58 protein-coding genes (2 of these 58 cut by a window edge) are annotated in these 55,953 nt (G+C 62.6%); 26 read left to right on the top strand and 32 right to left on the bottom strand.

Going from position 1 to position 55,953, the window contains the following annotated elements:
• The 3 genes from DN611_RS10960 to DN611_RS10950 all read right to left on the bottom strand — a co-directional run.
• Nucleotides 1-245, bottom strand: partial view of an aldo/keto reductase gene (locus tag DN611_RS10960; RefSeq protein ID WP_119311347.1) — the 5' portion only. The gene continues 883 nt to the left of window position 1, outside the view; the window shows 245 of its 1,128 coding nt (coding positions 1-245); it begins with the start codon at nt 243-245; the stop codon falls past the left edge of the window.
• Between the two features lie 226 nt (nt 246-471).
• Nucleotides 472-1,032: a chromate transporter gene (locus DN611_RS10955; protein WP_119311346.1), complete on the bottom strand. Its 561-nt coding sequence runs from the start codon at nt 1,030-1,032 to the stop codon at nt 472-474.
• A complete protein-coding gene (locus DN611_RS10950; protein WP_051319926.1) occupies nt 1,032-1,589 on the bottom strand; it encodes a chromate transporter in 558 nt (185 codons plus the stop codon). The genes DN611_RS10955 and DN611_RS10950 overlap by 1 nt, the downstream gene beginning before the upstream one ends.
• A gap of 121 nt (nt 1,590-1,710) precedes the next feature.
• Here DN611_RS10950 and DN611_RS10945 point away from each other — a divergent pair, with 121 nt between their 5' ends.
• Together DN611_RS10945 and DN611_RS10940 are read left to right on the top strand one after the other, a co-directional pair.
• Entirely contained in the window at nt 1,711-2,598 is an 888-nt protein-coding gene (locus DN611_RS10945; protein ID WP_119311345.1) for a LysR family transcriptional regulator, read from the top strand.
• A gap of 113 nt (nt 2,599-2,711) precedes the next feature.
• Nucleotides 2,712-3,491, top strand: a complete 780-nt coding sequence (locus DN611_RS10940; protein ID WP_119311344.1) for a helix-turn-helix domain-containing protein — start codon at nt 2,712-2,714, stop codon at nt 3,489-3,491.
• A gap of 84 nt (nt 3,492-3,575) precedes the next feature.
• Here DN611_RS10940 and DN611_RS10935 read toward each other — a convergent pair whose 3' ends face one another.
• Nucleotides 3,576-4,793: an NADP-dependent isocitrate dehydrogenase gene (locus DN611_RS10935; RefSeq protein WP_119311929.1), complete on the bottom strand. Its 1,218-nt coding sequence runs from the start codon at nt 4,791-4,793 to the stop codon at nt 3,576-3,578.
• 333 nt (nt 4,794-5,126) lie between these two features.
• Nucleotides 5,127-7,364 (bottom strand): hydratase, encoded by a 2,238-nt coding sequence (locus DN611_RS10930; protein WP_119311343.1) that lies wholly within the window; start codon nt 7,362-7,364, stop codon nt 5,127-5,129.
• 245 nt (nt 7,365-7,609) lie between these two features.
• Here DN611_RS10930 and DN611_RS10925 point away from each other — a divergent pair, with 245 nt between their 5' ends.
• A complete protein-coding gene (locus DN611_RS10925; RefSeq protein ID WP_119311342.1) occupies nt 7,610-8,200 on the top strand; it encodes a helix-turn-helix domain-containing protein in 591 nt (196 codons plus the stop codon).
• 55 nt (nt 8,201-8,255) lie between these two features.
• On the opposite strand, the gene DN611_RS10920 is transcribed toward DN611_RS10925, so the two are convergent.
• Complete coding sequence (locus DN611_RS10920) at nt 8,256-9,704, bottom strand: sodium-dependent transporter (protein WP_021751566.1); 1,449 nt, start codon at nt 9,702-9,704, stop codon at nt 8,256-8,258.
• A gap of 163 nt (nt 9,705-9,867) precedes the next feature.
• Here DN611_RS10920 and DN611_RS10915 point away from each other — a divergent pair, with 163 nt between their 5' ends.
• Nucleotides 9,868-10,413, top strand: coding sequence for a cysteine hydrolase family protein (locus tag DN611_RS10915; protein ID WP_174233000.1), 546 nt, complete (start codon nt 9,868-9,870; stop codon nt 10,411-10,413).
• Nucleotides 10,414-10,496: 83 nt separating this feature from the next.
• Nucleotides 10,497-11,201: a hypothetical protein gene (locus DN611_RS10905; RefSeq protein ID WP_158629684.1), complete on the top strand. Its 705-nt coding sequence runs from the start codon at nt 10,497-10,499 to the stop codon at nt 11,199-11,201.
• Nucleotides 11,202-11,260: 59 nt separating this feature from the next.
• On the opposite strand, the gene DN611_RS10900 is transcribed toward DN611_RS10905, so the two are convergent.
• The 3 genes from DN611_RS10900 to ade all read right to left on the bottom strand — a co-directional run bounded on the left by DN611_RS10900 (nt 11,261) and on the right by ade (nt 13,849).
• Nucleotides 11,261-11,707 carry an Hsp20/alpha crystallin family protein gene (locus DN611_RS10900; RefSeq protein WP_051319925.1) on the bottom strand — a complete coding sequence of 149 codons (447 nt, stop codon included), beginning with the start codon at nt 11,705-11,707 and terminating at the stop codon, nt 11,261-11,263.
• A 220-nt stretch (nt 11,708-11,927) separates the two neighbouring features.
• Nucleotides 11,928-12,113, bottom strand: a complete 186-nt coding sequence (locus DN611_RS10895; protein ID WP_119311339.1) for a hypothetical protein — start codon at nt 12,111-12,113, stop codon at nt 11,928-11,930.
• Nucleotides 12,114-12,124: 11 nt separating this feature from the next.
• Complete coding sequence (ade, locus tag DN611_RS10890) at nt 12,125-13,849, bottom strand: adenine deaminase (RefSeq protein ID WP_119311338.1); 1,725 nt, start codon at nt 13,847-13,849, stop codon at nt 12,125-12,127.
• Between the two features lie 250 nt (nt 13,850-14,099).
• Here ade and DN611_RS10885 point away from each other — a divergent pair, with 250 nt between their 5' ends.
• On the top strand, nt 14,100-14,726 hold the full coding sequence (locus DN611_RS10885; RefSeq protein WP_025544273.1) for a flavin reductase: 627 nt from the start codon (nt 14,100-14,102) through the stop codon (nt 14,724-14,726).
• A gap of 83 nt (nt 14,727-14,809) precedes the next feature.
• The gene (locus DN611_RS10880) at nt 14,810-16,120 is read left to right on the top strand and encodes an RCC1 domain-containing protein (protein ID WP_119311337.1); all 1,311 of its coding nucleotides are present in this window, start codon (nt 14,810-14,812) and stop codon (nt 16,118-16,120) included.
• Nucleotides 16,121-16,169: 49 nt separating this feature from the next.
• Here DN611_RS10880 and DN611_RS10875 read toward each other — a convergent pair whose 3' ends face one another.
• From DN611_RS10875 to serC, 9 genes are all read right to left on the bottom strand, one after another.
• Nucleotides 16,170-17,741 (bottom strand): hypothetical protein, encoded by a 1,572-nt coding sequence (locus DN611_RS10875; protein ID WP_025544275.1) that lies wholly within the window; start codon nt 17,739-17,741, stop codon nt 16,170-16,172.
• Nucleotides 17,738-18,298 (bottom strand): RNA polymerase sigma factor, encoded by a 561-nt coding sequence (locus DN611_RS10870; protein ID WP_119311336.1) that lies wholly within the window; start codon nt 18,296-18,298, stop codon nt 17,738-17,740. Before DN611_RS10870 ends, DN611_RS10875 begins: the two co-directional genes overlap by 4 nt.
• 1 nt (nt 18,299) lies before the next feature.
• Nucleotides 18,300-18,722: a hypothetical protein gene (locus DN611_RS10865; RefSeq protein ID WP_249390782.1), complete on the bottom strand. Its 423-nt coding sequence runs from the start codon at nt 18,720-18,722 to the stop codon at nt 18,300-18,302.
• 153 nt (nt 18,723-18,875) lie between these two features.
• Entirely contained in the window at nt 18,876-20,375 is a 1,500-nt protein-coding gene (locus DN611_RS10860) for a glycine betaine ABC transporter substrate-binding protein (protein WP_021748232.1), read from the bottom strand.
• Nucleotides 20,372-21,016: an ABC transporter permease gene (locus DN611_RS10855; RefSeq protein ID WP_021748231.1), complete on the bottom strand. Its 645-nt coding sequence runs from the start codon at nt 21,014-21,016 to the stop codon at nt 20,372-20,374. Before DN611_RS10855 ends, DN611_RS10860 begins: the two co-directional genes overlap by 4 nt.
• A complete protein-coding gene (locus DN611_RS10850) occupies nt 21,013-22,122 on the bottom strand; it encodes a betaine/proline/choline family ABC transporter ATP-binding protein (RefSeq protein ID WP_021748230.1) in 1,110 nt (369 codons plus the stop codon). Before DN611_RS10850 ends, DN611_RS10855 begins: the two co-directional genes overlap by 4 nt.
• Before the next feature lie 10 nt (nt 22,123-22,132).
• Nucleotides 22,133-22,762 carry a TrkA C-terminal domain-containing protein gene (locus DN611_RS10845; protein ID WP_021748229.1) on the bottom strand — a complete coding sequence of 210 codons (630 nt, stop codon included), beginning with the start codon at nt 22,760-22,762 and terminating at the stop codon, nt 22,133-22,135.
• Between the two features lie 191 nt (nt 22,763-22,953).
• Nucleotides 22,954-23,865: an NAD(P)-dependent oxidoreductase gene (locus DN611_RS10840; protein WP_021748228.1), complete on the bottom strand. Its 912-nt coding sequence runs from the start codon at nt 23,863-23,865 to the stop codon at nt 22,954-22,956.
• A 560-nt stretch (nt 23,866-24,425) separates the two neighbouring features.
• A complete protein-coding gene (gene serC / locus DN611_RS10835; RefSeq protein WP_036629710.1) occupies nt 24,426-25,514 on the bottom strand; it encodes a 3-phosphoserine/phosphohydroxythreonine transaminase in 1,089 nt (362 codons plus the stop codon).
• 303 nt (nt 25,515-25,817) lie between these two features.
• On the opposite strand from serC, the gene vanT reads away from it, so the two are divergent.
• The 5 genes from vanT (at nt 25,818) to DN611_RS10810 (ending at nt 31,104) form a co-directional block, all read left to right on the top strand.
• Complete coding sequence (gene vanT / locus DN611_RS10830) at nt 25,818-26,954, top strand: serine racemase VanT catalytic subunit (RefSeq protein WP_119311335.1); 1,137 nt, start codon at nt 25,818-25,820, stop codon at nt 26,952-26,954.
• Between the two features lie 95 nt (nt 26,955-27,049).
• A complete protein-coding gene (locus DN611_RS10825) occupies nt 27,050-27,826 on the top strand; it encodes an alpha/beta hydrolase (RefSeq protein ID WP_021748224.1) in 777 nt (258 codons plus the stop codon).
• Between the two features lie 69 nt (nt 27,827-27,895).
• The gene (gene nhaC, locus DN611_RS10820; protein ID WP_021748223.1) at nt 27,896-29,329 is read left to right on the top strand and encodes a Na+/H+ antiporter NhaC; all 1,434 of its coding nucleotides are present in this window, start codon (nt 27,896-27,898) and stop codon (nt 29,327-29,329) included.
• Nucleotides 29,330-29,532: 203 nt separating this feature from the next.
• Nucleotides 29,533-30,801 (top strand): chloride channel protein, encoded by a 1,269-nt coding sequence (locus DN611_RS10815; protein WP_051319955.1) that lies wholly within the window; start codon nt 29,533-29,535, stop codon nt 30,799-30,801.
• A 123-nt stretch (nt 30,802-30,924) separates the two neighbouring features.
• Nucleotides 30,925-31,104 (top strand): DUF6774 domain-containing protein, encoded by a 180-nt coding sequence (locus DN611_RS10810; RefSeq protein WP_021748221.1) that lies wholly within the window; start codon nt 30,925-30,927, stop codon nt 31,102-31,104.
• A gap of 4 nt (nt 31,105-31,108) precedes the next feature.
• Here DN611_RS10810 and DN611_RS10805 read toward each other — a convergent pair whose 3' ends face one another.
• Together DN611_RS10805 and csaB are read right to left on the bottom strand one after the other, a co-directional pair.
• Entirely contained in the window at nt 31,109-32,104 is a 996-nt protein-coding gene (locus tag DN611_RS10805) for a D-isomer specific 2-hydroxyacid dehydrogenase family protein (protein ID WP_021748220.1), read from the bottom strand.
• 24 nt (nt 32,105-32,128) lie between these two features.
• Nucleotides 32,129-34,354, bottom strand: a complete 2,226-nt coding sequence (csaB, locus tag DN611_RS10800) for a polysaccharide pyruvyl transferase CsaB (RefSeq protein WP_119311334.1) — start codon at nt 34,352-34,354, stop codon at nt 32,129-32,131.
• Between the two features lie 133 nt (nt 34,355-34,487).
• Between csaB and DN611_RS10795 the strand changes: the two genes are divergently transcribed.
• A complete protein-coding gene (locus DN611_RS10795) occupies nt 34,488-34,991 on the top strand; it encodes a DUF4330 domain-containing protein (protein WP_036629708.1) in 504 nt (167 codons plus the stop codon).
• A gap of 147 nt (nt 34,992-35,138) precedes the next feature.
• Here DN611_RS10795 and DN611_RS17325 read toward each other — a convergent pair whose 3' ends face one another.
• The 3 genes from DN611_RS17325 to hydA are packed head-to-tail and all read right to left on the bottom strand — an operon-like array spanning nt 35,139 to nt 37,025.
• Entirely contained in the window at nt 35,139-35,336 is a 198-nt protein-coding gene (locus DN611_RS17325; protein ID WP_353955521.1) for a hypothetical protein, read from the bottom strand.
• Nucleotides 35,337-35,359: 23 nt separating this feature from the next.
• Nucleotides 35,360-35,641, bottom strand: a complete 282-nt coding sequence (locus DN611_RS10785; protein WP_119311333.1) for a hypothetical protein — start codon at nt 35,639-35,641, stop codon at nt 35,360-35,362.
• A 10-nt stretch (nt 35,642-35,651) separates the two neighbouring features.
• Nucleotides 35,652-37,025 carry a dihydropyrimidinase gene (gene hydA / locus DN611_RS10780; RefSeq protein ID WP_021748215.1) on the bottom strand — a complete coding sequence of 458 codons (1,374 nt, stop codon included), beginning with the start codon at nt 37,023-37,025 and terminating at the stop codon, nt 35,652-35,654.
• 281 nt (nt 37,026-37,306) lie between these two features.
• On the opposite strand from hydA, the gene DN611_RS10775 reads away from it, so the two are divergent.
• Nucleotides 37,307-39,445 carry a 5'-nucleotidase C-terminal domain-containing protein gene (locus DN611_RS10775; protein ID WP_256264223.1) on the top strand — a complete coding sequence of 713 codons (2,139 nt, stop codon included), beginning with the start codon at nt 37,307-37,309 and terminating at the stop codon, nt 39,443-39,445.
• 77 nt (nt 39,446-39,522) lie between these two features.
• Here the strand turns inward: DN611_RS10775 and DN611_RS10770 are convergent, their stop codons facing one another.
• The 6 genes from DN611_RS10770 to DN611_RS10745 all read right to left on the bottom strand — a co-directional run bounded on the left by DN611_RS10770 (nt 39,523) and on the right by DN611_RS10745 (nt 44,060).
• Nucleotides 39,523-40,059: a dihydrofolate reductase family protein gene (locus DN611_RS10770; protein ID WP_021748212.1), complete on the bottom strand. Its 537-nt coding sequence runs from the start codon at nt 40,057-40,059 to the stop codon at nt 39,523-39,525.
• A gap of 122 nt (nt 40,060-40,181) precedes the next feature.
• Nucleotides 40,182-40,979: a pyrroline-5-carboxylate reductase gene (gene proC / locus DN611_RS10765; protein WP_119311331.1), complete on the bottom strand. Its 798-nt coding sequence runs from the start codon at nt 40,977-40,979 to the stop codon at nt 40,182-40,184.
• Nucleotides 40,980-41,017: 38 nt separating this feature from the next.
• Nucleotides 41,018-41,296, bottom strand: a complete 279-nt coding sequence (locus tag DN611_RS10760; RefSeq protein ID WP_025545159.1) for a hypothetical protein — start codon at nt 41,294-41,296, stop codon at nt 41,018-41,020.
• A gap of 41 nt (nt 41,297-41,337) precedes the next feature.
• Nucleotides 41,338-42,585, bottom strand: coding sequence for a glutamate-5-semialdehyde dehydrogenase (locus DN611_RS10755; RefSeq protein ID WP_021748208.1), 1,248 nt, complete (start codon nt 42,583-42,585; stop codon nt 41,338-41,340).
• A 99-nt stretch (nt 42,586-42,684) separates the two neighbouring features.
• On the bottom strand, nt 42,685-43,500 hold the full coding sequence (gene proB / locus DN611_RS10750) for a glutamate 5-kinase (protein WP_119311330.1): 816 nt from the start codon (nt 43,498-43,500) through the stop codon (nt 42,685-42,687).
• The gene (locus tag DN611_RS10745) at nt 43,497-44,060 is read right to left on the bottom strand and encodes a hypothetical protein (RefSeq protein ID WP_119311329.1); all 564 of its coding nucleotides are present in this window, start codon (nt 44,058-44,060) and stop codon (nt 43,497-43,499) included. The genes proB and DN611_RS10745 overlap by 4 nt, the downstream gene beginning before the upstream one ends.
• A gap of 143 nt (nt 44,061-44,203) precedes the next feature.
• Between DN611_RS10745 and DN611_RS10740 the strand changes: the two genes are divergently transcribed.
• The gene (locus tag DN611_RS10740) at nt 44,204-44,926 is read left to right on the top strand and encodes a ClpP family protease (RefSeq protein ID WP_036628435.1); all 723 of its coding nucleotides are present in this window, start codon (nt 44,204-44,206) and stop codon (nt 44,924-44,926) included.
• A gap of 61 nt (nt 44,927-44,987) precedes the next feature.
• On the opposite strand, the gene DN611_RS10735 is transcribed toward DN611_RS10740, so the two are convergent.
• From DN611_RS10735 to DN611_RS10725, 3 genes are all read right to left on the bottom strand, one after another.
• Nucleotides 44,988-45,188, bottom strand: coding sequence for a sulfurtransferase TusA family protein (locus tag DN611_RS10735; protein ID WP_025545157.1), 201 nt, complete (start codon nt 45,186-45,188; stop codon nt 44,988-44,990).
• 131 nt (nt 45,189-45,319) lie between these two features.
• Nucleotides 45,320-46,435 (bottom strand): YedE family putative selenium transporter, encoded by a 1,116-nt coding sequence (yedE, locus tag DN611_RS10730; protein ID WP_119311328.1) that lies wholly within the window; start codon nt 46,433-46,435, stop codon nt 45,320-45,322.
• Between the two features lie 41 nt (nt 46,436-46,476).
• Entirely contained in the window at nt 46,477-46,713 is a 237-nt protein-coding gene (locus tag DN611_RS10725) for a DUF3343 domain-containing protein (protein ID WP_021748201.1), read from the bottom strand.
• A 201-nt stretch (nt 46,714-46,914) separates the two neighbouring features.
• On the opposite strand from DN611_RS10725, the gene smc reads away from it, so the two are divergent.
• The 11 genes from smc to yqeK all read left to right on the top strand — a co-directional run.
• A complete protein-coding gene (smc, locus tag DN611_RS10720) occupies nt 46,915-50,481 on the top strand; it encodes a chromosome segregation protein SMC (protein WP_119311327.1) in 3,567 nt (1,188 codons plus the stop codon).
• Nucleotides 50,482-50,493: 12 nt separating this feature from the next.
• Entirely contained in the window at nt 50,494-50,712 is a 219-nt protein-coding gene (locus DN611_RS10715) for a hypothetical protein (RefSeq protein WP_025545177.1), read from the top strand.
• 48 nt (nt 50,713-50,760) lie between these two features.
• Entirely contained in the window at nt 50,761-51,012 is a 252-nt protein-coding gene (locus tag DN611_RS10710) for a hypothetical protein (RefSeq protein ID WP_021750964.1), read from the top strand.
• A 21-nt stretch (nt 51,013-51,033) separates the two neighbouring features.
• Complete coding sequence (gene ftsY, locus DN611_RS10705; RefSeq protein WP_021750963.1) at nt 51,034-51,906, top strand: signal recognition particle-docking protein FtsY; 873 nt, start codon at nt 51,034-51,036, stop codon at nt 51,904-51,906.
• Nucleotides 51,907-52,198: 292 nt separating this feature from the next.
• The gene (gene rph, locus DN611_RS10695; RefSeq protein ID WP_021750961.1) at nt 52,199-52,915 is read left to right on the top strand and encodes a ribonuclease PH; all 717 of its coding nucleotides are present in this window, start codon (nt 52,199-52,201) and stop codon (nt 52,913-52,915) included.
• A gap of 103 nt (nt 52,916-53,018) precedes the next feature.
• Nucleotides 53,019-53,234, top strand: a complete 216-nt coding sequence (locus tag DN611_RS10690) for a hypothetical protein (RefSeq protein ID WP_249390780.1) — start codon at nt 53,019-53,021, stop codon at nt 53,232-53,234.
• Nucleotides 53,231-53,821 (top strand): XTP/dITP diphosphatase, encoded by a 591-nt coding sequence (locus DN611_RS10685; RefSeq protein WP_021750959.1) that lies wholly within the window; start codon nt 53,231-53,233, stop codon nt 53,819-53,821. The genes DN611_RS10690 and DN611_RS10685 overlap by 4 nt, the downstream gene beginning before the upstream one ends.
• A gap of 30 nt (nt 53,822-53,851) precedes the next feature.
• The gene (locus DN611_RS16710; protein WP_160117429.1) at nt 53,852-54,010 is read left to right on the top strand and encodes a hypothetical protein; all 159 of its coding nucleotides are present in this window, start codon (nt 53,852-53,854) and stop codon (nt 54,008-54,010) included.
• A gap of 86 nt (nt 54,011-54,096) precedes the next feature.
• Entirely contained in the window at nt 54,097-54,426 is a 330-nt protein-coding gene (gene yhbY, locus DN611_RS10680; protein ID WP_021750956.1) for a ribosome assembly RNA-binding protein YhbY, read from the top strand.
• A 16-nt stretch (nt 54,427-54,442) separates the two neighbouring features.
• Nucleotides 54,443-54,931 (top strand): GNAT family N-acetyltransferase, encoded by a 489-nt coding sequence (locus DN611_RS10675; protein WP_119311325.1) that lies wholly within the window; start codon nt 54,443-54,445, stop codon nt 54,929-54,931.
• Nucleotides 54,932-54,944: 13 nt separating this feature from the next.
• A protein-coding gene (gene yqeK / locus DN611_RS10670; RefSeq protein ID WP_119311324.1) for a bis(5'-nucleosyl)-tetraphosphatase (symmetrical) YqeK crosses the window boundary here: on the top strand, nt 54,945-55,953 show its 5' portion. Its footprint extends 182 nt past the window's final position; the window shows 1,009 of its 1,191 coding nt (coding positions 1-1,009); its start codon is at nt 54,945-54,947; its stop codon lies off the right edge, out of view.

Raw genomic sequence — 55,953 nt, 5'->3', positions numbered from 1 at the left:
TCGGCAATGTAAAATTTTTCCCGGGGATGTTTGGCCAGGGCCTTACCCAGGGCAATCTCTGAGTTGCCGTTGTGATACCCCCAGGCGGTGTCGTAGTAGTTGACGCCGTTGGCCATGGCGCAATCCACCATCTCCTCCGCGGCGGCCTCGTCCACCACGGCGTCGTTGCCGCCCACCACAGGCAGGCGCATACAGCCCATGCCCAGAGCGGACAGCTTCAGGTCCTGAAAGTCCTTGTAAATCATCACGATTTCTCCTTTTCAGATTTAGGAAGGGGATACTGCCTTCTCCGGGAGACGAGGTGCCTCCACAGTGGGAAGTCCCCGGCCCGCCCTTGGGCGGAATCCCTCTATGAAAAGGATAGCACTTGGAGCGCACTCCAAGTCAAGAGGGGAAATCCTGCTTTTAGAAAGTCTTTTGTCCGGCTAAAGAAAAAAGCCCGCCGCCCCGTTCCGGGGCGACGGACCGGAGTCACGCCGGCTGCAGGTAGCCGGTGACGATGCCTAGCAGGGCGGACAGCAGGATGATGACGATGGGATGGAGCTTCTTGTGGGTCAGGACCGCCATCAGGGCGAAGATGGCCAGAGAGCAGACCAGGGGATACGCCGTCACCGCCGCCAATCCCTCCGGCAGGAACACCGTCTGCCCCACCGAGACCACCGCGGCGCCGATCATGCCGATCACAGCCGGACGCAGTCCGCCCATGGCGCCGCTGACGATGGCGCTGGAGCGGAAGGCGGCGTAGAACCGGGCCACCAGCAGGATTATGAGGAAGGAGGGCAGCACCACCCCCAGCGTGGCGCAGAAGGCGCCGGGCAGGCCCGCCAGCTCCGCCCCCACATAGGTGGAGACGTTCACCGCAAAGGGGCCCGGCGTACTCTCGCTGACGGCGATGAAGTTCACCAATTCTTCCGCCGTCATCCAGCCCTTGGCCTGGACATCCGCCTGGATGAGCGGCAGCATGGCATAACCGCCGCCGATGGTGAACAGGCCGATCTTGAAGAAGGTCAAAAACAGCTCCAGATACAGCATCACACAGCCCTCCTTTTCGCCATGCGGGCGGAGAGCAGCCCCACCGTCGCGCTGGCCAGGATCACCAGCACCGCATCCACGCCGCAGAAGGCCGTCAGCACAAAGGCACCCGCCATGACGGCATAGGAAACAGCGCCCTTGGGGCTCTGCCGGTACATGGACAGCAGTGCCTTCAAAAGCAGGGCCAATACGCCGGCCCGGATGCCGTTGAAGGCGTATTGGACCACCGCCAGGTCCGAGAACTGCCGCAGCACAAAGGAGACGGCGTAGATCACCAGGAAGGAGGGCAGCACCACGCCCAGCGTGGCGCAGAAGGCGCCGAGGGTGCCGCATACCTGATATCCTACGAAGGTGGCGGTGTTGATGGCAATGGGGCCCGGTGTGGACTCGGCAATGGCGACAATGTCCAGAATGTCCCGGTCCTCCAGCCAGCGGCGGCGTTCCGTCACCTCACGCTGGATCAGGGGGATCATGGCGTAGCCTCCGCCAAAGGTGAAGGCGCCGATTTTGGAAAAAGTCCCGAACAGCTGACGGGCTTTGGTCAGATCTGTGGGCATGGAAACCGCTCCTTTCGCGCTCTTGGATTTCTCCCCCAGCGTACGCTTTTTCGTGACATTCATCAATCTATATGATAGGATAAAAAACATAATGAAATAATTATGAATAGGGGGGAGTGCCGTGACGCTGCGGCATCTCGAGATCTTTTCCGCCGTCTGCGCCCAGGAGAGCTTCACCCGGGCGGCGGAGCAGCTGAATATGGCACAGCCGGCGGTGAGCCTGGCCATCCGGGAGCTGGAGGTGTTTTACAACGTGCGGCTGTTCGAGCGGATGAACCGCCGGGTCTATCTGACAGAGGCAGGGCGTACGCTGCGGCAGTATGCGGACACCGTGCTGTCCCAGTTTCAGGAATCGGTGGAGGTCCTGCGGGAGAGCGGCGCCCAGGGGGCCTGCCGCTTCGGCGTCCACGTGACGCTGGGCGAGACCCGCCTTGCGGGTATCCTGGCGCATCTGGCAGAGGCGCTGCCTGAGATCACGGTCCGGGCCAGTATTCACAACTCCAGGGAGACAGAGCGGATGATCCTGCAGAACGAACTGGATTTTGCCGTAGTGGACAATGTCACCGTCTCGCCCCACTACCTGGTGGAGCCCCTGTGCGGTGAGGAGCTGGCGGCAGTGTGCGCCCCCGGCTATCTGGAGGGAAAGAACTCCCTGACTCTGGCGGAGCTGGCGGAAGAGCGGCTGCTGTTGCGGGAGCGGGGCAGCGGCACCCGGAACAGTGTGGATGCCGGCCTGCAGGGAGCAGGCGCCACGGCGCAGCCGGTAGTGGAGAGCGTCAGCACCGCTGCCCTGCTGGCCTGCGCCCGGGCGGGGCTTGGGATCACGCTGCTGCCCCGGTCTCTGGTGGTGGCGGACCTGGAGCGGGGGGACCTTCGGGAGCTGGCTGTGGAGGACGGCGGGTTTCACAGGAGCTATTTCCTGGTGCGCCACCGCAGCAAGTATCTGACGGACGGCATGAAGCGGGTGATCCGAGTGCTGCGGGAACACCTGGGCGGAGAGCAGCCGTGAGGTGGAAAGACCCTGCCGAAAGACACGGCGCCTCGGCGGAATCTGGGCGGTTCCACGCAGCGTTTGTTGTGGGAGCAGGCCGGATTTGATATACTGGCCCCAGGTGATGAAGTATGGATCGGACAAAGACCGGGGCGCTGATCGCAGCAGCCCGGAAAGAACAGAATATGACCCAGAAGGAGCTGGCCGCGGCCTTGCATGTGTCGGACCGGGCGGTCTCCAAATGGGAGCGGGGCGCCGGGTTCCCGGACATCTCCCTGCTGGAGCCTCTGGCGGATACTTTGGGGCTGGGCGTGCTGGATCTGCTGCGGGGGGAGCGGGGGACAGTGCCGGAGCCGGAGCCGACGATCCGGCAGGCCCTGGCCTTTCTGGCCCGGCAGGCAAAGGAGCGGACCCGGAGAAAGTGGAGTCAGGTGCTGGGCGGCACCTGTGCTTTGCTGATGGCGGGCTTTGTCCTCTTTGCAATTCTGGACCGGGCCGGGGTGTTCCTTCAGGAGATCTCTTTGGAAGTGCCGGCCACCGTATATAGTGCGGAAGGGGTGTCGGCCGGGGAGACGACAGTTGCCATAGATGGTTCGGTGAAAATTCTGGGAGACCGCTCTTTTGAGGGGCAGTTTGCTATCCACGAAGTGGAAACTACCTGCCGGGAGGGTGTCCATGCGAACATCCGGTGGGATGCCATGTGGACAGACGCCCAGGACATCCTGTTCTACCGGCCGGGGGATAACCTTTCTCTCGGTGTCGAGCGGATGCTGTATATCACGGAAAGCATGGAATCTTTTGGCCTTCGGCTGGAGGATGGGACCATCATTGCCACGGATGAGGCCTATGTGCCGCTGTTGATGTCCGGCTACTACTATTCCATCCGCCCGATTTTCTCCAATCAATTCTGAAACGGCCGCACAACCAATGATTTTGCAAAAGAGCAAAAAGAGCCCGGACGCTGAACAGACGTCCGGGCTTTTAGCAGTCCCCTTTTATCCCAATTTATCGGCCAACCGCTTGGCGATCTCGTCCAAAAATTCCTCACTGTCCACACCGCGGGCCTGGAAGCCGGGCTCTACCAGCCCCAGCAGATCTTTTGTCATCACGCCGTCTTTCAGCGTCTCCAGGGAGGCATCCTCCAGCGCTTGGCCGAACTGCACCAGCTCCGGCAGACCGTCCAACTCGCCCCGCCGCTTCAAACCGCCGGACCAGGCGAAGATGGTGGCGATGGGGTTGGTGGAGGTCTTCTCCCCCTTCAGGTACTTGTAGTAGTGCCGGGTGACGGTGCCGTGGGACGCCTCGAACTCCATGGTGCCGTCCGGAGATACCAGCACGGAGGTCATCATGGCAAGACTGCCGAAGGCGGTGGCCACCATGTCGCTCATCACGTCGCCGTCGTAGTTTTTCAGCGCCCAGATGAAGCCGCCCCTAGAGCGGATCACCCGCGCCACCGCGTCATCGATGAGCGTGTAGAAGTAGGTGAGGCCCAGCCTTTCAAACTCCACCTTGTAGGTGGTCTCATACTCCTCCTCGAAGATCCGTTTGAACTCTCCGTCGTAGACCTTGGAGATGGTGTCCTTGGTGGAGAACCACAAGTCCTGCCGCTGATTGATGGCGTACTGGAAGCAGCTGCGGGCAAAGGCACGGATGCTCTTCTCCGTGTTGTGCTGGCCCTGCCACACGGCGGGACCGCTGACCGTCTGAACGGTGAGGGTCTTCTCCGCGCCGCTCTCGCCCTTGAAGGTGAGGGTGGCGGTGCCCGGCTCCTCGGTCACCATGTCCACAGCCTTGTACATATCGCCGTAGGCGTGGCGGGCGATGGTGATGGGCGCCTCCCAGTTCTTCACAACCGGGTGGATCATGGGCAGGACAATGGGCGCCCGGAAGGCGGTGCCGTCCAAAATCGCCCGGATGGTGCCGTTGGGGCTCTTCCACATCTCCGTCAGCTGGGGGTACTCCTCCATCCGCTGGCGGTTGGGGGTGATGGTGGCGCACTTCACCGCCACGCCCAGGCGCTTGGTGGCGTTGGCGGCGTCGATGGTCACCTGGTCCCGCGTCTCGTTCCGATGGAGCAGGCCCAGGTCATAGTACTCCGTTTTCAGGTCCACGAAGGGCAGGATCAGCTTTTCCTTGATCCAGGCCCACAGAACCCGGGTCATCTCATCGCCGTCCATCTCCACCAGGGGGGTGGTCATCTTGATTTTATCCATGGTCTCAACCTCGCCAATCATTAGAAATTTCGGAGCCCGGCGCAGCCGGACCACTTTGAATCATTTTCGCCAGGGCACCCTCCAGAGGGGCCTCTCTCGCCCCTCCGGGGCAATTCCCCTTCTGTGCCTGCCGAAAATGCTTTGACCTAGCCGCCCTGGGCGGTGCCTCCAGTGACCGATGTCACTGGGAAACAGCCAAAACGCCGCCCGTGGCGGAAAAGTGAGGCTGTTTCGAGACAGCGGCACGATTGACGGCCCAGACAGGGCCGGGAATCATAATGCTGCAACGGCAGAGGCAAATGGGGGATCTGAAGAGGGGAGGAAGTCCCCTCTTTAATTACGCTTGGCGTAATAGTTCATCAGGCATCCGTCGAGAATGATTTCCTTCTCATCGTCCGTCAGGCCTTTCACATGGAGCATCAGGCCCTCTACGGCGCCGTCCGTCCTGATGACCCTAGCCGGGATATCCTCAATGCCGTTCTCAATGGCCTGGCGGATGCCGGGGACGAACACACAGTCGCCGGGGGCGTAGTCAAAGGACGTGCCCGCGTCCAGTGTGAAGGGCAGGATTCCCCAGTTGATGCAGTTGGAGCGATACCGCTTGGTGGCGAACTCATAGCAGATGTTGGCAAAGCCCCCCAGCACCTTCTGGCAAGAGGCCGCCTGTTCCCGGGCGGAGCCGTCGCCGGGCTTGTTGGCAAAGACACAGGAGCCGAACTGAGTGGTTTTCACCAGCGCGGAGCCGTCGCCCACCTTGTCCAGAATGGCGGTGAGCTTCTCCGGGGCGTCCCCCCCCAGCCGTTCCGCCTCAATCTCCGCCACGGCCTTGGCCCGGCCCACGTAGGCAGGCTCCCGGCGGGACAGGGTGAACTCCGCCAGCCGCAGGGGGTTGGACCGGTAGGAGGAGGTCTCGCCGGAGGGGATCAGCTCGTCGGTGGTAGTGACGGGATCGTGGAGCACCGCCGCCAGCTCCACCAGCAGATTTTCCGCCAGGGGCTGCATCTTCGGCCAGTCCGTGATGTTGGGGCCCATCACCAGCTCCACGCTGGGATCCGCCTTGCCGAAGCCGTAGTACAGCCGCCGGTCATAGACGCCCTTGTCGAAGTGGTAGTCGTGGTGGACGGAGGTGTAATCGATGTCTGTGGCGGCGGTGATCCGGCCGCCGTTGGCCGCCGTGGCGGCAATGGAGCGGGCGTCCATCAGGCACACGCCGGCGAACTGGCCCTCCGCGGGCTTGGATCCCTCCCGGTTGGGGAAGTTCCGGGTGGTGTGCCGCAGGCTCAAGCCGTTGTTGGCAGGCACGTCTCCCGCGCCGAAGCAGGGGCCGCAGAAACTGGGCTTGATGACGGCGCCGGTCTCCAGCAGGTCCGCCGTGGCACCGATCTTCGTCAGCTCCAGACTGACGGGGACACTGGTGGGGTATATGTCCAGAGTGAAGGCACCGTTGCCGGTGGAGCCGCCCCGGAGGATGTCCGCCGCCTCGGTAATGTTGTCGAAGAGGCCGCCGGCGCATCCGGCGATGACACCCTGATCCGCCCAGACGCCGCCGTCACGGATTTTGTCCGTGAGCTTCACATGGGCCTTAGGATACCGCTTCTGGGCGTCCGCCTCCACAGCCGCCAGGATGTCGGCGGCATTCTCCAGAAACTCATGGATGGTCCAGGCATTGGATGGGTGGAAGGGCAGGGCGATCATGGGCTCGACCTTGGAGAGGTCGATCTCGATGTACTTGTCGTAGTAGGCTCCGTCCGCCGGGTGCAGCTCCCGGTAATCCTCCGGCCGCTGGTGGGCGCGGTAGAAGCCCTCCGTCACGCCGTCCGTCTCCCAAATGGAGGAGAGGCAGGTGGTCTCGGTGGTCATCACGTCGATGCCATTGCGGTAGTCGATGGGGAGAGCTGCAATACCGGGGCCGCAGAACTCCAAAACGCAGTTATTGACGAAGCCGCTTGCAAAGGTGGCCTTCACCAGGGCAATGGCCACGTCGTGGGGCCCCACGCCCCGGCGGGGCGCGCCGGTGAGGTACACCAGCACCACCTTGGGATAGTTGATGTCCCAGGTGTTCTTCAGCAGTTGCTTGGCCAGCTCCGGGCCGCCCTCACCCACGGCCATGGTGCCGAGAGCCCCGTACCGGGTATGGGAATCGGAGCCCAGGATCATGGTGCCGCCCTTCGCCATCTGCTCTCTTGCATAGGAGTGGATGACGGACTGGTTGGCAGGCACGTAGATACCGCCGTACTTTTTCGCGGCAGAGAGGCCGAAGACATGGTCATCCTCATTGATAGTGCCGCCCACGGCACACAGGCTGTTGTGGCAGTTGGTAAGCGCATAGGGGATGGGAAACTCCTTCATGCCGGAGGCCCGGGCCTGCTGGATAATGCCCACATAGGTGATGTCGTGGGACACCATGGCGTCAAAGCGGATCTGCAGGTGCTCCGGATCGCCGGAGATGTTGTGGGCCTGGAGAATGGACCAGGCCATGGTCCGTTTCCGCCCCTCCTCCGGAGAGACCGGGCCGGCAGCAGCGGGGACGCCGCCCGCCAGGAACACGCCGTTGTTATGAAGTGTTATCATATCAAGAGACCTCCTGTGTGTCACGGGGGAGCCGTGTTTCTCCCACCCAATATACCATATCGCCGTCCGGATGAAAAGTCATTTTGCAGGAAAAAGCCCCGCTTCCTGCAAATTCGGAGGAGTCGCCAAGAAAACAGCCCTAGGAGAAGCGAAGCGGCGACATTTTGCAGAGCCATACGAACTCAACGGAGCGTTGCTTGCGTTCCAGCGGAATTTCGGGTATCCTGTGGGAGAGGTGAGAAGAGATGCATGACCAAGACACCGGGACGCTGCTCCGGCGCCTGCGCCTGGAGCGGGGGTGGACCCAGCGGCAGGCGGCGGAACTGCTGGGCGTCAGCGCTCAGGCCGTCAGCAAGTGGGAGCGGGGCCAGGGCTGCCCGGACGTGGGGATGCTGCCGCGCCTTGCGAAGATTTTTGGCGTCAGCGTGGAGGGAATTCTGGACGGAGACCTGCTTCCGGCGGCGCCGGATGGAGGAAATATGAAAAAAATACAGTTTTACGTGTGCCCGGACTGCGGCAACATTCTGACAGCTGTGGCGGGAGGGCAGCTTGCCTGCTGCGGCCGGCGGCTGGAGCCCCTGGAGGTCCGGTCCGCAGATCCGGATCACGCCGTAACGGTCCAGGAGGTGGAGGAGGACTGGTATGTCACCTTCCGCCACCCCATGGACAAGGGGCACTATATCCGCTTTACCGCTTGTGTGACACCGGACCGGCTGCTGCTGGCGCGGCTGTATCCGGAACAGGGCAGCGAGTTCCGCATCCCCCAGCTGCGGGGCGGGGCGAAGCTGTACCTTTGCTGCTCCTGCCACGGGCTGTTCCAGGCGAAGCTGCCGTGAGATGCAAAAGAGAGGACCGTCTTTGACGGTCCTCTCTTTTGACAGGTCACTTCGCTCAAATGGTGGATTTGGAGGAGCTGCGGCGGGCCATGAACCACACGAACACGGCCACAGCGGCGCAGATAAGGGCACGCCAGCCCCAGCTGCCCAGCCCCACCAGCAGGATCACCAGAATCAGCATGGGCAGGATGAACTGGAAGTAGATCTTGAACCTGGGGGACATCCCCAGGCCGGTGCCCTTGTTGGCTTCCGCCAGATACTTGTCAAAGCCCCAGCCCCACTTGCTGACGCAGAACAGCAGATAGATCAGGGAGCCGATGGGCAGCAGCAGATTGCTCACCAGGAAGTCCTCGATATCCAGGATCTGGCCGGTGGCGCCGCTGGGCAGGGACGCCTCGAAATACCAGAGATTGTAACCCAGCACACAGGGCATGCTGGCCAAGAGGATGAAGATTCCGCAGACGATGGTGGCTTTTTTCCGGGACCAGCCGAAGTTGTCCATGCAGCTGGCCATAATGTTCTCGAACACCGCCAGCACCGTGGTGAAGCTGGCGAAGGTCAGGAACAGGAAGAACAGGGCGCCCCACAGCCGGCCGCCGGTCATGCTGACGAACACCCGTGGCAGGGTCATAAAAATCAGGGATGGTCCCTGGCCGGGTTCCAGACCAAAGCTGAAGCAGGCGGGGAAGATGATCATGCCGGACATCAAGGCCACAAAGGTGTCCAGGCAGCAGATCCGCACGGCCTCGCCGGGCAGGCGGTTGGCGTCGGACATATAGCTGCCGAAGATTTCCATGGCGGCGATGCCCAGGCTCAGGGTAAAGAAGGACTGGTTCATGGCGGCCACGATCACATTGCCGATGCCGACCTCCGCGGCCCGCTCAAAGTCCGGCACCAGATAGAATTTCACGCCCTCCATAGCGCCGTCCAGGGTCAGGCTGTTGATGGCCAGAATGACGATCAGTGCCAGCAGGCAGATCATCATCCACTTGCTGATCCGCTCCAGCCCCTTCTGCAGACCGAAGCTGCACACGATGAAGCCCGCCAGCACGATGATTACCATATAGAGCGTCATCTCGCCGGGATTGGCCAGCATATCGGTCCAGACTGTGTCTACATCAGAGGGCTGCATGCCGCTGAAGGTGCCGGAGGCGAACTTGAAGCAGTAACCCAGCATCCAGCCGGAGACCGTGGTGTAGTACATCATCAGCAGGCAGCACCCGATTACGCACAGCCAGCCGTGGATGTGCCAGCGGCTGCCCTTGGGCTCCAGGGCCTTGTAGCCCAGCACGGCGCTCTTGCGGCTGGCACGGCCCACCGCCAGCTCCATGGTCAGAATGGGAACCCCCATGATGACCAGGGAGATGATGTAGAACAACACGAATACGCCGCCGCCGTTGACACCGGTGACGTAGGGGAATTTCCACACATTGCCGATGCCGATGGCGCAGCCGGCGCTTACCAGAATGAATCCCAGCCGGGATCGGAAATTTTCGCGACTCAAACTTCTCTCTCCTTCTCTTTTTCACATTCGCCGAAAAATTCGGCGGACAGACATTCCATATCTTAAACCGGATGAAAAGAGAAGTCAACATTCTTTTCCCCCGGGGGAAGGTCTTGCGGCCCGGCGCGGCGTCTGCTATGATGATAAAAAGGAGGAGATCATAATGAACATCCTGATCGTTGTGGATATGCAGAACGACTTTGTGTCCGGCGCTCTGGGGACACCGGAGGCGCGGCGGATCGTGCCTGCTGCGGCGGAGCGGGTGGCCGCAGGCATCCGCCGGGGGGAGCGGATTTTCTTCACCCGGGACACCCATGGGGCGGACTATCTCCATACCCGGGAGGGGCGGAACCTGCCTGTACCCCACTGCATCCGGGGGACCGAGGGCTGGGAGATCGTCGAGCAGCTCCGGCCTGCCAGCGCAGGACAGGCCATTCTGGACAAGCCCTCCTTCGGCAGCGCGGAGCTGGGGCGTCTGCTGGCGGAGGAGAATGAAAAGGAACTCATTGAAAAGGTGACGCTGATCGGCCTCTGCACCGACATCTGCGTGATTTCCAACGCCTTGCTGGTGAAGGCGTTCCTGCCGGAGGCAGAGGTAGCGGTGGATGCCGCCTGCTGCGCAGGTGTCACCCCGGAGAGCCATCGGACCGCGCTTGCGGCCATGAAGAGCTGCCAGATCACCGTGGAACATGAGGCGTTGCCCTTGTAATGATTTCAACGGAATTTGTGGCTGTTTTGCGATGATTTCCCGGATTTTTTGCGGTTTGCTGAGAAAAAGGGGGGGGGGATCGTATGCGTAGATGCCGATTCGCCTGCGTCGGGGCGCTGCTACTGGCCCTGCTGCTAACCGGCTGCGGCAAGGCGGGAACGGCACCGGAGGACGGCGGGGCCGATTTTTCGGAGACGGAACAGGTGGAGACACCGGAGGCCGCCGACGCCCTGACGGTGAAGGAGATCGCCCAGGTGAACGAGGCCTTCGCGCCTTTTAAGGAGCGGGAGAACGTCTCATACGTCAATTCCGTCTGCAGCTTCTTCACCTCTTACTATGAGCGGCCGGAGGACCTGGACCTGGTGGAGTTTCTGCGCTACATGGGGATCGGGGGCACGGTGGAGGACGAGGCTGAGTTCCAGGCCCTGAAGGGGGCCGGGGGCTGGCCCTTCCAGGGGGTGGACTCCCTGGACCGGATGCCGGTGCCCATCCACCGGTACCGGCGGACGGAGCTGGACGCGTACCTGGAGGAGCACGCCGACATCACCACGGCAGACCTGACGAATGTGCCGGAGAGCTCCGGGGAGCTGGTGTACTTGCCGGAGACCGACGCCTTCTACAACTTCACCAGCGACGCCGGCCCCGGCATGTTCATCTGCGAGGCCGGCCGGTGGGAGGGGAAGCTGCTAGTCCTCACTGGAGGAGGCAAAGAGCTGACACTGGAGGCGGCGGAGGACGGCCGGTATCTCTTCCGGTCCTTCCTGCCCTTGGAAGAGGCGGAGATATGACGGAAAAGGGACAGCAAAGGACCCGCGGCGTACACCGCGGGTCTTTTCCTGCTTTGATTTTAGTCAATGCTGATCTGCCGGCTGGAGGAAACCTCCACTGTCTTCTTGGGCAGCTTCAGTGTCAGCACACCGCTGTCGTAGGAGGCGGTAATACCCTCCGCCCGGATGCCGGAGACGTCGAAGCTCCGGCTGTACGCGCCGTAGGAACGCTCACAGCACACGTACTTCCCCTTTTTCTCCTGCTCTTCATGTTCGGAGTGACGTTGGGCCTGGATGGTGAGGGTGTCGCCGTCCAGCTGCAGCTGGATGTCCTCCTTCTTGAAGCCGGGCAGGTCGGCCTTCAGCTCGTAGTAGTCGCCTTCATCGGTGATGTCGGTTTTGAACTCCGCCAGACCGCGGCCGGAGAAGAAGTCGTTGTTGAAAAGGCGACGCTCCATCTCCTCCATCTCGGAGAAGGGATTCCAGGTGCTCATAGAATTTCTGCGGTAAGGTCTCATTTCAAACATAATCAATTCCTCCTATCAAATCCTGATGATCCGTAGTTGGGACCGACGGCAGATGGATCATGGAGGGTGATGCCGCCGGGCGGAACAGGTGCCTTTCAAAGACCTTCTGTTCTTCTTTTCAAGTATTATGATAGGATGGAAAATCGGATATTGTGTGTCATTTGTTTGAACGATCTGTGAATTTTAGCACTCTGGTATCGAGAGTGCTAATTTTGCGCATTCATAAAAGCACATAGAAGATCCCGCCCAGCATGATAAACAGGCTTAGCCCGGCGCCCAGACCGGGGAAATACTCGTTTCCATCGCCGGAGACGACTTTCTTGATGGCGTCGATCAGAAAGATCACAAAGGTGAAGGGGGCAAAAATGCACAGGAAAAAGCATGCCCCCAGAAGAAATTCCAGCATATTCGCTCTCCTCACACGTAGCTCTGCGTGGTGACATCGAACACGCCGCGGGTGGTGATCCGCAGGGAGGGGATTACCGGCAGGGCCATGAAGCTCAGGGTCATGAAGGGGTCAATGCCCGGATTGACGCCCAGCTCGTGGGCCTTTGCCTTGGCGAATTCCAGCTTTTCGTTGACAGATGTCAGGGACTCATCGCTCATGATGCCTGCGATGGCCAGAGGGACTTCTGCCACCGGCTTGCCCTGGTCCCAGACTACGATGCCGCCGTTCAGCTCCACCACCCGGTTGGCTGCGGCGGCGCAGTCGTCCTCGCTGGTGCCCACCACGATAATGTTGTGGGAGTCGTGGGAGACGGATGTGGCCACAGCGCCGGATTTCAGACCGTAGCCCTGGAGAAAGCCGATGCCGATATGATGGGTGTTCTTGTGGCGCTCCACCACGGCAATCTTCAGCACGTCATACTCCACGTCGATCCGGTCGGAGTAGCCGGCGTCCACCGTGGTGATCTCCCCGTTCACCATGCCGATGATGCCCCGGGGCCGGGCATCCGTAAAGTCCTCCGCCGTCAGGTGCTCCACATGGAAGGTGCTGTGGGCCCGTTCGGTGAGATAGGGGTCGATGGCCGGGGCGGGGAAGTCCTTCACCACGCCGTGGTCCACCATCAGCTCGCCCTTCTTGAAGACTCTCTCGATGTTGAAGTCCTGGAAGTTGTCGATGATGACGAAGTCCCCCAGGTAGCCCGGGGCGATGGCGCCCCGGTTGTTCAGCAGGAAGTACCGGGCGGCGTTGTGGCAGGCCACCTTCACGGCGGTGATAGGATCCACCCCCAGGCCGATGGCCCGCTTGACGATGTAGTCGATATGGCCCTTCTCCAGCAGGTCGTTGGGGTGCTTGTCGTCGGTGCAGAACATGCATCGCTCGGAGTATTTGTCGCACAGCAGGGGGGCAAGGGCGTCCAGGTTCCGGGCGGCAGTGCCCTCCCGGATCATGATAAACTGCCCCCGCTCCAGCTTGGCGATGGCGTCGTTCAGGTCGTGGCACTCGTGGTCGGAATAGACGCCGGCGGCGATGTAGGCGTTCAGGTCGTTGCCCACCAGATCCGGCGCGTGGCCGTCGATCTTCTTGTGGTGGGCCTGGGCGGCCACGATCTTCTCCACCGGCTGGTCGTCCCCGGCGATGATGCCTACGAAATTCATCATCTCCGCCAGTCCCTGGACCCGGGGGTGGTCATAGAAGGAGTCGATGGCCCGGTAGTCCAGGGACGCGCCGGACTCGTCCAGGGGCGTGGCCGGCACACAGGAGGGCAGCATAAACCGCACGTCCACCGGCAGGCCCTCCGTGGCCTGGAGCATGTACTCGATGCCGTCGGTACCCATGACGTTTGCGATCTCATGGGGGTCGGTGATGACGGTGGTGGTGCCGTGGGGCAGCACGGCCTTCACGAACTCCTTGGGAGAGACCAGGGAGCTCTCCAGATGGATGTGGGCATCCAGAAAGCCGGGCAGGACGATTTTACCCGTGCAGTCCTCCTCTACCGTGCCGGAGTATTGGCCCATGCCCACGATCAGCCCCTCTGCCACGGCGATGTCCGCATGACAGAGCTCGTTGGAGAAGACGTTGACATAGGTGGCGTTCTTCAGCACCAGGTCCGACGGCTCCCGCCCGGCGGCGGCGTTGATGATGCGGCGCTTTTTCAGCAGCTTCCGGTTGATCTTGCCAGCGTAGCTCTCAGACATAGAATCACTCCTTTTATTTAGATTTTGAGCCATTATCCGGACTTATAGAAAATATAAATCAGGATAATGGCATCTGGTTAAGGAGAGTATACGCCCAAATCCGGTATTTGTCCACAGAAAATGGAAGAAAATTTTTGCGCGGCAGCAGTCGCGGATGCAACTGCATAAAATGGCGGCTTCTGGTAAACTTATTCCATCAAGAGAAACATGCGGGATGTCCGGCGGCGGATCCGCCAGAAAGGAAATCAATATGGACAACAAGGCATATCAGAAGATGGACTACGCCCTTTGTCTGCTCTCTGCGGCAGCGGACGGCAAGCGCCACGGCTGCATCGTCAACTCCTTCCACCAGGTGACCTCTTCCTTCCCGCCCAAGTTCACCGTGGCGGTGAACAAGGACCACGAGACCTGCAAGGCCATTCAGGCGGCGGGGAGCTTCTCCGTTACCCTGTTGGGTGCGGACGCGCCGGGGGAGATCATCGACCTGTTCGGCTACAAGTCCGGCCGGGTGACGGACAAGTTCGCCGGCCGGGCGGCGGAGACCGACAGCAACGGCAATCCATACCTGAAGGAGCACATGGTCTCCCGCATCGCATGCAAGGTGGTGGACCAGATGGAGATCGGCAGCTTCCTCCTTTTCGTGGGCCAGGCCACAGAGGCGGAGGTGTTGGGAGACGGGAGGGTGCTGACCCTCCAGGCCTATACGGACCGGGGCAAGGCCACGCCGCCCACTGCCACCGTGTACCGCACGGTAGAGATCAACGGCTACCGCTGCACTGTCTGCGGTTATGTCTATGAGGGAGAATCCCTGCCGCCGGATTTCCGCTGCCCCTTGTGTCACGCCCCGGCGGAGAAATTTGTGAAGATCGAGAAATAAAGGACAAGCCCCGCGCCGGGACGGTGCGGGGCTTGCTTTTTGGATAGGCTGTATGGTACAGTGGGAAAAAGGAGGCGGCGGATATGAAAATACTTGCCTGCGGGCTTCTTTCGGCCATGCTGCTGGCCGGTACAGCGGCGGCGCTGGAGTCAATCAGCCAGCCCATTGCCACCAGCGGATACACTTACTATGCTATCCGAGCGGACGGCGCCCTGCTGGCCTGGGGAGACAGCTTCCACGGCGCGGTGGGCCCCACGGACCAGGACCCGCTGCCCTGGGAGGAGGCCAATGTCCTGCTGGAGAATGCCCGGTATGTGGACGCGGGGTTTATCACGGCCGCCGCCATTGACGAGGATGGGACCCTCTGGGGCTGGGGCGGCCACGCGGGCCGGACCTTCGGCGAGGAGGAGCCGTACCGGCTGCTGGAGGACGTGGTGTCCGTATCAGTCGGGGAGACGGAATGTTCTGCCCTGTGCGCTGACGGGACGGTGTGGACCTGGGGCGCCCGGTCCGGAGTGTCCCTGGAGGAACATCAGGATGATCCCTACTATCCGCCCACCCAGGTACTGGACCAGGTGGTTCAGCTGTTTGGGGATTTGGCGGTGAAGGAGGATGGGACGCTGGTGCGGGTCTGGTTTGACGGGGATACCTGTACCGCGGCACCTTTGATGGAACATGTGGCCGCTGTGGGCAGTCTGTACTGCGGAATTCAGGACCCTGCCATGCTGGTCCAGGGGCAGGATGGTAGTCTCTGGCGTGTGCCCTGGGAGAATAATCTGTCGGATACAGTCCAGTGGCAGTCCCTGGGCCAGCCGGAAAAACTGCTGGAGGATGTGGTGCAGTTCACCAGATGTACCGCTGTGACGGCGGACGGAACTCTCTGGGCCTGGGGCAGCGACCGTCCGGCCATGCTGCGGGACGGTCTGGTGGACCCGGAGGACCCCTATAACACGGAGGCCTGTGACGGCATTGTGCGGATCACGAACGGTGTGGTTTGTGCCGTCCCCTGCAGCGACCGGACCCTGGCGGTGTTGGCGGACGGCTCCCTGTGGCAGTTCCCCAGCGCCGGGTTTCTCCCGGAGTGGGAGACGTCACCGGACCGGAGCCCCGCTGCGCCGGAAAAGCTGCTGGACCAGGTCCGGATGCCCTCCCCGTCCCCGGCCTGGGCAGCGGATGCCCCGCCGCCTGCTGTGTTGAAATCGGCCTCCCTTGAAGCTTGGGAGGCACGGCAGGCCGATGCGGCTGATGCGGAGATGGGACCAGATTCGCTGCCCGTTCAGGAAGAGTCCCCTGCTGAACGCACAGGGGGTCAGGAGATCCTGGAGCTGGGAGTCCTCGCGGCCTCCCTCCCGGGGCTGCTTCTGGCGGCCTGGATACGGGGCCGGAAGAAGTGAACGATGCCAAAGACGCGCCTGTGGAACTTCCATAGGCGCGTCTTTGTGATTATCCCTCCAGAGGACGGATTTCCAGATAGTAGTGAGGCTCCGCCAGATCCAGCGATACCTGGGTAACACCGTTTTCCAGATCAAAGCCCAGGTTCTGCCGGACGATCTCAATGGTGTCCGTGTTCACCAGGGCGGCGGTCTGGCCGGTGAACTCCAGCGTGGATCCCAGGGCCGTCACCAGATCATAGCCCTGGAGGCCCACGTTCTCCGAACCAGAGCAGCCGTAGTCATAGCTGGGTGCCTTCCAAAAAGAAGCCGCCACAGTAACACTGCCGCCTGCCGGGACGGTGACGGGGAAGGACAGGTACAGCACCCGCTCCTGGGACAGGGCTTCCATCAGGATCTCATCCAGTCGGCCGTCGCTGTACCGGTCCTTGGGGGTGCCGGAGAAGAGGCCGTACTGCTCCAGCAGCTGCCACACCAATCCCTGGTACTGCGCCTGAGAGAGATACCGGAAGGGGCTTTCCTGCCCGCGGCCCAGGCTGAACTGCTCAAATTCCGCCTGATAAGCCCGGCACAGCAGGTCCAGCACATCGGCCAAGGTGGTCTCCCGGCGGGTGACGGTGCAGGACACCCCATCGATCTCCTGGTCACAGCCGCCGTCGGCATACCCCTGGAGGACATAATCGCCGATGTCATCACCCAGGACGATCAGAATTTTTGTTTCCGTCTCTCTCCGGACACCGTCGGGAACGAAATAGCTGTACTGGCACCAGCCCCGGTCCGCATCCCGACTCATGCCGTTGAAGCCGTAGGAGAGGACTGTGGTGGCCTCTGGGTCGGTAGTGAAGGTCACCGCCTGGGTAGCGGCGTTGTATTCCTCATGGGGCGCGGCGAAATCCGTGAACTGATATACAGTCACCGGGACCTCCGGGGCAGCAGTTTCCTCCATCGCCCGGGACAGGTATTCTCCGTCTGCCAGAAGTGCCTGATAATCGGCCCATTCGTCCGGCGGGGCCAGGTTCCAGGTGGAGCCGTCCGGCTCCCCGGCGTCCTGAAAGCCTCCGGCGTAGCCGCCGGAGAGCACAGAGAAACCGGTCCCCCCGCTATCCACGGTGACAGCAGCGTTCAGCTCGGGAAAGTCCAGCCAGCTGGTGGAGACGGGGTAGAGGGCGTTGACCGTCACACTGCCGTCAGCAGGATTGGTCAGCGTGTAGCTGTCTGTCACCTGGGCCCCCCACTGTCGGGGGGATCCATCCTCATAGGAGCCGGGGGCAAAATCCCAGGTGACGGTCCGCCCTGCGGTCAGGCGGGTGTTCGTTTCCGCCGTGGTCAGCGGAAAGACCGGCCCGGCGTAGGACAGGAAGGTAGTGCCCGGGCTGTGGCCGTCACCGCCGGATTCTCCACCGGCCAGCGCGGCATCTCCGGGGCTGCCGGTGCCCGCTCCCAGATTCGATTGCCACAGTCCCCACGCCCCGGCGCAGATCACCGCGAGACATGCGGCCGCGGCCAAAAGCCGAACCCATGAGGGCCGCCGCTGTACAGCGGCGGGGGAGGAGGCGGTGTCCGCCTCCTCTATGAGGCTTTCGTCCACCAGACCCAGGATTTGAAACAACCGCTCCGCTTTCACAAAAACACCTCCTCCTGTTCCAGATAGGTCCGCAGGGCCTTCCGGGTGCGGAAGAGAGAGGACTTGACCTTCCCCTCTCCGCAGTTCATTCCGGCGGCAATATCCGCCACGCTCTGCCCGTACCAGTACCGCCGCAGGAAGATGATGCGGCTCTCCGGACTCTGCCGCCGCAGAAACGCGCTGATGAGCGACGCGATTTCCTGGTCCTCCATCGTCTTCTCGGTTCCGTGGGGCTCCGGCACACAGTCATCCAGCTCCCCCAACAGCACCTCCATGCCGTCCCCGCCCCGTTTGGCGGTGCGGCTCTGCTTCCAGCGGTCCAGAGAGAGGTTGCGGACGATGCGCCCCAGCCAGGCCCGGAAGGCGGAGGGGCGGGCCGGAGGAATGGCGTTCCAGGTGCGCAGATACGTGTCGTTGACGCACTCCTCCGCGTCGCTGTGACTGCGGAGGATGTTCCAGGCAATCCCCGCCAGGAAGCCGCCGTATTTGCCGTGGGTCTCGTCAATAGCCCGCTGATCCCGCTGCCAGTACAGGTCGATGATCTCCGTGTCCTCCATGTTATCCTCCTCTCTCCCGCAGCAGCTCGTTGGCAAAGCGGTTCAGCGCCTCGCAGGGCGCATAGGCGGTGCGCCAGCCGGTGCCGTCGATAATCAGAAACGGGTTGTAGGCCGTGACGTTCGCAGCTGTGCCGTCAGCCATGGTCACCGTGAACAGGACGGTCTGTCCGGCATACTCCGAATAGGACTGGTCCGGCCGCGTGATGCGGACATCTGCCAGCAGATCCGCCAGGGTCTCGATCTCCCCGGCATCCAGCTCCAGTGTCACATCCGGGGGGGCCACCAGGACGGTGGCTGCGGCGATGTCCGCCGCCTCCAGACCCCGGAAGGGCCTCCGGCCCCAGAACAGCAGTCCTGCCGCCAGCGTCAGCAGGATGGCCAGCACGGCTCCGCCCATCAATAAGTACCGCTTTTGCAGATTCATGGGATCCTCCTCCTGTCTCCAGCCCACGGCTGGAGGTTCTCTCACCAACATAGACGAGAAAACGTGATGCCGGTTGCAAAGAAGTGGAAATTTTCCAAAGGAAACCGCTCTGGAGCGCGGACGCTCCAGAGCGGTTTTGAAAGAGAGCGGGGATCAGGCCTCCAGCAGCCCCAGGCTCACCAGGAACTCCCGGGCCACCTCATCCACAGTGCGGCCCTCCACGTCCACCTGGTAGGTCAGCTCCGCCATCTGCTCGGTGGGGATCTTGCCCGCCAGTTGGTTCAGAATGTCCGCCACCTCCGGGTACTTCTCCAGCAGATCGTCCCGCACCAGAAAGACGCCGTTGTAGTCGGGGAAGAAGCTCTGGTCGTCCTCCAGGACCTTCAGCCCGACCTTTTTGTTCAGGCCGTCGGTGGAGTAGACCACCGCCACATCGAAGCTGCCGTTTTCAATGGCGGAGTACTTCAGGCCCATATCCACAGAGACCGCGTCCTGGAAATTCAGACCGTAGAACTTCACAAAGGGGTCATACTTCATGCTGCCCTCCAGGGTGAAGAACTCCTGCTCCGCGCCGAAGGTCAGCTGGTCCGCAATGGGGATGAGGTCGCTGATGGTCTCCAGGCCGTACTCGTCCGCCAGGGCCTGGGGCACGCCGATGGCGTAGGTGTTTTCAAAGCCCAGCTGCTCCAGCTGGGTGAGGCCGTAGCTGTCCAGCTCGCCCTGGACGTAGTCGTAGATCGTCATGCCCTCCGGAACGTCCACCGTGTCCTGGCCCAGAAAGGTGGTGAGGATCGTGCCGTCGTAGGAGATCATCAGGTCGCAGGTGTGGCTGTCATCCTTCAGGGAGTTCCAGTTGTTCACCTGGGACATCTGATCCTGAATGGTGACGGTCAGGTCCGTCTGGTCCTCCACCAGCATCTTTACCATGTGGTGCATCAGCTGGGTTTCGGAGTAGTCGCCGTCATAGAGAAGAATGTCGCCGGTGCCGCCGCGGCCATAGGGCAGCAGCAGGATGAACGCCAGTACGATGGCCGCCACCGGGATCCACATTTTCTTGGAGCCGCCCCGGCTCTTGCGCATCTGCCCCTCGAACCAGCTCATGATGAGGTCCAGCACCACGGCGATGACCATAAGGACGCCGGTGGCCGCCAGAATCAGGGACATATCGGAGATCCGGATGGCCTGGGTGATGACGCCGCCCAGACCGCCGCCGCCCACGAAAGCTGCGAATACCGCAGTGCCGATGGCGTTTACCACCGCGATGCGGATGCCGGTGAACACCGTGGGGAAGGCCAGGGGGAACTCCACCATCAGCACCCGGTAGGGCTTGCTCATGCCCATGCCCCGGGCGGCTTCCTTCACACCCGGGTCCACCTCCTGGAGTCCCAAGCAGGTGTTCCGCACGATGGGCAGCAGGGAGTACAGCGTGATGCCGGTGATGACCGTCAGCTTGCCGGGGTCCAGCACCACCATGATGATGCCCAGAAGGGCCAGGGAGGGAATGGTCTGCAGCAGGTCCACAATCCGCAGGATGACGGGCCGGGCGGTCTTGGAGACGTATGCCCAGATGCCCAAGGGCAGTCCCACGGCGATGGACAGCAGGCTGGCCGCCAGAACGATGAAGAGATGTTGAAAAATCAGGTCCCAGCTCATTTGCCCGCCTCCTTTCGCAGGCCGCGGGGCGTGACCCTTTTCTGCAGCAGGTCAATGACCAGTCCGAAGAGAACGGCCAGTATGGCCGCCGGGATGGCCCCCAGGAGAATCAGCGTGTTGTTGTTGGAGCTGGTGCCCCGGTACACAAAGTCGCCCAGGCCGCCCAGGCCGATCATGGAGGCCAGCACCGCCCAGGAGACGGTGTAGATGGCGGCCATCCGCAGCCCCGAGATGATGACCGGCATGGCCAGGGGCAGCTCCACCCGCACCAGCGTCTGGAAGGAGGACATGCCACAGCCCTTGGCGGCCTCGATGTATTTCGGCTCTACCTCCAGAATGCCGGTGTAGGTGTTTTTCAGCACTGGGAACATGGCGTACACACTGAGGGCCACGATCACCGTGGGATAGATATTCCCCCACCAGATGAACAGCACGCCGATGAACACCAGGCCGGGAATGGTCTGGAAGATGGAGAGAATGGGGATGATGATGCCCGACAGCCACCGCGGGATTCGGGAGAGGAGGATGCCGAACACCAGTCCCGCCGCAAAGCCGATGACCACCGAGATCAGCACATATATCGTGTGCAGTCCGATGGCCCGCAGCAGGTCGGCGCCGTAGTCCTGGATCAGCGTCATCATTTGGAATCACCCCACAGATTCTCCGCCACGCTGCGGGCCACGCTGGTCTTGGTGACGATACCGGCGATGGTGTCGTCCGCATTCAGCACCACCACGTAGTTGGCACCGGAGTCCAGCAGGTAGTCGAAGCTCTCCTTGGCCTCGTCCCCCACCCGGACGGTCCGGGCAGTCTGGCGGATCAGAGGCTCGATGCTGGTGAGTTCCCGGCCCCAGTGGCGGATGTCGCCGATGGAGATGGTGCCTAAGTACCGGTTCTGCTCGTCTGTGACCAGCAGGGTGTCCACGCTGCCTCGGGCCATGCGCTCGGCGCACTCCAACACGCCGCGATCCTTCCGGACGCTGAACACATTGGTGCGCATGAAGCTCTCTACTTTGGAGGGGGCGGTGTCCGGCGTGTGCTTGCCCATAAAGGTGCGGACCAGATCGTTGGCGGGGTGCTCCAGCATCTCCTCGGGGGAGGCCATCTGGACGATTTCTCCGGCGGCCATGAAGATGATGATGTCCGCCAGCTTCAGCGCCTCGCTCATGTCGTGGCTGACGAAGACGATGGTCTTGTTCAGCTTCTGCTGCAGGTTCTTCACCTCATCCTGCAGGGACTCGCGAGTCAAGGGATCGAGAGCGGAGAAGGGCTCATCCATCAGCACGATGGGGGGAGAAGCCGCCAGGGCCCGCAGCACGCCGATGCGCTGCTGCTGGCCGCCGGAGAGCTCGGAAGGATACTTGTTGGCAGACTGCTCCATGTGGACCAGCTGCAGCATCTCCTGGACGATCTCATCGCACCGGGCCTTGTCGTACTTCAGCAGCTTGGGGACCACGCAGATGTTCTGGGCCACGGTCATGTTGGGGAACAGGCCGATCTGCTGGATCACATAGCCGATATGCCGCCGCAGCTCCACCTTGTCCTGGGAGTGGATATCCTGCCCGTCGATGCGGATGGTGCCGGAATCGGGCTCCAGCAGGCGGTTGATCATCTTCATGGTGGTGGTCTTGCCGCAGCCGGAAGGGCCGATCAGGACCACGAACTGTCCGTCGGGAATGGTGAAATTCAGGTCCTTGAGGACCGGGGTCTTGCCATAGCTCTTGGAGACGTGTTCAAACTGGATCATATCGCTGCCTTCACTCCTTTGTCGTTACTAGCCGGTGGGCGGCCTCTGCGGCGCTGGGGCTTCCCACCAGGATGATGACGTCGCCGCTGTACAGTTCGGCATAGGGACCGGGGGAGAGGATCACCGTCTGGCCCCGCCGGATGGCCACGATGGTGCCGCCGGTGGACTGCCAGAATTTCAGCTCCCCGATGCTCTTGCCGATGAGAGGGGAGTCCTTGGGGACAGGGACCTCATAGTTGGGGAGGGGCTGACCGGCCGCAGCAAATGTGTCCTGCCCTTTTACCAGGGCCGACACGGTGTCCGCCATGCGCCGGTTCACCTCGGCGGACTCCGCCAGCAGCGCCTTCAGCTGGAGGCGCAGGGAATGGATGTCCGCATCCTCGGAGAAGTTTTCGATGTACCGGCGGGCGCTGTCGGCGGAGAGGACTACGGCCCCGCTCTGGGGCTTCACATCCACCACCTTCATGTCCGCCAGCAGCCGCAGGGCCTTGCGGATCGTCTCCGGGGATACCCCGTACTCCGACGCCAGCACCGACCGACCGTAAATCCGGCTGCCCTCCGTCAACTCACCCTGGGCGATGCGGGTAGCCAGATCCAAAGCGATCTGCAGATACTGGGACGGGACAACTGCCTGCCTCAAGCCATCACCTTCTGTTCTGCGATTGTATGGCCCCTATTATACACTGCCAACTTTGAAAAGTAAATAGGGATGGCAGTTAAAAAATTATAAAAATATAGGAACAATTTACGGAAAAAGAAAAAATCGGAAAGACGGCACAGAAAAACGCCCCTCCCGTGAAAACGGGAGGGGCGTTTGACCGGGAATACTGATCAGCCGAAGTTCTCTACAATGTCCACCAATTCCGCGCCGATGCGTTTCTGGGCTTCCTTGGTGCCTGCGCCGATGTGGGGCGTGCAGGAGACAGCCGGGTGGGAGGCCAGGGCCCAGTTGGGATCCTTCTCGCTCAGCCACACGTCCAGACCGGCGGCCTTGACCTTGCCGGAGTTCAGAGCGTCCAGCAGGGCGGCCTCGTTCACGTTGGCACCCCGGGAGACGTTGATGATCACCACGCCATCCTTCATCTTCGCAAGGGACTCCGCATCCACCAGGGGCTTGTCGCCACTGGGGGCACAGAGGACGACGATGTCGGACTGGGAGAGCAGCTCGTCCATAGTGACAAAGTGCATGGTCTCGCACTCGCAGCCCTCCGGCTTGTTGCGGTGGACCACGGACAGCACATTCATGCCCAGGGCTTGACCCTTGGCGCCCACCAGCTGGCCGATCCGGCCATAGCCGATGACGCCCATAGTCTTGCCGGAGAGCTCAAAGCCCTTGGAGTAGGCTTTCTTCTCCCACTTGTTCTCCCGCATGGTGTGGCCCGCGATGGAGATGTTCCGGGCACAGGAGAACAGCAGGGCCAGAGCCAGCTCCGCCACCGCGTTGGAGGAGGCGCGGGGCGTGTTCTTCACCTGGATGCCGTGTTCCTCTGCGTATTTGACTGCGATGTTGTCTACACCGACGCCGGCCCGGATGATGAGCTTCAGGCGGCTGCCTGCGGCGGCGTCGATCTGCGGCTCCTTGATCTTGGTGGCGCTGCGGATGATAACCACGTCGAAGTCCCGCAGGGCTGCGCCCAGCTGATCGGGCTCATAGAACTGCTCGATGACTTCATATCCATCCTTGCGCAGCTGTTCCATTGCGCCAGCATCCATCCCATCGGTAACCAAAACTCTTAATGCCATATATAATACCCCTTTTCATACATTTCCGGCACACCCCAGGGGTGCCAATGTCGGAAACCCCAAACGCCCATTGGGGGACAGGCGCCTCCGTGAGAGTGGAGTTCAGAGATAGGAGCTGCGCGTACGGCAGTCTGCCTGACGCTCCGGACTCCATCGCAAGAAGGGGGAAGGCGAAGCCTCTCTGGCTTCACCGGAGTGAAGATGTGGAGCGTGAAGAGTGGAGATACGCCTGGCGTGTTCCACTCGCTCTCCCACCCGCACAAAAGGAAGGGGGCTGGTAGAAATCGTGGGGGCTACACCGTTACGGCATTGCGATTCCCGGCCCTTTTGGGCCGCCAATCGCGCCGCGGTCTCGAAATCGGCTCGCTTTCGAGACCGCTGGCGGCGCTTCGCCGGTTTCCCCAGTTCTTTTGCCGGAGGCAAAAGAAGAATTTTTAATCCTTTTCCGCAGGGCGTGTACCTGCCCAAAATTCCCCGACTCAGCCGCCTTGGGCGGCGTTCACCAGTCTGCAGACTGACGGGGGGCCTCCATGGGGGAGCAGGTCCTCCATGGAAAGCCGTTACGCGTGCTCTGCCTCGTACTTCTTCAGGAACTCCACCAGGGCCTCCACGCCCTCCTTGGGCATGGCATTATAGATGGACGCCCGCAGGCCGCCCACGCTCTTGTGGCCCTTCAGGTTGTCGAAGCCGGCGGCCTTGGAGGCGGCCACCACATCGGCATCCTGCTCCTTGCTGGGGGTGACGAAGGGCACGTTCATCAGGGAACGGTCCTCCTTGCGGACAGCACCGGTGAAGAACTTGCTCTGGTCCAGGAAATCGTACAGCACCGCGGCCTTTTCCTCGTTGCGCTTGTTCATGGCCTCCAGTCCGCCGTTTGCCAGCAGGTACTTGAAGACCTTGCCGCAGCAGTAGATGGCCCAGCAGTTGGGAGTGTTGTACAGGGAGTCATTGTCCGCATGGGTCTTGTAACTCATGTAAGTGGGCACGAACTGGGGCAGGTCCTCCCGCAACAGGTCCTCCCGGATGATGACCACCGCCATGCCGGCGGGACCCACATTCTTCTGTACGCCCGCCCAGATCAGGCCGTACTTGGTGACATCGCAGGGACGGGAGAGGAACATGGAGGACTGATCCGACACCAGGATCTTGCCCTTGGTGTTGGGCAGATGGAAATAGGTGGTGCCGTTGATGGTCTCGTTCTCGCAGATATAGACGTAATCTGCGTTGTCGGGGATGTCCAGATCGGAGCAGTCAGGGATGTAGGAGAAGTTCTTGTCCGCGGAGGAGGCGACGATCTTCACCTCACCGTACTTCTGGGCCTCCTTGATGGCCTTCTTTGACCAGTTGCCGGTCTCCACATAGCAGGCCACGCCGTTCTTCATCAGATTCATGGGCACCATGGCGAACTGCACGGTGCCGCCGCCCTGAACGAACAGAACCTTGTAGTTGTCGGGAATGCCCATCAGCTGACGCAGGTCCGCCTCGGCCTCGTCCCGGATCTGCTGAAAGACCTTGGAGCGGTGGCTCATCTCCATGACGCACATGCCGCTGCCCCGGTAATTCATCATCTCGGCGGCGATCTCCTCCAAGACCTCCTCCGGCATCATGGCGGGTCCGGCGGAGAAATTATAGGTACGTCCGTATTTCATACTCATTTCCTCCAAACTTTTTGTTCTGGGGTTTCGCATCGGCGCGCAGACATCTGTCTGTTTCCTCTTCCAGTATAGCACAGAATTGGAAAGAATCAACCGGAAAAGCGGGATGAGTCCGCCTGTGAGAGAGGACGGCGGACAGCCCGTAAAAAGTTTTAGGGGCACAAAAAAACTTGCAGAAAACTTGCTTTTTTGGCAGACTTCGGGTATTCTGAAAAAAATTGCCATTGGTATGACCTCTTGACGGGATCAAGAATTTTGGGAAGGGAGCGCCGCCGCACTGCGGCGGCAGGGAGATAGATGAATCGGACTTGGATTGAATTGGACAGGGAGGCCCTGGCCCACAACATCCGGCGCTACCAGAGCCTTCTGCCAGCGGGCTGCCGGATCATGGGCGTGGTGAAGGCGGACGCTTACGGACACGGGGCGCGGGCGGTGGCCGCCCAGCTGTGGGAGCTGGGCATCCGCCACTTTGCCACTGCCACGCTGGACGAGGCGGTCCAGCTGCGGGAGGCCGGCATCCAGGGGGAGATCCTGATCCTGGGATACAGCGCCCCTGCGTATTTCCACCTGCTGGCAGAGCACGGGCTGACCCAGACCGCCACCTGCCCGGACCACGCCGCCCAGCTGGAGACCTACTGCCGGGAGAACGGCGTGCGCCTCAAGGTACATATCGCAGTGGACACGGGTATGCACCGCATCGGATTCCTGCCGGAGGACCTGGACGCCATCCGGCGGGTGTATGAGAACGGCATCCTGCAGGTCACCGGCATCTACTCCCACCTCTGCGTGGCGGACACGGACGAGGAGGAACATGTGGACTTTTCCCGCTGGCAGGCGGAGACCTTCAAAAGCGTGGTGGAGTCCCTCCAGGCCCGGGGCGTGGAGCTGGGGACGGTTCACCTTCTGAGCAGCTATGCGGCGGTGAACTACCCGGAGTACGCCTATGACTACGCCCGCCTGGGCATTTTGATGTTTGGCGTCAAGAGCAGCGCGGCGGACTACCTGCGGGAGGACCTGCAGCCCATGCCGGTCATGACCCTGAAGGCCCGGATCACCTCTGTGCGGGAGATCGGACCCGGGGAGACGGTGAGCTACGGCCGGATCTTCCGGGCGGAGCGGCCCACCAAGGTGGCCTCCGTCTCCATCGGCTACGCCGACGGCATCCCCCGCTGCCTCAGCGGCGGAAAGCTGCGGGCCATCGTCCGGGGACAGTACGCCCAGGGCATCGGCCGGATCTGTATGGACCAGCTGATGCTGGACGTCACCGGCATTGAAGATGTCCGGGTGGGGGACGAGGCGGTGTTCATCGGCCGCCAGGGGGACTGTGTCATCTACGCAGAGGAGCTGGCGGAGAACGCCGGCACCATTACCAACGAGCTGTTCAGCCGCCTGGGCGCCCGGGTGGAGGGGCGCTGCTTCCGGCAGGAGGCCTGAGTGAGATGTGAGGCCGCGGAGCGGCTTTGCATAGATCAGAAACCAAGCGGGGGCCGGCCAGCGGAACGGTGCCTGCGGAGAAAGGAGGAAGAGAGATGGAACGGTATGTGGAGTGCGAGAGCCGCGGCCTGACCCTACGGGGGATGCTGCATGTGCCAGACCAGCGGCCGGGGAAAGTACCCTTTGTGATCCTGTTCCACGGCTTCTGCGACGACCGGAACGAGATCAACTTCGTCCACACGGAGCTCTCCCGCAGGCTGTGTGAGCGGGGGATCGCCAGTGTCCGGTTCGACTTTGCCGGCAGCGGCGACAGCGACGGGCGGTTCGAGGACATGACTGTCTCCAGTGAGGTGGAAGACGGCCTTGCCATCTTGGACTATGTCAAGAGTCTGGACTTTGTGGACCAGAGCCGGATCGCGATCCACGGCCTGAGCATGGGGGGATGTGTGGCCTCCATGGTGGCGGGCCTGCGGGATGCGGACGTGTGCGCCCTGAGCCTGTGGTGCCCGGCGCCGGACGTGGTCTACAACATGAAGCACAAGATGCTCTGCGGCGTGGATGTGTCTGACATCGAGGAGAAGGGCTACGCAGACTACGAGGGCCTGCGGGTGGGCCTGGGCTTCTATCAGGATGCCTTGGAGCTGGATCCTTACGCCGTGGCGGCCAAATTCACCAAGCGCGTGAATCTGGTACACGGGGATGAGGACGTGACGGCCTCCATCCACTGTTCGGAGCGGTACAAGGAGATCTATGGAGACCGGGCGGAATTCCTGGTGGTCCATGGCGCGGAGCACCGATTCAAATCCTGTGCGTTTCGGGCCGCCCGGATGGACTCGGCTCTGGCATTCCTGACCCGGGAGCTGCTGGGCTGAACGGAGGACTCCTGCGGCGCCGCGGGCGCGGTCCCGCGCCGCCGTACAATCTAGAAGGGAGAAACGAGAATGGATAAGACAAAGACAGTCAAGACGCGGAAGACCCCAACTCCGGCTTTCGCCGTGATCTCCTTCCTGGTGATCGTGGCCGTGCTGGTGGCGCTCATCAACCTGGGCGTGGACACCACTATGTCCGTGTTCATCGCGGCCCTGATCGCCGTGGTAATCGCGCTCCTGCTGGATATCCCTTGGGCGGATGTGGAAAGGACGCTGTTGCGAGTGGTGTCCGACTGCATCCCGACATTTTTGATCGTCATCATGGTGGGCATGCTGGTGGGCATCTGGATGGCCGGCGGCACGGTCCCGGCCCTGATGTACTACGGCATGAAGCTGATCTCCCCGAAAATCCTGGTGCCCCTGGCCTTCGTCCTCAGCGGGCTGACGGCGGAGTTCACCGGAACCTCCTTCGGCAGCGTGGCGACCATGGGCATTGCCCTGGTGGGCGTGGCCTCCACTACTTCCATCCCGGTACCGCTGGTCATTGCTGCGGTGGTCTGCGGTGCCTGGTTCGGCGACAAGATGTCCCCTCTGTCCGACACCACGAACCTGGCCTCCGGTGTCAGCAGGGTTCCCCTGTATGACCACATCGGGTCCATGATGTACACCACTATTCCCGCTGCACTGGTGGCGCTGGTGCTGTTTACCGCCGCCGGCCTGATGCATAGCGGCGGCGAGATGGATACGACTCGCGCCAACCTGATCTGCGACACCCTGGCGGAGCACTTCAACCTCAATCCCATCCTGATCCTGCCCGCCATCCTGGTGCTGCTGGTGTCGGTGTTCAAGCTGCCGGCCCTGCTGGGTATGGGCCTCACTGTGGTGGTCAGCATCGTGTTCGCCATGGTATTTCAGGGAGTGAACTTTGTGGAGCTGATGAACTATGCGGCCAACGGCTTCACACTGTCTACCGGCGTGGACATTGTGGACCCGATGCTCAACCGCGGCGGCATTACCAGCATGACCGGTCTGCTGATCACCTTCATGGTAGCCAGCGTCATGGGCGGCATCATCACCGCCACCGGCATCCTGGACGTGCTGGCCAAGGACGTGCTGCTGAAGTTCATCAAGAGCCGCGGCGTCCTGGTGACCGTCACTCTGATCTACTGCTACATCGTCAACTTCCTCACGGCCGGCGGCCAGACCGTGGCCATCATCGTCACCGAGCAGACCTTCGAGGACGCCTTCGACCGCATGGGCATCCACCGCAGGGTCCTCTCCCGGACGCTGGAGGATGCGGGGACCCTGAGTGCACCCATCGTCCCCTGGGGCGTTGCCACGCTGTATGTGATGGAGGTACTGGGCTGCGGCACGGAGTATATCCCGTATTGCTGGTTCATCTTCATTGTACCCATCTTCTCCATCCTCTGCGCCTTCTCCGGCTTTGGTATATGGGACAAGGACGGCAACAAGATGTGGGGCAGGAAAAAGGCTGCTGCAAAGTGATTGAGTCTGCCTGACAATACGGGCCGGCCCGATTTTCGGACCGGCCCTTTTCGCGTGGCGCACCATGCCTGTTGCAAAGAACGGCGGCCTGCCGTATAATATTTCCATTGCAAGCACGGCCCGCCCTTCGGCGGCGGGGAAGGGAAGTGAACGGATTGGAAAAGGAGCATGGCCACACCCGCGTGGGCCTTTACGTCCAGGCCATGGCCAAGTGGCTGGCGGTGGCGCTGGTCACCGGCGTCTGCTGCGGCGTGGTGGGCTCCCTGTTCCACATCGGTGTGGAGCGGGCCACAGAGCTGCGGGAGCAACATCCCTGGCTGTTGTGGTGTCTGCCGGCGGCGGGACTGGTGATCGTGGCCTTCTACAAGCTGACAAAGACGGAGGGCCAGGGTACCAACGACATCATCGACGCGGTACACCACGGAAAGCCCCTGTCCATCTGGCTGCTGCCCGCCATCTTCCTGGGGACAATTCTCACCCACCTGTGCGGCGGCAGCGCCGGACGGGAGGGCGCGGCTCTCCAGATGGGCGGCACCATCGGCCGCCATGCGGGGAACCTTTTCAATCTGGATGACCGGGACCTGCGCACCGCCACCATGGCAGGCATGGCGGCGTTTTTCTCCGCCTTGTTCGGCACACCCCTTACCGCCACGGTGTTCGCCATCGTGGTCATCAGCATCGGCGTGGTGTACCACGTGGCGTTCATTCCATGTCTGACCGCCTCCCTGGTGGCCTACTGGATTTCTGTGGAGTTGGGGGTGGCGCCCACCCGCTTTTCTGTGGCGGCGCCGGAGCTGGAGAAGCTGATGCTGCTGCGGGTGGCGGTGCTGGGCGTAGGCTGCGCCCTGGTGTCCGTTCTGCTGTGCCGGACCCTGCACTTCGCGGAGCATCAGATGAAGAAGCGCCTGCCCAATGCCTGGCTCCGCGTCCTTGTCGGTGGCGGTGCGGTCATTGCCCTGACATACCTCTGCGGGACCCGGGATTACAACGGCGCGGGCATGGATCTCATTACCGCCGCCGTGGAGCAGGGCACTGCCCGGCCGGAGGCGTTTCTGCTGAAGATTCTGTTCACCGCGGTGACGCTCTCCGCAGGGTTCAAGGGCGGTGAGGTGGTGCCCTCCTTCTTCGTGGGGGCCACCTTCGGCTGTGTGGCGGGGCCGCTGCTGGGGATTCCGGCTGGCTTCGCCGCGGCGCTGGGGCTGGCCGCTGTGTTCTGCGGGGCCACCAACTGCCCGCTGGCCTCCATCTTCCTGTCCGTGGAGCTGTTCGGGGATGGTGGGCTGCTGTATTTTGCCCTGATCTGCGGCATCAGCTACATGCTCTCCGGCTACAATGGGCTGTACTCCAGCCAGACCATCGTCTACTCCAAGCTGAAGGCCCAGTATATCAATGTCCGCACCAACGCCTATCACGCCGGTGAGCCGGTGCCCCCCTTCCAGCAGGGAGGCGGGGAAGAGACGGAGAGGGATTGAGCACGTGCATTTTGGAAAAAGGGACGGCCGCTCACAGGGCGGCCGTCCCTTTCTAAAATGTGTTCACACCGGCGGAGCAGGATGAATGGCTCCGCTCAGGCATAGAATGAGAGCGGTGATGCGATGATGGAACTTTCCTGTGATCCGCTGGCCCTGACCACCGCTGTCAACACCCTGGCGGTCTCTCTGGCTGCCCGGCTGAACGACGAGGACCTGGAGCTGACAGCGGCGCTGCTGGTTCAGCTGGGAGAGACGCTGGAGACGATCTCCGTCCAGCGCCGCCGGACCCGCGGCGGGAGGTAGCGGCTTACTGTACCGGGCCTGTCAGCTCAGTGGGACAGGACTCGCCTGCGGCCATCTGACAGATGCCGCCGATGCCGCAGTCCACCATGCTGGACACGGCGGCATCGGTGTAAAAGGCCATGTGCTGGGTCATGATGACATTGCGGAACTGGTGGAGATAGAACCAGTTCCGATTGGGCAGAATGTCGACCCGGTGGTCGGCGTGGATGATGCCCTCGTCCCCCTCCACGGTGTCCATACCCAGGGCGCCGATTTTTCCCGTCTCGATCCCCTCAATCAGGGCCTCGATATCCGCCAGCTCGCCGCGGGAGCAGTTGACGATTACCACGCCGTCCCGCATTTTGGCGATGGATTCCCGGTTGATGATGTGGCGGTTGGAGTCCAGCAGAGGCATGTGGAGGGTGATGACATCCGACTGGGCCAGAAGGGTGTCGAAGTCCACATAGGTGACCTGGGGTTCCACTGCCGGATTGCGCCGCAGGTCATAGGCCAGAATCCGGCAGCCGAAGCCGGAGAGATTTCGGGCAACCTGGGCGCCGATCCGGCCGGTGCCGATGATGCCGATGGTCAGATCCTTCATCTCGCGGCCCTGGAGGCCGGTGAGAGAGAAGTCGTTGACCTGCCCCCGCCACAGAGCCTGCTTGTAATGCCGCAGGCACATGAGGATCATCATGACGGTGAAGTCGGCCACGCCGTTGGGGGCATAGCTGGCGCTGCACACCCGCAGGCCGATGGATCGGGCGTGGTCCAGGTCAATGTGGTCATATCCGATGGTGCGGGTGGAGAGATACCGGATGCCGAGGGCGTGATAGGCATCCAGCAGGGCCGCGTCGATGCACCCCTGGCCCAGGATGGACACGCCGATGCAGCCGGCGGCCAGAGAGGCGTTCTCCAGTGTGGGCACCGCGTCTGTGACAGACAGCTCCACTCCGTGGAGCGCCGCCTGCTTCTCCAGGTCCGCCCGTTCGTCCGGGCGGGCCTCATAGACCATAATTTTCATAGATTCCTCCAACAGGTGGCCCCGTCAACCCTTCAGCAGGCGGCGGGCCACCTCCACATTCTTCTGCTCCATGGCCTGCAGGTTCCGCACGGCGGCGGCCTGGGCCTCCGGGTGGGCCGCCTGGGCTACGCACTGGTCCATCATGGCGCAGAGATTCTGCCCGGTCAGCTCTGCCAGATCCACGAACTGCTCCTGTCCGATATACCGCAGGAAGGCGGAGACCTTGGGGTCGTAGACAACGCCCGCCAGGGGGATCCCCTGCCCGGCGGCGAAGATCAGCGCGTGGAGCCGCATGGACACCACCGCCTGCATCCGGCTGAGGGCGCCGATGATGGTCCCGGCGCCGCCGGCATCGTCCAGGAAATAGTGGGGGATCGTCAGCCCGCGGGCGGCCAGCTGGCCCGCACCGGGGTCCAGATGCTTTTCCACCGCCACGAACACCGGCGTCAGACCATAGGTGCGGTAGGCGTATTCCGCCGCCGCGCCGAAGAGGGGGGCCTTCTCTTCAAACCCCTTCCACCGCCGCAGGGCAAAGCAGAGGTAATTGCCGTGGGGCGGGATACCGGCGCGCAGCAGCACGCTGTCGGTCTCGTCGTCCGGGGCCTTCTGCAGGATCAGCGCCGGGTCCGCAGTCAACAGGACCTCCGGCTCCGTCACCCCCATGGCCCGCAGTTCTTCCAAAGAGTCCGGCTCCCGCAGGGTGATGACATCCACATATTTGTTGATGATCTTCGCGGCCAGACTCCGGTGGCTCTCCCGGGTGACGGGGCCGATGCCGCAGCCGTACATCTGTACCCGGTTGCCTGCCCGCTTTGCCGCCCGGATATTGGCCAGATAGAACCACAGGGAGCGGCGGGAGGTCACGTCCTGGATCAGGCTGCCGCCGCCGTTGATGTACAGGCGGCTGTTCCACATGGCGGCGTGCCAGGCCAGGAAGTTGGAACGGTGCACCGCCCGCACCCGGTAGGTGAGCCGGGTGCTCCTGGGATCCTTGCTGAGCACGGTGATGGGCATGTCCGGGTCGATGGAGCGCATCTCCTGGAGGATGGCCTCCAGAATGGCGTCATCACCTGCGTTGCCCCGGCCGTAGGCGCCGCAGATCACCACGCCGTCCCGGGCGGAGGAGCGCCGCCGGTGGCGGCGGAGGATGGAGGCGTATATCTGCAGCTGGGTGGACACGGTCTTCTGAATAGAGAACTGGGTGGACGCCTTTTCATAGAGCTTTTCCCCCAAGCGGCGGCGCAATTCATCGTCATTGCCCAGGGCGGCCAGATCGTTGCCCAGGGCTTGCCAGTCGCCGGGCTGGAAGAGATAGCCGTTCACGTCCTGGTCGATGAGATAGGGGATGCCTCCCACGGCGGTGGAGACGGTAGCCAGATGGAACCGGGCCCCCTCCGTCAGGGCATAGGGGAAGGTCTCGGACAGGCTGGTGAGGGCGTTGATGTCCAGGGCGCTGTAAAACCGGTCCATGCCGCCGGAGATCCATCCGGCGAAGCACACCTGCCGCTCTACGCCCAGCTCTGCCGCCAAGGCGGTGAGCTTGTCCTTCTCCGGCCCGTCGCCGGCGATCAGCAGCCGCAGTCGGGGGCACTTGGCGTGGCCCGCGGCGAAGCCCCGCACCAGAGTGGCCATGTCCTTCACCGGATTCATCCGGGCGGCGATGCCTACCACCACAGAGTTCTCGTCCACATCTGCGCCCAGGCTCCTCAGGTACTCCAGCCGGTCCCCCTGGGTGGGCGGGGGCGTGAAGTCGATGCCGTTATAGATGGTGTAGAACCGGTCCGCCGGGAAGCCCCGGGAGATCAGCAGGTCCACCATGGCGTCGGACACGCCGATCCGGTAATCCAGCCGCCGCAGGGCCAGGGCGTTGATGGTGCCGAAGGTCAGATGGCTGAGGGGGCGGCCCATGTAGTCCAGGCGGTAGTCGCTGTGGACGGTGGTCACCACCGGCAGTCCCGTGACCTTGCGGAGCATGGCGCCGATCATGTTGGCCCGGGAGCCATGGCAGTGGATGATCTCGTAGCCGCCCTCCCGGATATAGGCCGCCAGCTTCCGCCGGGTGCGGAAGACGTTGTTGCCCCCGCAGATCATGGTGGGAATGCCCATCTGGCGGGCCTCCTCGGCAAAGGGGCCGTCCCGGAAGCACACCAGCTGGGCGGTGATGGTTTGATTCAGATGTTGCAGCAGGCTCAGCACATGGGTTTTTGCGCCGCCGGAGTCTCCGCCGCTGATGAGATGAATGACCTTCATGGAATGCCTTTCTTTCCGCTTTCCGCAAATAGGGGTTGTGAAATCGCGAGAAATATTATACAATACGAACCAGATATTGTCCAGACGACAAACGCCAAATACAGGCGCGTCCGCGCCTTTTACGGAGGAGACCATGGAACAGAAAGCAAAACGCGTTGGAAAGTTCAACATCATCGACATCATCGCCGTGATTTTGATCGTGGCGGTGGTGGCTTTTGGAGCCTGGAAGCTGCTGGGCAGCAGCGGCGGCACCGCCGCCGAGGACGGCGGCATGGTGAAGGTGACCTATGTGGTTAAGTGCGAGGGTGTGCCCACGGAGCTGTACGAGACCTGCCAGGCCCATCTGCCCTCTCCGCTGATGGCCTCCGGCGCTCTGGTGGGCGGCCAGATTGAGAGCGTGGAGATGGAGCCCTACTACGTGCTGGGCCCCGATGGGCAGTGGATCGAGGATCCGGAGCATGTGACGCTGCTCTTCACCGCCACCACGGAGACGCCTGCCGGCGAGGTCATGACCACCAAGGTGGGAGACCAGGAGGTCCGGATCGGCAAGACGGATTATATTTTGAAGAGTGAGTACATTGAGTTCTCCGGCGGCACCATCGTGGATGTCCAGTGGGAGGGACTGGCAGAAGAGTAACAGAAACGCATGAAAAGCAGAACAGGCGTCCGCCTCATTCCAAATGAGGCAGACGCCTGTTTTTCAGTTGAACGCACAGCTCTTTTACGTCTATGGGCTGTCCACCTGCAGAAGGGGCTTATCTCCACGCCTTCCAGGTGTCCCGGTTCAGCATGTTGGCGGGCATTTCTCCGCTCCGTGCCTGCCGGATGCTACTGGGAAAAAGGAATCCTGTTTTTCGTGCAGTTTCACGCCGCCAGGATCCCCTGCTGTGTACGGCGCGAGGATTACGTTGAGGAGCGCCCTCAGCCAGCTTGCTTGGGAAAATGGCTCTGCCTCAAAGACATCCGGGCAAGCGCCGGCGATCTGATGGTCGCTTAAAGCCTCGATCAGGACCTCTTCGTGAACGATCCCTCTTGGCCATGTTGACCAGAAAAGCAGACGGCTCTATCTTCGCCATACCCGGCCCCGGTTTGAATCATCCGCAGCTTCAGAGCCTTGTCCCCAAAAGAGGGAATCGGGATGTGTTCCGGGATGAGCGCATCCGCACTCTGCAAAAAGGGGCCGGACAGATCCGATTCGGTGATAAAAACCTCCCGGTCAGCGGGAAGGAATGCCCTGATCTGCGTGTCTGTGGCCGCAGGGAAGCGCCCGATGATGACGAGATTCATGGACGAATGCTCACAGGGAGTTCTTGCCCCGGGCCATATACTTGCCCGCCGGCGCCTCCACCAGGACCTTTCCGTTTTCCACGGAGAGCTGCCCCCGCAGCCACACCTGCCGGATGCCGCCGGCGGTGACGAAGCCTTCATAGGGGTTGTAGTCCACATTGGCCACGCAGTCCTCCGCTCGGATCACATGGCTGGCGCCGGGGTCGTAGACCACGATGTCCGCGTCGCTGCCGGGCCGCAGCACGCCCTTCCGGGGATAGAGACCATACAGCCGGGCGGGATTCTCGCTGAGCACCCGGCACATCTGGGCGGCGCTGATCTTCCGCTTGGCCACGCCGTAGGAGTACAGCAGCTCGCCCCGGGTCTCCACGCCGGGCAGGCCGCCTGGGATTTTGGTGAAGTCCTCCCGGCCCATGTCCTTCTGGGCCAGGGTGAAGGAGCAGTGGTCTGTGGACACGGTCTGGATAGCGCCCCGCCGCAGGCCCTTCCACAGGTGCTCCTGCTCGGCCTTGTCCCGCAGGGGCGGCGCGCACACATACCGGGCAGCGGCGGAGTAGTCCTCGTTGAAATACACGCTCTCGTCCAGCAGCAGGTACTGGGGACAGGTCTCCACATACACGGTCTGGCCCCGCTTCCGGGCGTGGTCCACCTCCAGCAGGGCCTCCCGGTTGGTGAGGTGGACGATGACCACCGGCGCGTCCGCTGCCTGGGCGATCCGCAGCAGGCGGCTCACTGCCTCAGCCTCCAGATAGGGCGGTCGGGTGCGGGGGTGGGAGGCGGGGGAGAGCTCTCCGGCGGCCTTCCGCTCGGCGATCATGCCGTCAATGACACCGGCGTTCTCGCAGTGGAAGCCGGCGATGCCCCCCAGCCGCTTCAGCTCCTTCAGTGCCCAGTAGATGTCCCGGTCGCCGATCATCATGGCGGGATAGGTGAGATACATCTTGAAAGAAGAGATGCCCTGGGCGAACATGTCCGGCAGCTCTGCCCGGATGGACTCGTTCCAGTCGTCGATGGTCATGTGGAAGCCGTAGTCGCAGAAAGTCCTGCCGTCCGCCTTCTGATGCCACAGGTCCAGGCCGTGGTGCAGGGACTCGCCCTTGTTGGGGCAGGCGAAGTCGATGACCGTAGTAGTGCCGCCCCGCAGGGCCGCCCGGGAGCCGGTGCAGAAATCATCCGCCGTGGTGGTGTTCGCCACATCCAGGTCAAAGTGGGTGTGGGCGTCGATAAAGCCGGGGAAGAGGAAACAGCCGGAGACATCCACCTCCCGGTCTGCGGCTTGAGGTCCCCGGCCCACCCAGGCGATCTTCTCCCCGTCCAGCAGCAGGTCGGCCCGCCGCTGTCCGGCACCGGTGATGATGGTCCCGCCCCTGAGCAATGTGGTCATAAATATACCTCCTTGTGTGTCTGCGGCACGATGCGGCCGCCCGGCGGCAGGCTGCCGGGAAGCTCCGGCAGACGCTTTTTTTCAGTATAACACCCGCCGCAAGGGAATGCCAGAAGTGCGGGTAGAAAAAAATTGCGCTTCTTCTACAAAAAACGTGGGATATTTCTGGTGGTTTTTTTCGAAAAATCCGCGAAGTCCCCTCTGTCCATTTTTTCCAGATGTGCTATACTATATCCATACCACGGGAGGTCATCTCCCGCGCTTTCAGAGGAGGTAACAGAATGAAAAAGAAAGTCTTGTCCCTGCTGCTGGCGGTGGTCATGACGTTCTCCCTGGCCGTCACCGCCAATGCGGCGGAAGAGACGGCACAGGATCTGGACGGCGACATCGTCATCCTGCACACCAATGATGTGCATGGCGCCATCAGCGGCTATGCCAAAGTGGCCGCGCTGAAGGACGCCTACGAGGCCCGCGGCGCCTACGTCCTGCTGATGGACGCCGGTGACTTCATCCAGGGCGATCCCACCGTCAGCACGTCTGAGGGCGCCACCGCCGTGGAGCTGATGAACCTGGCCGGCTACGACGTGGCCAGCATGGGCAACCATGAGTTCGACTACGGCTACCAGAACCTCAAGGATCTGGAGGCGGACGCCGACTTCACCATCGTGGACGCCAATGTCCTGTACAACGGCCAGGTGGCCTTTGAGGACAACGTGGTCTTCACCGCGCCCGACGGCACCAAGATCGGCGTGTTCGGCCTGGACACCCCGGAGACCGCAACCAAGGCCCACCCCGCCAAGATCCAGGGCGTGACCTTCCTGGCCGGCGATAAGATGTTCGACTGCGCGCAGGATCAGGTGGACGCACTGGAGGCAGAGGGCTGCGAGTACATCATCTGCCTGGGCCACCTGGGCATCGATGCCGAGTCCACCGGCAACCGCTCCATCGACCTGCTGGAGAAGGTGGAGGGCATCGACGTGTTCATCGACGGCCACTCTCACTCCACCCTTGAGGACGTGAAGGCCGCCGCTGGCGGTACCGGGAAGGTGGGCGACACTCTGGTGACCTCTACCGGCACCAAGCTGGAGAGCGTGGGCGTGGTCACCATCGATGCCGACGGCACCATCACCACCGCCACTACCCCCGTTGCCGACCTGACCGCCACGGACGCTGATGTGGCTGCCCGCGCCGCCAAGATCCAGGCGGAGATCGACAAGGAATACGGCACGGTGTTTGCAAAGACCGAAGTGGCCCTGAACGGCGAGAAGGAGCCCGGTAACCGTACCGAGGAGACCAACCTGGGCGACCTGATCTGCGACGCTCTGGTCTGGGGCGCCGAGCGTGAGGGCACTGAGGTGGACGCGGCTGTCACCAACGGCGGCGGCATCCGCGCCTCCATCGCCGCCGGCGACATCACCAAGAAGGATATCAACACTGTGCTGCCCTTCGGCAACACCCTCTCCATCGTGAAAGTCACCGGCGCCGAGCTGCTGGAGGCTCTGGAGGCTTCCACCTACTGCACGCCCACCTCTATCGGCGGCTTCCCCCAGGTGAGCGGCATCGAGTTCACCGTGGACACCACCAAGGCCTATGACCAGGGCGAGCAGTATCCCGGCTCCACCTACTACGGCCCCAAGAGCATCCAGCGCGTCACCATCGAGACTGTGGGCGGCGAGCCCTTTGATGCCAACGCCACCTACACCATCGCCACCAACGACTTCATGGCCGCCGGCGGCGACACCTACTATGCGTTCGCGGCTGCCTCCGTCAACTATGACCTGGGCCTCTCCATGGATGAGGTGGTCATGGACTACATCACCGACGAGCTAAAGGGCACCGTCACCGAAGAGGCCTACGGTCAGCCCGCTGGCCGCATCACTGTTGACCAGGGCCTGGCCTTCACCGACGTGGCGGCGACCTCTCCCTACTATGACGGCATTGAGTGGGCCGTGGACGAGGGCATCACCAACGGCACCACCGCCACCACCTTCTCTCCCTACCAGAACTGCACCCGTGCCCAGATCATCACCTATCTGTGGCGCGCCGCCGGTTCTCCGGAGCCTGCTAGCACGGAACCCGCCTATACCGATGTGACGGACACCAGCCTGTACTTCTTCAAGGCCGTCCAGTGGGCCAGTGAGCAGGGCTTGGTGGAAGGCGAGACCTTTGATCCCTATGCGGGCTGCACCCGCGCCATGGCGGTGTACTTCATGTGGGTTGCCGCCGACAGCCCCGAGGCTGCTGCCGCTTCCTTCACCGACGTGGCCGCTGACGCGGACTACGCCGCCGCGGTGAACTGGGCCGTGGCCCAGGGCGTCACCCTCGGCACCGGTGACGGCAGCACGTTCTCTCCCGACACCGTCTGCCAGCGGGGCCAGATTGTGACCTTCCTGTACCGGGCCGCCAACGCTGCTGCCTGAGCGACAGAAGTCAGATCTTCTCAAATCACAAAACAACAGCCGCAGGGAACGCTCCCTGCGGCTGTTGTCTATCTGCCTTACCGGCCCCGCCGGCTGTACTCCAGAATAGGGATGCCGTCTGAGACCGTGCAGCGGTCCAGATGGAGTTCCACCGGCGGAATCCCCTCCTGAAACAGCCGCCGGCCCTTGCCCCGGATCACCGGCAGGATGCCGACGATATACCGGTCTACGGCGTCGGCGCGAATGAAGTCGGAGGCCAGCTCTCCACCGCCGAACAGCCAGATGTGCTTGCCGGGCCGGTCCTTCAGCGCCAGAACTTCCGCCACCACATCGGCGGAGAGAAAGACAACCCTGCCCTCCGGCGCCCGAGGTGTCCGGGAGGCCACCAGGAATCGCTTTTCCGCCGCTTCGGGCAGAGAACTAAGGCAGTCCTCATAAGCCTTTCGACCCATAACGATGGTGTCGCAGGATGCCAGGAAGCCGTCGAAGTCGAAGTGGTCCGCCGTGTCGGCCCGGACATCTCCCTGGCCGCTGATCCATGCGAAGCCGCCGTCCTCATCGCAAATGAAGCCATCCAGGCTGATTGCCAGATTCAAGATGATGTCCCGTGCCATACATGTCCTCCTGTCAAAAAGATGGGAGAACGATCATACCACATCTCGCCGTCTGCTGGCAAGTCCCGCAGGCGGACAAAAAATGCCGTGGCCGGAGGCAGCTGCCTCCGGCCACGGACCGTTCACTTCATCTCCGCACTCTTCTCATAGGCGGCGATGACCGCCTCCATCACTGCGCTGCGGAACCCGCCGGCCTCCAGCGCCCGGACGCCCTGGATGGTGGCGCCGCCGGGGGAACAGACCGCATCCTTCAGCGCACCGGGATGGCGGCCCGTCTCCAGCATCAGCCGCGCGGCGCCGATCAGCGTCTGGGCGGCGCACTCCATCGCCATGGGACGGGTGAGGCCGCAGGCCACGCCGCCGTCCGCCATGGCCTCGATGAAGAGGTCCACAAAGGCCGGTCCGCAGCCGGCCACGGCGCTGCCGGCGTCCATCAGATGGTCGTCCAGGGGCAGCAGCCGCCCGGCGCCTGCCATGTTCTCCAGGAACGCCGCTTCCTCCTCCGCCGTGACGCCGTCGCAGGTGTAGAAGATCACGCCCTCCCCGATGGCAGAGGGGGTATTGGGCATGATGCGGATCAGGGGCCAGTCCCCGCAGCCCCGCTCCCGCAGGTCGGGGATGGTGAGGGCCGCCGCCATGGACACCAGCACGAACCGGTCCTTCCGCGCCGCCAGCACGGGGCCGATCTTCTCCATCAGCCCTGCCACCATATAGGGCTTCACGCCCAGGAAGATGTAATCTGCCCCAGCGGCCACCGCCGCATTGTCCACAGCCCGGCAGTCCAGCTCCTGGGCCAGGGCCTCCGCTTTGGTGGCGGAGCGGTTCGCCAACAGGATCTCTCCGCCGGACAGCCGCTTGCGGGCCGCCCGGGCCAGGGCGCCGCCCATATTTCCGGTGCCGATAAAACCAAATGTCGCCATTGTGCATCAACCTCTTTTTTCAAATCAGAATCAGATGTTCAGCTTCGCTTTTTTCCGCAGCACCATCCTGTCGGACCCAGGGCCGCGCCGCCCAGGATCACCAGTCCGTAAACAGCGCAGGGAAGGTACAGCTGCACCAGTGCTATTCCGGTACCAGGCCCGCCGGAGACAGTGCGCATCTGCAGGTACAGCCCCATCGCCGCAGCGGAACAGACCGCCGACGGGATGCCCAGCGCCTGCTTCAGGTGTCCGGCGGGGATGAGCAGCACGGTCGACAGAAGCGCTGCAGCCAGCAGGGAGAGAATGATCGCCGCCATAGAGACCATCCCCTCTTGGCGTTTTAACTTCCGGCAGGCGCTTACCGCACCTGTCCTTCACCGTAAATGACGTACTTGCAGCTGGTCAGCTCCTCCAGTCCCATGGGGCCCCGGGCGTGCATCTTCTGGGTGGAAATGCCGATCTCCGCCCCCAGACCGAACTCGCCGCCGTCTGTGAACCGGGTGGAGGCGTTGACGTACACCGCCGCCGCATCCACGTGGTCCAGGAAGTGCTGGGCCTTGAAGTAGTTCTTCGTGATGATGGCCTCGGAGTGCTGGGTGCCGTGGGCATTGATGAAATCGATGGCCTCATCCATGCCGCCTGCCGTCTTGACAGCCAGGATGTAGTCGTCGTACTCGGCGTCCCAGTCGCTGTCTTCTGCCGGTACCGCCCGGGTGCCCAGGATCTCCAGGGCCTCCGGGTCCGCCCGCAGCTCCACGCCCTTCTCATCCAGAAGGGGAAGGGCCTTTTTCCAGAAGTCCGCCGCCACGTCCCGGTGGACCAGCACGCACTCCACGGCGTTGCACACAGAGGGACGGGAGCACTTGGCATTGAAGAGGATGCTGGCACCCATGTCCAGGTCTGCCTCATCGTCGATATAGATGTGGCACACGCCCTCGCCGGTGCGGATCACTGGTACGCTGGCCTCCTTGGCCACGGCCCGGATCAGCCCGGCGCCACCCCGGGGGATCAGCACGTCCACATAGCCGTCCAGGTGCATCAGCTCATTGGCGGTCTCGTGGCTGGTGTCCTGTACCAGGGAGATGCAGTCCTCCGGCAGACCTACGGACCGCAGGGCCTGACGCATCAGCTCCGCCACACAGCGGTTGGAGCGGATGGCCTCCTTGCCGCCTCGGAGGATACACACATTGCCGGACTTCAGGCACAGCGCCGCAGCGTCTACGGTGACGTTGGGCCGGGCCTCAAAGATGATGGCGATGACCCCCAGGGGCACCCGCCGCCGGCCGATGATAAGGCCGTTGGGCCGGGTTTCCATCTTGTCCACTCTGCCGATGGGATCCGGAAGGGCAGCCACCTGCCGCACGCCGTCCACGATGCCTGCCACCCGTTCCGGCGTCAGGGTCAGCCGGTCCAGCATGGCGGGGCGCATCCCCGCCTCCTTCGCGGCGGCCACGTCCTCTGCGTTGGCGGAGAGCCACTCTGTCTGCCGCTCTGTCAGAACGTCCGCAATGGCATTCAGCGCCGCGTTTTTCCTGGCCGTCCCGGCGGTGGCCAGAACGTAGGTGGCGGCCTTTGCCGCCTGTCCCTGCTGCTGTAATGCTGTCATATCGTCACACCTTTCTTGAAAGAGGAATTAGGAGTTGGAAATTTAGGGGTCCGGCGGATCCGGACGAATTTCAAATCATTCCGCTGGGGGTGCAATCCATCAATTCCTAGTTTTCCCCGATACAAATCGCGTTCCAATGTCCTTTCCCTCCGCGATGCCATACAGGTCTTCCATCCGTCTGCCGTTGGTGATGACCATATCGCACCCGGCCTCCATGGCAATGCGGGCAGCGGAGAGCTTGGTGGCCATGCCGCCGGTGCCCCGCCAGCTGCCGGCGCCGCCGGCCATCTCCAGGATCTCCGGCGTCAGCTCCGTCACCTGGTGTAGGAGCTTTGCCTCCGGGTGAGTCTTGGGGTCCGCGTCGTACAGCCCATCGATGTCGCTGAGCAGTACCAGCAGATCCGCCCGGCACAGCTCCGCCACGATGGCAGAGAGGGTGTCGTTATCGCCCAGGACCTTATGGCGTCCGGTCTCGATCTCGGCGGAGGAGACGGAGTCATTCTCGTTCACCACAGGGATGACCCCCATCTCCAGCAGGGCGGAGAAGGTGTTGGACAGGTGCTCCGCCCGCTCCGGGTCCTCCACATCATCTCCTGTCAGCAGGATCTGGGCCATGGAGCGGTTGTACTCGGAGAAGAATTTGTCGTAAATGTGCATCATCCGGCACTGGCCCACCGCAGCGGCTGCCTGCTTCATCCGCAGCTCCTTCGGCCGCTCGGACAGCCCCAGCTTGGCGGTGCCCACAGCGATGGCACCGGAGGACACCAGGATCACCTCATGCCCCATGCCCTGGAGATCCGCCAGGGTCCGCACCAGATGTTCCATGCTCCAAAGGTCCAACGCGCCGGAGTTATGGGTGAGGGTGGAGGTGCCCACCTTCACCACAATACGCTGTTTGTTCTGTTCCAAAGTTATGTTCCTCCTTGGGTGGTAATTGGTATCATATCGCTGATCCCCAGCAGTTCCAAGGCGTCCTGGTAGTCCCCGGAGGTGACGTTTTCCTCCAGCTGGGCCATGATCTCCTTGTAGGAAAGTCCAGTTTCAATATCCCACAGGGAACGGCAGATAGTCAGTATCTGAGAAAGTGCCTCCAGATCCAGATAATTGCTCTCCAATAGCGTTTCCTCTAGTGCCAAGAGATAGAGATACACGTGGGGATGCGGGGAAGTCTCTCTCCCGGCGTTGGAGACATAGTCCTGTTTGAGGGCAACAGAGGTCCGCCGCACCCGGACTAGGTTTTCCTGAATGCGATCATCCTCCAAGGGAGCCTCCAGGGCAAGAATATCCGGATCACCCAGATCCTCAGATAGGGCACAAAGGTACTGGTCCAGCATTTGCAGGCTCCGTCGGAAGGCTTCCCGTTGCCCCACCGCTTCTTGCTCCACCTGAACAGAGGTCCCCATTCCAAAAGCCATAACTAGAGCGGCGCAAACAATCAGGATCTGAGCCCAGGGGATTTGAAAATGCTGTTTCATAGGAATCTCCTTATTGAGAAGGGCCAGAGTAGAAGATTAGATACTTTAGATATTTTATCATATCACAGTAACCGGCAAAAAGAAAGTCCAGCGCGTACTTTTCATAAAATTGCAGAGAATACCGGGGAAAAGGAGGGTTTACCATGACAGAACGCACCAAACCTGCGGACACCACAGAGGAAAATGACGAGAGCGGAAAGGACGGCGCCCAGCAGATCGTGGACTTCGGCTCCGCCCTGACCAAAACGCCCCACGGCTCCGTGTACTGCATGACCATCATCGGCCAGATCGAGGGCCACAACACCGCCGCCAGCGGTGCCAAGACCACCAAGTACGAGCATGTGCTGCCCCTGCTGGCCAAGCTGGAGGAGAGCGACGAGGTGAACGGCGTCCTCTTCCTGCTGAATACCGTGGGCGGCGACGTGGAGGCGGGCCTTGCCATCGCGGAGCTGATCGCCGGCATGACAAAGCCTACGGTCTCCATCGTCCTGGGAGGAAGCCATTCCATCGGCGTGCCTTTGGCAGTGGCTGCCCGACGGAGCTTTGCCGTCCCCAGCGCCGCCATGACCATCCACCCGGTCCGCATGAGCGGCACGGTCATCGCCGCCCCCCAGACCTACAACTACTTCCAGCGGCTTCAGGATCGGATCGTGGCCTTCGTCTCCAGCCACAGCCAGATCACGGCTCAGAAGTTCCAGGCCCTGATGCTGAAAAAGGACGATATGGCCGCCGACGTTGGCAGCGTGGTCTATGGAGAGGAGGCAGTGTCCCTGGGCATCATCGACCAGGTGGGCGGCCTCTCTGACGGACTCCAGTGCCTCTACCGCCAGATCGAGGAGGCCAAAGGAAAGCGGGAGACATCCTGACCTCAAACCGCGGGACAGGAAAAACGGCAGGCGGGGAGCCTACGGGCTCCCCGCCTGTCTTTTATTTCGTCAGGGTCAGTTTCCAGTCCGGTCCGTCCGCCGTCTTGCTGACCTGATAGCCCTGGGAGTGGGCGAAGCGGGTGATGTTCTCCACCGCCGCGCCGGCCTCCGCCAGGACTTCCACCGTGGCGGGCCGATCCTTCAAGGCCTTCTGCACCATCAGCACCGGGGTGGGGCAGATGTATCCGCGGGTATCTACCATATCAAATTCCCCTTTCGCCGCGATATGCGGCACAGATTCAAGGATTTTCCCTGTGCAAAATGGGAAAATTTTCCGCCATCGCCGGTTGCCTGGCAGGACAGGGCGATAGACGATTTTCATACATTGTGTGCTCAATCACGCGATACAGCCTCCGTTTTCGGCAAATGGGTCACCGTGATGGCCAGCAGTACCGCGAATCCGATGGCCACCGCCGCCATGCCGGCAGTGCCGATGCCGCCGACCACATAGGTGCCGTCCTCCGCCACGGAATCCGCCGCGCCGGCCAGACCGAAGTTGTGGGAGACGGCGGCGCCCACGATCATGCCCAGGACGGTCACGGCGGAGTCGCCGTTGCCCTCACCGGCCAGAATCAACTGTCGCAGGGGGCAGCCTCCCAGCAGGATGGAACCCCAGCCCGCCAGGGCCATGCCCAGGGCGGACCGGAGGTACTGGCTGTGGGCGATGGGCTGGGACAGTGCGGACAGGCTGTAGGATCCCAGGACCAGATTGCCAATGGTGACCGTGCCCCAGATGGCCAGGAAGCCGGAGAGGAGCTTGAAGTCCCGCAGCATCACAGCGTCCCGTATGCCGCCGGCCATGCACAGCCGGCTCCGCTGGGCCAGCACGCCCACAACCAGACCGGCCGCCAGGGAGATCCCCCAGAAGGCCCGCATGGAGCCGGGGCCCGCCTCAGAGAACTTCAGCAGGGTGGGCACCAACAGCAGCAGCCCCAACAGCGCCATCAGGATCCCAGACAGGACGAACCCCTCGCCCATGCGGACGGGATAGGCCCGGCCTAGGGAGAAGCCCTTCTTTAAACATACCACGCCCACCAGGATCCCGGCGATGAAGCCCACCAGCCCGGCAACGGCAGTCAGGTCGCCGCCGCCCAGCCGGATGACCATCCGCAGGGGGCAGCCCAGAAACACCAGAGCACCGATCATCACGAACATCCCCAGCACAAACCGGCAGGCGGGAGAGGCCCCGGCCTTTGCCCGGAACTCCCTGGCAGCCAGAGCTGCCGCCGCGGCCCCCACCACGATGCCGATGATCTCCGACCGGATGTACTGCACATTGGCGGCGCTGTGGAGCCCCAGGGCGCCGGCGATGTCCCGCAGGAAGCAGGCGATGCAGAAGCCCATGTTCTTGGGGTTGCCGGAGGCGGTAAGGATCAGGGCGGCAATGCCCACGGCCACGCCCGCCGCCAAGATCAATCCGTATTCCCGAAACCAACTCTTTTCTCTCATAAATACACTCCTCACTCTCTTCGGCGCTGGGACGAAAATCGTCACAGGGGCAGCTCATAGAAACCGGCTGTCTCGATCCCGGCCTCCTGCAGCCGGGTCTCCAGGTGCTCCCGCAGCTCCGGCGGCGCGGACCAGGCCATGCCGCAGTCGGATGTGATGCACCGGGGAACGGAGATCAGTTTGCCCTCCAGCCCCAGGCGGCGGCAGAGCTGCTCTGTGGCGATGGCCCCGGCAGTGGTGTGAAACGTCACGATCAGCCGGGGGCTTTTTTCTCGCACGGACTCCCTCCTCTACTCGTTATTTTTTCAAAAGAATAACATGAAAAAATGGAAAAAGCGAGATCTGTTTCGAGGATAACGGCCCAGCTCCGGCTGGAGCCGCCGAACCTGGAGATTTTTCCTTGAAATAGAGGAGTGGCTTTGCTATACTATACTAGTTATAGTATGTGATCTGGCTGAGAGGCCGAATGAGGTGAGAGTTTGTATCTGCGCGCATTGGAAATCCAGGGGTTTAAGTCCTTTCCAGACAAGACGGTCCTGAATTTCGGCGAGGACATCACCGCCATCGTGGGTCCCAACGGCTCCGGCAAGTCCAACATCTCCGACGCTATCCGGTGGGTGATGGGGGAACAGAGCGTCAAGGGCCTCCGTGGCGCCAAGATGGAGGACGTGATTTTCGGCGGCACGGAGAAGCGCAGCCAGGTGGGCTTTGCCCAGGTGACGCTGGTGCTGGACAACACGGAGCACATCTTCCCCACCATGGAGGAGAGCGAAGTGTCCGTCACCCGCCGCTATTACCGCAGCGGCGAAAGCGAATACTACATCAACCGCCAGTCTGTCCGGCTGAAGGACTTGACGGAGCTGTTCCTGGACACCGGCATGGGCCGGGAGGGCTACTCCATCATCGGCCAGGGCAAGATTGATGAGATCCTCTCCGCCAAGAGCGGGGAGCGGCGGGAGATCTTCGAGGAGGCCGCCGGCATTTCCAAATTCCGCCACCGGAAGGAGGAGGCGGAGCGGAAGCTGGAGCGGACGGAGGAGAATCTGGTCCGCATCAATGACAAGATCGCCGAGCTGGAGCTTCAGGTGGAGCCCCTGCGGGAGCAGGCGGAGAAGGCCAGGAAGTATCTGGTGCTCCGGGATGAGCTGCGCCTTCTGGAGATCTCCGTCTGGCTGGAGAACCTGGACACCCTGAAGGCGGGCGCCCGGAAGCTGGAGGCGGACTTTCACGCCGCAGAGTCCCAGCGGGACGAGGCCCGCGCCGCTCTGGACGCCCTCTATGCCGAGGGGGAGCGGTACAGCGAGCGGATGCGGGAGAAGGACATGGAGGCTGAGCGTGTCCGGACAGAGTCCGCCGTTCTGGATGAGCAGATCAAGGAGAAGGAGTCCGCCGCCGCCGTGCTGGAGAGCACCGTCACCCACAACCGGGAGAACATCCAGCGGGCGGAGGCGGAGCTGGCAGAGGCGGAGAGCCGTTCCGGCGGCCTTGCGAAGCAGGCGGAGGAGCAGGAAGCCCGGGTGGCGGAGATCGACCGCCGGATCGGGGAGCTGAACGGTGCGCTGGCCGCCCTGCTGGAGACCGCCCAGACCATGGCGGAACAGGCCGGCGGCGCCCAGAACGAGGCGGAGCGCCTGCGGGCACAGGAGGCCCTCGCCATGGCCGCCGCCGCGGACGCGCGGGCGGAACTGGCCGCCGCCGCCGCGGAGAAGAAGCAGATCCAGGAGCGGCGGGAGGCCGCAGAGCGAGACAGGGCCGCCGCGGAGGAGCAGCTTCAGTCCGCCCGGCAGGAGGCGCGGGAGAACCGCCGCGCCCTGGAGGATGCCAGGGACGAGGCGGAGGCCGCCGCCAACATCATCGCCGGCCACAGCCTGCGGATGGAGGAACGGAAGAAGAAGGCCGCTGCCGCCGCGGAGCGGCGGGTCCAGCTGACCATGGACACGGGGGCGCTGGAAAACCGCCGCCGCCTGCTGACAGAGATGGAGAAGGAGTACGAGGGCTTCTCCAAGGCGGTCAAGTTCGTGTGCCGCGCACAGAGCGGCCTGCAGGGCATCCATGGCCCGGTGGCCAATCTGGTGAAGACCGATGGCAGGTACTCCTTGGCCATCGAGATCGCCCTGGGGGCGGGACTGCAGAACATTGTGGTGGACCGGGAGGAGGATGCCAAGGCCGCCATCAGCTACCTGAAGCAGCGGGACGCCGGACGGGCCACGTTCCTGCCCCTCACCGCCATCCGGGGTGACGAGCTCCATGAAAAAGGCGTGGAGAAGGAATTTGGTTTTGTGGGCCTGGGGTCCCGGCTGGTGACATTTGACCCGGCGTACCGGAATATTGTTTACAACCTGCTGGGCCGCACTGTGGTGGTGGAGGACCTGGACTGCGGCATCGCCATGGCCCGGAAGTACCGCAACGCCTTCCGGATCGTGACGCTGGACGGCCAAGTCATTAACCGGGGCGGCTCCATGACCGGCGGCAGCACCAGCCGGTCCGCCGGTGTACTGAGCCGGTCCGCGGAGTTGGAGCAGCTCACCGCCCGGACCGCTGCCATGCAGGCAAAGCTGGCGGAGGCAAAGCAGGCGGAGGAGGATACCGCCCGGGAACTGGCCGCCGCCCAATACGAGCTGGAGACCGCGGAGGCCCAGCGCCGCCACGCAGAGGACGAGGTCCTGCGGCTGGAGGGCATCAGGGGACAATATGATCTCCTGCTGCGCTCCCTGGAGGAGAGCGTGGAGAACCTCGTCGGCGAGCTGGAGAGTCTGGCCGGACGGCTGACGGACAACGACGCCCGGTCTGCCGCCGCCCAGGTGGAGATCAACCGACAGGAATCCGCCGCCGCGGACGCGCGGGCCCAGGCGGAGGCGGCTCTTTCCGGCCAATCGGAGCTGCTGGAGAAATCCGGTGCCCTGGCCGAGGAGATCAGCGGCAGAAAGAGCGATCTGGCTGCCCTGGCGGCCGAGCGGGAGGCCACAGTCCGCAGCGCCGCGGACCTGCGGGCGCTGTGCGCGGATCTCTCTGGTGACCGGGAGCAGAAGGAACAGATGGCGGAGACCTACCGCCGAAACATCGCCGCCGCGGAGGAAGAGATCGCCGGATTGCAGACGGCGCTGGAGGAGCTGGCGGGCCGGGGCGCGGCCTTCCGGCAGCGGCTGGCCGCCATCACAGAGGAGAAGAACGCCCTGGAGGCGGAGCGGACTGCCAAGAACCGGGCGGGCCAGGAGATGAACGAGAACCTGCTGAACCTGGAGCGGGCGGTGGCCAAGCTGGACCAGAAGCGGGCCACCTCCGCCATGGAGGAAAAGCAGATCCTGGACCGGCTGTGGGAACACTACGAACTCTCCCACTCCGACGCCCAGGCACAGCGGATCGAGCTGGAGAGCGTGCCCAAGGCCAACCGGCGGATCGGGGAGCTGAAGCGGGACATCACCGCCCTGGGCACCCCAAACATCGGGGCCATCGACGAGTTCCAGCGGGTGAACACCCGCTACACCTACCTGACGGACCAGCGCAACGATGTGGAGAAGGCCAAGGGCGAGCTGCAGAACATCATCGGCGAGATCACGGAGGAGATGACCAAGATTTTCGCCGAGCAGTTCAAGCTGCTGTCCGAGAGCTTCCAGACCACCTTCCAGGAGCTCTTCGGGGGAGGGACGGCCAGATTGGAACTGGAGGACGAGGAGGACATCCTGGGCTGCGGCATCGAGATCAAGGCCCAGCCGCCGGGAAAGACCCTCAAGACCATCTCCCTGCTGTCCGGCGGCGAGAAGGCCTTTGTGGCCATCGCGCTGTATTTCTCCATTCTGAAAGTCCATCCAACGCCCTTCTGCGTGATGGACGAGATCGAGGCGGCTCTGGATGACGCCAACGTCACCCGCTACGCCCGCTATATGCGGACGCTGGCAGGCCGGACTCAGTTCATCGTCATCACCCACCGCCGGGGAACCATGGAGGAGGCCGACGTCCTCTATGGCGTCACCATGCAGGAGCAGGGCGTGAGCAAGATCCTGACCATCAATCTGAATGACATGGCGAAAGAGCTGAAGATCAAATAAGGAGCGGAATCCATGAAGCGCAAGCATAAACAGATACTGATCATCTGGGTGGGCCTGCTGGCAGGCCTCCTTATCTTCCGGGGCGGATGGATGACCTATGCAGGGCTGCTGATTTTCCTTTTGGATCTGGGGCTAGTGTGGTGGCTGCTGCGCTGCCCCCACTGCGGAAAGTCCGTTCGGGAGCTCCGACCGGATAAGACCTGCCCATACTGCGGCAAGAAAGTGGAGTGAACGGCGACCCGGCGCAAGAGGATTTGAAGCGATTGGGAGGACGATCTCATGACACTGCGCAGATGGACGATCCTGAGCGTTATCCTGCTAGTCCCGGGATTTGTTCTGCAGTTCCTCAGCAGGACCGTATTTGTACCGGAGGCGGGCGTGATCGGGGGACTGCTGCTGGCGGCGGGCCTTGCGATCCAGTTGTTCGTGATCCGCTGCCCGGAGTGCGGGGCACATCTGCCGCTTTTTCCCGGCGAATACTGCAAATACTGCGGAAACAGGTTGGACTGGGATAAACCTCTCCGGCGCTGATTTCCGATTTGGGAGGATACCATGGGCTTTTTTGACAAGCTGAAAAAGATCACCACAAATCTCTTCTCCGGCTTCTCCGAGGCGGACGAGGCCTTTTTCGAGGAGTTGGAGGAGACGCTGATCCTGGCGGACCTGGGCATGGACACGGCGCTGGACGCCGTGGAAAAACTCCGCACGAGGGTCCGGAAGGAGAAGCTCCAGGACCAGGAGGCGGTCAAGGCCGCCCTCCGGGACATTCTGGCGGAGGAGATGGACGTGGGCGGCACGGAGCTGGATCTCTCGACCCGGCCTGCTGTGGTGCTGTTCATCGGCGTCAACGGCGTAGGCAAGACCACGTCCATCGGCAAACTGGGCTATCAGCTGAAAAGCGAGGGCAAGCGGGTCCTCTTCTGCGCGGCGGACACCTTCCGGGCCGCAGCGGCGGACCAACTGCAGATCTGGGCGGAGCGGGCCGGCTGCGAACTTGTGCGCCAGCACGAGGGGGCTGACCCCGGCGCGGTGCTGTTCGACGCCCTGCAGGCTGCCAAGGCAAGAGGGGTGGATGTGGTGCTGTGCGACACTGCCGGCCGCCTCCACAACAAGGCTAACCTGATGGCGGAGCTCGCCAAGCTCTCCAAGATCATCGACCGGGAATGCCCCGGCGCCGCACGGGAGACGCTGCTGGTGCTGGATGCCACCACCGGACAAAACGGCCTGATCCAGGCCCGCCAGTTCAAGGAGGCCGCAGGACTCACCGGCATCGTGCTGACGAAGCTGGATGGCACGGCCAAGGGCGGCATCGTCATCGCCATCGCCAAGGAGCTGGGCGTACCGGTGAAGCTGGCCGGTGTGGGCGAGGGGGTGGACGACCTGAAGCCCTTCGACGCGAAGGAATATGTGGAGGCCATTATTTGAGCGGCAGCAGAGAGACAAGGATCACCATTTGGAATCGGAGAAAACTGATCTCTGTGTCGTCGCAGCAGATGTACTTTCTGATCCGCGGGGCGCTTTCAGATGCCGGGCTCTCCAGCGGCACCAGGACCCGGGGCCTATACGCCGCGGCTGCCCGCCGCAGCAGGGGGCCGCTCCGACTGCTGTACAGGACAGCGTCCTGACCTACACCATCTATGTTCACAGGGATGACTATGACCGTGCGTTCGCGGCGATCCAGTCCTCTCTGCGGGGAAAATGAAAAGGAGCGCATACCATGACCAGACAAGACGGACGGGCGTTTGACGAGCTGCGCCCGATCAAAATCACCCCTGATTTCGTAAAATTCGCGGAGGGCAGCTGTCTCATCCAGTGCGGCAACACCATGGTTCTCTGCTGCGCCAGCGTGGAGGACCGGGTGCCGCCCCATGTGCCGGAGGGCACCGGCTGGGTGACAGCGGAGTACTCCATGCTGCCCCGGGCCAACCGGGAGCGCAGCAAGCGGGACATCGCCAAGCTGAAGCTCTCGCCCCGCAGCGCAGAGATCCAGCGGCTGGTGGGCCGTTCCCTCCGGGCCGCCGTGGACCTGGCGAAGCTGGGGGAGCATACCATCACCATCGACTGCGACGTGCTCCAGGGCGACGGCGGAACCCGCACCGCATCCGTCACCGGCGGCTTTGTGGCGCTGGCCCTGGCCTGCCGGAAGCTGGTGGAGGAGGGCGTGCTGGCCTCCAATCCCATCCGGCATTTCGTCACCGGGGTGTCTGCGGGAATCGTCGGGGAGACCCTTATGCTGGATTTGCAGTACAGCGAGGACAGTCGTGCCCAGGTGGACCTGAACTGTGTGATGAATGAGCTGGGGGAGATCATCGAGCTCCAGGGCACCGGCGAGGGCCGGGCCTTCACACCCCAGGAGCAACAGGAGCTGGTGCGCTTGTGCGCCAAGGGCAACCGGGAGCTGCTGAAGCTCCAGCGGGAGATTTTGAAGCGATAAAACCACAAATTGAAAGAAGGAGATGGTTTCCGTGGCGCAGGTATTCGAGATGATTATGCTGATCTGCTTCGGCCTGTCCTAGCCCTTCAACATCACAAAGTCCGTGCGCTCCCGTACTGCAAAGGGCAAGAGCCTATGGTTTGAGGTGTGCATCATCGTGGGCTATCTCTGCGGCTTGGCGGGGAAGTTCATCAGTGGAAATGTCACCTATGTGGCGGCTTTTTACATCCTGGATATCACCATGGTCACCATCGACCTGGTGCTGACCATCCGGAACAAGCGTCTGGACCGTGCGGCGGAAAAGGAGGAGACGGTATGAAATTCGTGTTGGCGACCCATAACCCCGGCAAGCTGAAGGAGATGGCGGATATCCTCTCCGGACTGGGGGTGGAAGTGGTGAGCCCCGCAGACGTGGGAATCTCCGTAGACGTGGAGGAGACCGGCACCACCTTTGTGGAAAACGCCATGCTGAAGGCCAAGGCCATCTGCGCGGCCAGCGGGCTGCCCGCCATCGCGGACGACTCCGGTCTCTGTGTGGACGCCCTGAACGGAGGACCCGGCGTGTATTCCGCCCGTTACGGCGGGGAGGAGCTGGACGACCGGGGGCGGTATACCCTGCTGCTGCAGAACATGCGGGGACAGACTACCCGGGCGGCCCACTTCGCCTGCGCCATCGCCTGCGCCTTTCCCGGCGGGGACGAGCTGACGGCGGAGGGCCGGTGCGACGGTGCCATCGCCTTTGCCCCCATGGGGACGGCGGGATTTGGCTACGACCCGGTGTTCCTGGTGCCGGAGAAGGGCAGGACCTTCGGCCAGCTGACGGCAGAGGAGAAGGGCGCCATCTCCCATAGAGGAAAAGCTCTGCGGGCATTTTCGGAGAAACTGGCAACTTATTTGAAAAAATAACCGTCTACCTTTGATGAGGAGGGAACTGCGGTGAAAACGACCGGACGCTGCCCCAAATGCGGCAGCGCGGACCTGCTGGCAGTGGAGCCGGGGCTGTACAATTCTTTTCCCATCGGTTTTTTTGTAAATGCAAAAATTCAGAGGTATGTCTGCCGCAGCTGCGGCTATACAGAAGAGTTGATTGCCTAGGAGTCTATGGAGAAGCTGCGGCAGTCTACCTGGCATGACGAAAAATAAAAAAGACCGGGGCCATTTCCCGGAATAAAGGAGTATACATGGAACTGACAAGCAAACAGCGGGCCCAGCTGCGGGGCCTGGCAAACAGCATCGACACGATCCTGCAGGTGGGCAAGGACGGTATCGGGGCAAACCTCATCAAGCAGGCGGATGACGCACTGGAGGCTCGGGAGCTTATCAAGGGCCGGGTGCTGGACAACAATATCGACTACGACGCCCGCACCGCCGCGGAGGAGCTGGCCAAGGCCACCCGCAGCGAGGTGGTGCAGGTCATCGGCACGAAGTTCGTGCTGTACCGGGAGAGCCACTCCAAGCCCAGGGAGAAGCGCATCCAGCTGGTGAAGCCGGCAAAGAAGCGCCCCCAGTGACCCGGGAAGGCGCCCGATGGAACTGACGTTCCGCACTGCCGGGATCGGGGATCTGGAGCTCTTGACGGAGAGCCGCCTCCGGGCCATCCGGACCTACCGGCACCTTTCGGAGACGGCGGCGCTGCCGCATGGCCTGCCGGATGCGGTCCGGGATTACTACCGCCAGGCCCTGGCGTCCGGCAGCCACATTGCGCTTCTGGCGCTGGCGGGAGAGCGGCTGGCCGCCACCGGCGGCCTGGACCTCCGCCGGGAGATGCCCTCCTATCACAATCCCGCGGGTCTGTCCGGCCATATCATGAACATCTGGACGGATCCTGCCTTCCGAGGCCGGGGGATCGCATGGCGGATGCTGGATCTCCTCACGGCAGCGGCCTGTGAGCGGGGCTGTTTGACGGTTTCTCTCCACACCACCGCCATGGGCCGCCCGCTGTATCAGCGGTATGGCTTCACCGCCACGGATGACGAGATGGAGTTGGAGCTTCCGGCGGAAAAATCTGAACCATAAAGAGGAATCGCGTATGAAGATCGGCGTTTACGGCGGGACGTTCAACCCGCCCCACCTGGGCCATGTGACCGCGGCCCGGGCGGTATTCGAGCTGCTGAAGCTGGACCTGCTGCTGCTGGTCCCGGACCGGGAGCCACCCCACAAGGCGCTGCCAGCGGGCAGCCCCACTCCGGAACAGCGGCTTGAGATGACCCGCCTGGCGGGGGAGCAGCTGGGCCTGGGGGACCGGGTCCAGGTACTGGATCTGGAGCTGAAGCGGACGGGGCGGAGCTATACCTCCGACACCCTGGCCCAGCTGAAGGAGCGGTACCCGGAGGACGAGCTGTGGCTGCTGATGGGCACGGACATGTTCCTCACCATCCAGACCTGGCACGAAGCGGAGAAGATTCTGTCCCTGGCGGGGATCGCCACCTTCGGCCGAACGGAGGCGGACACGGAGGCGCTGTTCTCCGTTCAGCGGGACTATCTGTACCGGACATATCCCCAGGCCCGGATCTTCACCCTCACCATCCCCGGCGTGGTGGATGTGTCCTCCACGGACCTGCGAATCATGCTGGCGAAGGGAGAGGGCGTGAATCTCCTGCCTCCGGCGGTGTACGGCTATATCCTGCGGGAGGGACTGTACGGCACCCGGGCGGATTTGAAGCGCCTGCCCCTGCGGGAGCTGCGGCCGGTGGCCCTGAGTTATTTGAAAAACAAGCGCATCCCCCACGTGCTGGGCACGGAGCAGGAGGCCATCCGTCTGGCGGAGCGGTACGGCGCCGATGTGGAGAAGGCCCGGGTAGCGGCACTGCTGCACGACTGCACAAAAAAGCTGAACATGGAGGAGCAGCTGGAACTGTGCGGCCGGTACGGCATCCAGCTGGACGAGCTGGAGCAGAAGGCCCTGAAGCTTCTCCACGCCAAGACCGGCGCGGCCATCGCCCGGGACGTGTTCGGTGTGGACGATGAAATCTACAACGCCATCTGGTGGCACACCACGGGCCATGCCCACATGACCCTGCTGGAAAAAGTGATCTATC

The organism is Oscillibacter sp. PEA192, assembly GCF_003574015.1.
GTDB lineage: Bacteria > Bacillota > Clostridia > Oscillospirales > Oscillospiraceae > Oscillibacter > Oscillibacter welbionis.
The sequence above is the reverse complement of the archived record's forward strand: the minus strand, read 5'-3'. Positions and strand labels throughout refer to the sequence as shown.

Coding starts and splice junctions, on each gene's coding strand:
- DN611_RS10955 (WP_119311346.1), bottom strand. CDS start 1,032: ATGCTGTATCTGGAGCTGTTTTTGACCTTCTTCAAGATCGGCCTGTTC.
- DN611_RS10950 (WP_051319926.1), bottom strand. CDS start 1,589: ATGCCCACAGATCTGACCAAAGCCCGTCAGCTGTTCGGGACTTTTTCC.
- DN611_RS10940 (WP_119311344.1), top strand. CDS start 2,712: ATGGATCGGACAAAGACCGGGGCGCTGATCGCAGCAGCCCGGAAAGAA.
- DN611_RS10935 (WP_119311929.1), bottom strand. CDS start 4,793: ATGGATAAAATCAAGATGACCACCCCCCTGGTGGAGATGGACGGCGAT.
- DN611_RS10930 (WP_119311343.1), bottom strand. CDS start 7,364: ATGATAACACTTCATAACAACGGCGTGTTCCTGGCGGGCGGCGTCCCC.
- DN611_RS10925 (WP_119311342.1), top strand. CDS start 7,610: ATGCATGACCAAGACACCGGGACGCTGCTCCGGCGCCTGCGCCTGGAG.
- DN611_RS10915 (WP_174233000.1), top strand. CDS start 9,868: ATGAACATCCTGATCGTTGTGGATATGCAGAACGACTTTGTGTCCGGC.
- DN611_RS10905 (WP_158629684.1), top strand. CDS start 10,497: ATGCGTAGATGCCGATTCGCCTGCGTCGGGGCGCTGCTACTGGCCCTG.
- DN611_RS10900 (WP_051319925.1), bottom strand. CDS start 11,707: ATGTTTGAAATGAGACCTTACCGCAGAAATTCTATGAGCACCTGGAAT.
- DN611_RS10895 (WP_119311339.1), bottom strand. CDS start 12,113: ATGCTGGAATTTCTTCTGGGGGCATGCTTTTTCCTGTGCATTTTTGCC.
- ade (WP_119311338.1), bottom strand. CDS start 13,849: ATGTCTGAGAGCTACGCTGGCAAGATCAACCGGAAGCTGCTGAAAAAG.
- DN611_RS10885 (WP_025544273.1), top strand. CDS start 14,100: ATGGACAACAAGGCATATCAGAAGATGGACTACGCCCTTTGTCTGCTC.
- DN611_RS10880 (WP_119311337.1), top strand. CDS start 14,810: ATGAAAATACTTGCCTGCGGGCTTCTTTCGGCCATGCTGCTGGCCGGT.
- DN611_RS10870 (WP_119311336.1), bottom strand. CDS start 18,298: ATGGAGGACACGGAGATCATCGACCTGTACTGGCAGCGGGATCAGCGG.
- DN611_RS10865 (WP_249390782.1), bottom strand. CDS start 18,722: ATGAATCTGCAAAAGCGGTACTTATTGATGGGCGGAGCCGTGCTGGCC.
- DN611_RS10860 (WP_021748232.1), bottom strand. CDS start 20,375: ATGAGCTGGGACCTGATTTTTCAACATCTCTTCATCGTTCTGGCGGCC.
- DN611_RS10855 (WP_021748231.1), bottom strand. CDS start 21,016: ATGATGACGCTGATCCAGGACTACGGCGCCGACCTGCTGCGGGCCATC.
- DN611_RS10850 (WP_021748230.1), bottom strand. CDS start 22,122: ATGATCCAGTTTGAACACGTCTCCAAGAGCTATGGCAAGACCCCGGTC.
- DN611_RS10840 (WP_021748228.1), bottom strand. CDS start 23,865: ATGGCATTAAGAGTTTTGGTTACCGATGGGATGGATGCTGGCGCAATG.
- serC (WP_036629710.1), bottom strand. CDS start 25,514: ATGAAATACGGACGTACCTATAATTTCTCCGCCGGACCCGCCATGATG.
- vanT (WP_119311335.1), top strand. CDS start 25,818: ATGAATCGGACTTGGATTGAATTGGACAGGGAGGCCCTGGCCCACAAC.
- DN611_RS10825 (WP_021748224.1), top strand. CDS start 27,050: ATGGAACGGTATGTGGAGTGCGAGAGCCGCGGCCTGACCCTACGGGGG.
- nhaC (WP_021748223.1), top strand. CDS start 27,896: ATGGATAAGACAAAGACAGTCAAGACGCGGAAGACCCCAACTCCGGCT.
- DN611_RS10815 (WP_051319955.1), top strand. CDS start 29,533: ATGGCCAAGTGGCTGGCGGTGGCGCTGGTCACCGGCGTCTGCTGCGGC.
- DN611_RS10810 (WP_021748221.1), top strand. CDS start 30,925: ATGATGGAACTTTCCTGTGATCCGCTGGCCCTGACCACCGCTGTCAAC.
- DN611_RS10805 (WP_021748220.1), bottom strand. CDS start 32,104: ATGAAAATTATGGTCTATGAGGCCCGCCCGGACGAACGGGCGGACCTG.
- csaB (WP_119311334.1), bottom strand. CDS start 34,354: ATGAAGGTCATTCATCTCATCAGCGGCGGAGACTCCGGCGGCGCAAAA.
- DN611_RS10795 (WP_036629708.1), top strand. CDS start 34,488: ATGGAACAGAAAGCAAAACGCGTTGGAAAGTTCAACATCATCGACATC.
- DN611_RS10785 (WP_119311333.1), bottom strand. CDS start 35,641: ATGAATCTCGTCATCATCGGGCGCTTCCCTGCGGCCACAGACACGCAG.
- hydA (WP_021748215.1), bottom strand. CDS start 37,025: ATGACCACATTGCTCAGGGGCGGGACCATCATCACCGGTGCCGGACAG.
- DN611_RS10775 (WP_256264223.1), top strand. CDS start 37,307: ATGAAAAAGAAAGTCTTGTCCCTGCTGCTGGCGGTGGTCATGACGTTC.
- DN611_RS10770 (WP_021748212.1), bottom strand. CDS start 40,059: ATGGCACGGGACATCATCTTGAATCTGGCAATCAGCCTGGATGGCTTC.
- proC (WP_119311331.1), bottom strand. CDS start 40,979: ATGGCGACATTTGGTTTTATCGGCACCGGAAATATGGGCGGCGCCCTG.
- DN611_RS10760 (WP_025545159.1), bottom strand. CDS start 41,296: ATGGCGGCGATCATTCTCTCCCTGCTGGCTGCAGCGCTTCTGTCGACC.
- DN611_RS10755 (WP_021748208.1), bottom strand. CDS start 42,585: ATGACAGCATTACAGCAGCAGGGACAGGCGGCAAAGGCCGCCACCTAC.
- DN611_RS10745 (WP_119311329.1), bottom strand. CDS start 44,060: ATGAAACAGCATTTTCAAATCCCCTGGGCTCAGATCCTGATTGTTTGC.
- DN611_RS10740 (WP_036628435.1), top strand. CDS start 44,204: ATGACAGAACGCACCAAACCTGCGGACACCACAGAGGAAAATGACGAG.
- DN611_RS10735 (WP_025545157.1), bottom strand. CDS start 45,188: ATGGTAGATACCCGCGGATACATCTGCCCCACCCCGGTGCTGATGGTG.
- yedE (WP_119311328.1), bottom strand. CDS start 46,435: ATGAGAGAAAAGAGTTGGTTTCGGGAATACGGATTGATCTTGGCGGCG.
- DN611_RS10715 (WP_025545177.1), top strand. CDS start 50,494: ATGAAGCGCAAGCATAAACAGATACTGATCATCTGGGTGGGCCTGCTG.
- DN611_RS10710 (WP_021750964.1), top strand. CDS start 50,761: ATGACACTGCGCAGATGGACGATCCTGAGCGTTATCCTGCTAGTCCCG.
- ftsY (WP_021750963.1), top strand. CDS start 51,034: ATGGGCTTTTTTGACAAGCTGAAAAAGATCACCACAAATCTCTTCTCC.
- rph (WP_021750961.1), top strand. CDS start 52,199: ATGACCAGACAAGACGGACGGGCGTTTGACGAGCTGCGCCCGATCAAA.
- DN611_RS10685 (WP_021750959.1), top strand. CDS start 53,231: ATGAAATTCGTGTTGGCGACCCATAACCCCGGCAAGCTGAAGGAGATG.
- yhbY (WP_021750956.1), top strand. CDS start 54,097: ATGGAACTGACAAGCAAACAGCGGGCCCAGCTGCGGGGCCTGGCAAAC.
- DN611_RS10675 (WP_119311325.1), top strand. CDS start 54,443: ATGGAACTGACGTTCCGCACTGCCGGGATCGGGGATCTGGAGCTCTTG.